Annotated in this window: 60 protein-coding genes and 1 tRNA gene (2 of these 61 only partly in view); 45 read left to right on the top strand and 16 right to left on the bottom strand. The window is 63.1% G+C overall.

From position 1 onward, the window contains the following. On the bottom strand, positions 1 to 64 hold the 5' portion of the coding sequence (gene glpK, locus RVU70_RS09950; protein ID WP_363345787.1) for a glycerol kinase GlpK. It extends 1,421 nt beyond the left edge of the window; only the first 64 of its 1,485 coding nucleotides appear in the window; its start codon is at positions 62 to 64; its stop codon lies off the left edge, out of view. A 118-nt stretch (positions 65 to 182) separates the two neighbouring features. Here glpK and RVU70_RS09945 point away from each other — a divergent pair, with 118 nt between their 5' ends. From RVU70_RS09945 to bfr, 3 genes are all read left to right on the top strand, one after another. Further along, positions 183 to 467: a hypothetical protein gene (locus RVU70_RS09945; protein ID WP_363345785.1), complete on the top strand. Its 285-nt coding sequence runs from the start codon at positions 183 to 185 to the stop codon at positions 465 to 467. A gap of 264 nt (positions 468 to 731) precedes the next feature. Further along, positions 732 to 968: a (2Fe-2S)-binding protein gene (locus tag RVU70_RS09940; protein WP_363345783.1), complete on the top strand. Its 237-nt coding sequence runs from the start codon at positions 732 to 734 to the stop codon at positions 966 to 968. Between the two features lie 25 nt (positions 969 to 993). Further along, a complete protein-coding gene (gene bfr, locus RVU70_RS09935) occupies positions 994 to 1,470 on the top strand; it encodes a bacterioferritin (protein WP_363345781.1) in 477 nt (158 codons plus the stop codon). Between the two features lie 133 nt (positions 1,471 to 1,603). Here bfr and RVU70_RS09930 read toward each other — a convergent pair whose 3' ends face one another. Further along, a complete protein-coding gene (locus RVU70_RS09930; RefSeq protein WP_363345779.1) occupies positions 1,604 to 2,221 on the bottom strand; it encodes an XRE family transcriptional regulator in 618 nt (205 codons plus the stop codon). A gap of 197 nt (positions 2,222 to 2,418) precedes the next feature. On the opposite strand from RVU70_RS09930, the gene RVU70_RS09925 reads away from it, so the two are divergent. The 3 genes from RVU70_RS09925 (at position 2,419) to RVU70_RS09915 (ending at position 5,262) form a co-directional block, all read left to right on the top strand. Further along, a complete protein-coding gene (locus RVU70_RS09925) occupies positions 2,419 to 3,267 on the top strand; it encodes a UDP-2,3-diacylglucosamine diphosphatase (RefSeq protein WP_363345777.1) in 849 nt (282 codons plus the stop codon). Continuing rightward, positions 3,268 to 4,356 (top strand): glycosyltransferase family 1 protein, encoded by a 1,089-nt coding sequence (locus RVU70_RS09920; RefSeq protein ID WP_363345775.1) that lies wholly within the window; start codon positions 3,268 to 3,270, stop codon positions 4,354 to 4,356. Between the two features lie 123 nt (positions 4,357 to 4,479). Beyond that, on the top strand, positions 4,480 to 5,262 hold the full coding sequence (locus tag RVU70_RS09915; RefSeq protein WP_363345773.1) for a molybdopterin-synthase adenylyltransferase MoeB: 783 nt from the start codon (positions 4,480 to 4,482) through the stop codon (positions 5,260 to 5,262). Here RVU70_RS09915 and RVU70_RS09910 read toward each other — a convergent pair. Further along, complete coding sequence (locus RVU70_RS09910) at positions 5,246 to 5,599, bottom strand: RidA family protein (RefSeq protein ID WP_363345771.1); 354 nt, start codon at positions 5,597 to 5,599, stop codon at positions 5,246 to 5,248. The two genes, RVU70_RS09915 and RVU70_RS09910, sit on opposite strands and share 17 nt — an antisense overlap. Positions 5,600 to 5,729: 130 nt before the next feature. Here RVU70_RS09910 and RVU70_RS09905 point away from each other — a divergent pair. The 4 genes from RVU70_RS09905 (at position 5,730) to RVU70_RS09890 (ending at position 9,115) form a co-directional block, all read left to right on the top strand. After that, a tRNA-Phe gene (locus RVU70_RS09905) sits at positions 5,730 to 5,805 on the top strand. A 405-nt stretch (positions 5,806 to 6,210) separates the two neighbouring features. Beyond that, on the top strand, positions 6,211 to 7,773 hold the full coding sequence (locus RVU70_RS09900; protein ID WP_363345769.1) for an arylsulfatase: 1,563 nt from the start codon (positions 6,211 to 6,213) through the stop codon (positions 7,771 to 7,773). A gap of 111 nt (positions 7,774 to 7,884) precedes the next feature. Further along, positions 7,885 to 8,283: a hypothetical protein gene (locus RVU70_RS09895; RefSeq protein ID WP_363345767.1), complete on the top strand. Its 399-nt coding sequence runs from the start codon at positions 7,885 to 7,887 to the stop codon at positions 8,281 to 8,283. 439 nt (positions 8,284 to 8,722) lie between these two features. Next, positions 8,723 to 9,115 (top strand): hypothetical protein, encoded by a 393-nt coding sequence (locus RVU70_RS09890; RefSeq protein WP_363345765.1) that lies wholly within the window; start codon positions 8,723 to 8,725, stop codon positions 9,113 to 9,115. Between the two features lie 299 nt (positions 9,116 to 9,414). Here the strand turns inward: RVU70_RS09890 and RVU70_RS09885 are convergent, their stop codons facing one another. The 3 genes from RVU70_RS09885 to RVU70_RS09875 form a co-directional block, all read right to left on the bottom strand. Continuing rightward, positions 9,415 to 10,512, bottom strand: coding sequence for a 2Fe-2S iron-sulfur cluster binding domain-containing protein (locus RVU70_RS09885; RefSeq protein WP_363345763.1), 1,098 nt, complete (start codon positions 10,510 to 10,512; stop codon positions 9,415 to 9,417). A gap of 55 nt (positions 10,513 to 10,567) precedes the next feature. Then, a complete protein-coding gene (gene hcp, locus RVU70_RS09880) occupies positions 10,568 to 12,232 on the bottom strand; it encodes a hydroxylamine reductase (RefSeq protein ID WP_363345761.1) in 1,665 nt (554 codons plus the stop codon). Between the two features lie 105 nt (positions 12,233 to 12,337). Next, entirely contained in the window at positions 12,338 to 12,760 is a 423-nt protein-coding gene (locus tag RVU70_RS09875; RefSeq protein ID WP_363345759.1) for an Rrf2 family transcriptional regulator, read from the bottom strand. Between the two features lie 239 nt (positions 12,761 to 12,999). Here RVU70_RS09875 and RVU70_RS09870 point away from each other — a divergent pair, with 239 nt between their 5' ends. Then, on the top strand, positions 13,000 to 14,199 hold the full coding sequence (locus RVU70_RS09870) for a PepSY-associated TM helix domain-containing protein (protein WP_363345757.1): 1,200 nt from the start codon (positions 13,000 to 13,002) through the stop codon (positions 14,197 to 14,199). A 15-nt stretch (positions 14,200 to 14,214) separates the two neighbouring features. Here RVU70_RS09870 and RVU70_RS09865 read toward each other — a convergent pair whose 3' ends face one another. Both RVU70_RS09865 and RVU70_RS09860 read right to left on the bottom strand, forming a co-directional pair. Beyond that, entirely contained in the window at positions 14,215 to 14,790 is a 576-nt protein-coding gene (locus tag RVU70_RS09865) for a hypothetical protein (RefSeq protein WP_363345755.1), read from the bottom strand. 19 nt (positions 14,791 to 14,809) lie between these two features. Continuing rightward, positions 14,810 to 15,166: a copper resistance CopC family protein gene (locus RVU70_RS09860; protein WP_363345753.1), complete on the bottom strand. Its 357-nt coding sequence runs from the start codon at positions 15,164 to 15,166 to the stop codon at positions 14,810 to 14,812. A 282-nt stretch (positions 15,167 to 15,448) separates the two neighbouring features. Here RVU70_RS09860 and RVU70_RS09855 point away from each other — a divergent pair, with 282 nt between their 5' ends. Next, a complete protein-coding gene (locus RVU70_RS09855) occupies positions 15,449 to 16,579 on the top strand; it encodes a HupE/UreJ family protein (protein ID WP_363345751.1) in 1,131 nt (376 codons plus the stop codon). A 230-nt stretch (positions 16,580 to 16,809) separates the two neighbouring features. Continuing rightward, positions 16,810 to 17,079 carry a hypothetical protein gene (locus RVU70_RS09850; RefSeq protein WP_363345749.1) on the top strand — a complete coding sequence of 90 codons (270 nt, stop codon included), beginning with the start codon at positions 16,810 to 16,812 and terminating at the stop codon, positions 17,077 to 17,079. A gap of 77 nt (positions 17,080 to 17,156) precedes the next feature. Here the strand turns inward: RVU70_RS09850 and RVU70_RS09845 are convergent, their stop codons facing one another. The 3 genes from RVU70_RS09845 to RVU70_RS09835 all read right to left on the bottom strand — a co-directional run bounded on the left by RVU70_RS09845 (position 17,157) and on the right by RVU70_RS09835 (position 19,023). Further along, complete coding sequence (locus RVU70_RS09845; RefSeq protein ID WP_363345747.1) at positions 17,157 to 17,555, bottom strand: surface-adhesin E family protein; 399 nt, start codon at positions 17,553 to 17,555, stop codon at positions 17,157 to 17,159. A 25-nt stretch (positions 17,556 to 17,580) separates the two neighbouring features. Continuing rightward, positions 17,581 to 17,883, bottom strand: coding sequence for a DUF3011 domain-containing protein (locus RVU70_RS09840; RefSeq protein WP_363351290.1), 303 nt, complete (start codon positions 17,881 to 17,883; stop codon positions 17,581 to 17,583). A 165-nt stretch (positions 17,884 to 18,048) separates the two neighbouring features. Beyond that, complete coding sequence (locus RVU70_RS09835; RefSeq protein ID WP_363345745.1) at positions 18,049 to 19,023, bottom strand: outer membrane beta-barrel protein; 975 nt, start codon at positions 19,021 to 19,023, stop codon at positions 18,049 to 18,051. Between the two features lie 347 nt (positions 19,024 to 19,370). Between RVU70_RS09835 and RVU70_RS09830 the strand changes: the two genes are divergently transcribed. Beyond that, complete coding sequence (locus RVU70_RS09830; RefSeq protein WP_363345743.1) at positions 19,371 to 20,708, top strand: TolC family protein; 1,338 nt, start codon at positions 19,371 to 19,373, stop codon at positions 20,706 to 20,708. A 34-nt stretch (positions 20,709 to 20,742) separates the two neighbouring features. Here RVU70_RS09830 and RVU70_RS09825 read toward each other — a convergent pair whose 3' ends face one another. Then, a complete protein-coding gene (locus RVU70_RS09825; RefSeq protein WP_363345741.1) occupies positions 20,743 to 22,713 on the bottom strand; it encodes a beta-galactosidase in 1,971 nt (656 codons plus the stop codon). 238 nt (positions 22,714 to 22,951) lie between these two features. On the opposite strand from RVU70_RS09825, the gene RVU70_RS09820 reads away from it, so the two are divergent. From RVU70_RS09820 to RVU70_RS09810, 3 genes are all read left to right on the top strand, one after another. After that, positions 22,952 to 24,421 (top strand): pyruvate kinase, encoded by a 1,470-nt coding sequence (locus RVU70_RS09820; protein WP_363345739.1) that lies wholly within the window; start codon positions 22,952 to 22,954, stop codon positions 24,419 to 24,421. 270 nt (positions 24,422 to 24,691) lie between these two features. Continuing rightward, positions 24,692 to 25,771, top strand: a complete 1,080-nt coding sequence (locus RVU70_RS09815; protein ID WP_363345737.1) for a CorA family divalent cation transporter — start codon at positions 24,692 to 24,694, stop codon at positions 25,769 to 25,771. A 108-nt stretch (positions 25,772 to 25,879) separates the two neighbouring features. Next, the gene (locus RVU70_RS09810; RefSeq protein WP_363345735.1) at positions 25,880 to 26,770 is read left to right on the top strand and encodes a GNAT family N-acyltransferase; all 891 of its coding nucleotides are present in this window, start codon (positions 25,880 to 25,882) and stop codon (positions 26,768 to 26,770) included. 11 nt (positions 26,771 to 26,781) lie between these two features. Here RVU70_RS09810 and RVU70_RS09805 read toward each other — a convergent pair whose 3' ends face one another. Beyond that, positions 26,782 to 27,603 carry a lysophospholipid acyltransferase family protein gene (locus RVU70_RS09805; protein ID WP_363345733.1) on the bottom strand — a complete coding sequence of 274 codons (822 nt, stop codon included), beginning with the start codon at positions 27,601 to 27,603 and terminating at the stop codon, positions 26,782 to 26,784. Positions 27,604 to 27,660: 57 nt separating this feature from the next. Here RVU70_RS09805 and RVU70_RS09800 point away from each other — a divergent pair, with 57 nt between their 5' ends. The 19 genes from RVU70_RS09800 to hypE all read left to right on the top strand — a co-directional run bounded on the left by RVU70_RS09800 (position 27,661) and on the right by hypE (position 43,052). Continuing rightward, positions 27,661 to 28,266, top strand: a complete 606-nt coding sequence (locus RVU70_RS09800) for a CPBP family intramembrane glutamic endopeptidase (protein WP_363345731.1) — start codon at positions 27,661 to 27,663, stop codon at positions 28,264 to 28,266. A 152-nt stretch (positions 28,267 to 28,418) separates the two neighbouring features. Further along, positions 28,419 to 28,670 carry a DUF465 domain-containing protein gene (locus tag RVU70_RS09795; RefSeq protein ID WP_363345729.1) on the top strand — a complete coding sequence of 84 codons (252 nt, stop codon included), beginning with the start codon at positions 28,419 to 28,421 and terminating at the stop codon, positions 28,668 to 28,670. 488 nt (positions 28,671 to 29,158) lie between these two features. Next, positions 29,159 to 30,244: a hydrogenase small subunit gene (locus RVU70_RS09790; protein ID WP_363345727.1), complete on the top strand. Its 1,086-nt coding sequence runs from the start codon at positions 29,159 to 29,161 to the stop codon at positions 30,242 to 30,244. A 58-nt stretch (positions 30,245 to 30,302) separates the two neighbouring features. Then, entirely contained in the window at positions 30,303 to 32,093 is a 1,791-nt protein-coding gene (locus tag RVU70_RS09785) for a nickel-dependent hydrogenase large subunit (RefSeq protein WP_363345725.1), read from the top strand. 11 nt (positions 32,094 to 32,104) lie between these two features. Beyond that, on the top strand, positions 32,105 to 32,833 hold the full coding sequence (gene cybH / locus RVU70_RS09780; protein WP_363345723.1) for a Ni/Fe-hydrogenase, b-type cytochrome subunit: 729 nt from the start codon (positions 32,105 to 32,107) through the stop codon (positions 32,831 to 32,833). A 5-nt stretch (positions 32,834 to 32,838) separates the two neighbouring features. After that, complete coding sequence (locus RVU70_RS09775) at positions 32,839 to 33,399, top strand: HyaD/HybD family hydrogenase maturation endopeptidase (protein WP_363351288.1); 561 nt, start codon at positions 32,839 to 32,841, stop codon at positions 33,397 to 33,399. Between the two features lie 17 nt (positions 33,400 to 33,416). Further along, positions 33,417 to 33,641, top strand: a complete 225-nt coding sequence (locus tag RVU70_RS09770) for a hypothetical protein (protein WP_363345721.1) — start codon at positions 33,417 to 33,419, stop codon at positions 33,639 to 33,641. 5 nt (positions 33,642 to 33,646) lie between these two features. Then, positions 33,647 to 33,949, top strand: coding sequence for a HypC/HybG/HupF family hydrogenase formation chaperone (gene hypC, locus RVU70_RS09765; RefSeq protein ID WP_363345719.1), 303 nt, complete (start codon positions 33,647 to 33,649; stop codon positions 33,947 to 33,949). A gap of 9 nt (positions 33,950 to 33,958) precedes the next feature. Beyond that, positions 33,959 to 34,390, top strand: a complete 432-nt coding sequence (locus tag RVU70_RS09760; protein WP_363345717.1) for a hydrogenase accessory protein — start codon at positions 33,959 to 33,961, stop codon at positions 34,388 to 34,390. Further along, positions 34,387 to 35,238 (top strand): hydrogenase expression/formation C-terminal domain-containing protein, encoded by an 852-nt coding sequence (locus RVU70_RS09755; RefSeq protein WP_363345715.1) that lies wholly within the window; start codon positions 34,387 to 34,389, stop codon positions 35,236 to 35,238. The genes RVU70_RS09760 and RVU70_RS09755 overlap by 4 nt, the downstream gene beginning before the upstream one ends. After that, a complete protein-coding gene (locus RVU70_RS09750; protein ID WP_363345713.1) occupies positions 35,235 to 35,444 on the top strand; it encodes a rubredoxin in 210 nt (69 codons plus the stop codon). Before RVU70_RS09755 ends, RVU70_RS09750 begins: the two co-directional genes overlap by 4 nt. Then, entirely contained in the window at positions 35,434 to 35,928 is a 495-nt protein-coding gene (gene hybE / locus RVU70_RS09745) for a [NiFe]-hydrogenase assembly chaperone HybE (protein WP_363345711.1), read from the top strand. The genes RVU70_RS09750 and hybE overlap by 11 nt, the downstream gene beginning before the upstream one ends. Continuing rightward, positions 35,925 to 37,031 (top strand): nickel-dependent hydrogenase large subunit, encoded by a 1,107-nt coding sequence (locus tag RVU70_RS09740; protein ID WP_363345709.1) that lies wholly within the window; start codon positions 35,925 to 35,927, stop codon positions 37,029 to 37,031. The genes hybE and RVU70_RS09740 overlap by 4 nt, the downstream gene beginning before the upstream one ends. Continuing rightward, positions 37,024 to 37,365 (top strand): hydrogenase maturation nickel metallochaperone HypA, encoded by a 342-nt coding sequence (hypA, locus tag RVU70_RS09735; RefSeq protein WP_363345707.1) that lies wholly within the window; start codon positions 37,024 to 37,026, stop codon positions 37,363 to 37,365. Before RVU70_RS09740 ends, hypA begins: the two co-directional genes overlap by 8 nt. Then, entirely contained in the window at positions 37,365 to 38,363 is a 999-nt protein-coding gene (gene hypB, locus RVU70_RS09730; protein ID WP_363345705.1) for a hydrogenase nickel incorporation protein HypB, read from the top strand. The genes hypA and hypB overlap by 1 nt, the downstream gene beginning before the upstream one ends. 3 nt (positions 38,364 to 38,366) lie before the next feature. Beyond that, positions 38,367 to 40,658 (top strand): carbamoyltransferase HypF, encoded by a 2,292-nt coding sequence (gene hypF / locus RVU70_RS09725; protein ID WP_363345703.1) that lies wholly within the window; start codon positions 38,367 to 38,369, stop codon positions 40,656 to 40,658. Further along, on the top strand, positions 40,649 to 40,873 hold the full coding sequence (locus RVU70_RS09720) for a HypC/HybG/HupF family hydrogenase formation chaperone (RefSeq protein WP_363345701.1): 225 nt from the start codon (positions 40,649 to 40,651) through the stop codon (positions 40,871 to 40,873). Before hypF ends, RVU70_RS09720 begins: the two co-directional genes overlap by 10 nt. Beyond that, a complete protein-coding gene (hypD, locus tag RVU70_RS09715; protein ID WP_363345699.1) occupies positions 40,870 to 42,006 on the top strand; it encodes a hydrogenase formation protein HypD in 1,137 nt (378 codons plus the stop codon). The genes RVU70_RS09720 and hypD overlap by 4 nt, the downstream gene beginning before the upstream one ends. Beyond that, complete coding sequence (gene hypE, locus RVU70_RS09710) at positions 42,003 to 43,052, top strand: hydrogenase expression/formation protein HypE (RefSeq protein WP_363345697.1); 1,050 nt, start codon at positions 42,003 to 42,005, stop codon at positions 43,050 to 43,052. Before hypD ends, hypE begins: the two co-directional genes overlap by 4 nt. A 6-nt stretch (positions 43,053 to 43,058) precedes the next feature. Here hypE and RVU70_RS09705 read toward each other — a convergent pair whose 3' ends face one another. After that, the gene (locus tag RVU70_RS09705; RefSeq protein WP_363345695.1) at positions 43,059 to 44,276 is read right to left on the bottom strand and encodes a patatin-like phospholipase family protein; all 1,218 of its coding nucleotides are present in this window, start codon (positions 44,274 to 44,276) and stop codon (positions 43,059 to 43,061) included. A gap of 373 nt (positions 44,277 to 44,649) precedes the next feature. On the opposite strand from RVU70_RS09705, the gene RVU70_RS09700 reads away from it, so the two are divergent. The 8 genes from RVU70_RS09700 to RVU70_RS09665 all read left to right on the top strand — a co-directional run bounded on the left by RVU70_RS09700 (position 44,650) and on the right by RVU70_RS09665 (position 52,379). After that, a complete protein-coding gene (locus tag RVU70_RS09700) occupies positions 44,650 to 45,309 on the top strand; it encodes a peroxiredoxin (RefSeq protein WP_363345693.1) in 660 nt (219 codons plus the stop codon). Positions 45,310 to 45,646: 337 nt separating this feature from the next. Continuing rightward, a complete protein-coding gene (locus RVU70_RS09695) occupies positions 45,647 to 45,889 on the top strand; it encodes a hypothetical protein (RefSeq protein ID WP_363345691.1) in 243 nt (80 codons plus the stop codon). Positions 45,890 to 45,955: 66 nt separating this feature from the next. Continuing rightward, positions 45,956 to 46,783 carry a cytochrome c oxidase subunit II gene (locus tag RVU70_RS09690; protein WP_363345689.1) on the top strand — a complete coding sequence of 276 codons (828 nt, stop codon included), beginning with the start codon at positions 45,956 to 45,958 and terminating at the stop codon, positions 46,781 to 46,783. A 60-nt stretch (positions 46,784 to 46,843) separates the two neighbouring features. Further along, on the top strand, positions 46,844 to 48,604 hold the full coding sequence (locus RVU70_RS09685) for a cbb3-type cytochrome c oxidase subunit I (protein WP_363345687.1): 1,761 nt from the start codon (positions 46,844 to 46,846) through the stop codon (positions 48,602 to 48,604). Next, positions 48,601 to 49,299 (top strand): cytochrome c oxidase subunit 3, encoded by a 699-nt coding sequence (locus RVU70_RS09680; protein ID WP_363345685.1) that lies wholly within the window; start codon positions 48,601 to 48,603, stop codon positions 49,297 to 49,299. Before RVU70_RS09685 ends, RVU70_RS09680 begins: the two co-directional genes overlap by 4 nt. 15 nt (positions 49,300 to 49,314) lie before the next feature. Beyond that, positions 49,315 to 50,040: a heme-copper oxidase subunit III family protein gene (locus RVU70_RS09675; RefSeq protein WP_363345683.1), complete on the top strand. Its 726-nt coding sequence runs from the start codon at positions 49,315 to 49,317 to the stop codon at positions 50,038 to 50,040. A gap of 8 nt (positions 50,041 to 50,048) precedes the next feature. Next, positions 50,049 to 50,456: a cytochrome C oxidase subunit IV family protein gene (locus RVU70_RS09670; RefSeq protein ID WP_363345681.1), complete on the top strand. Its 408-nt coding sequence runs from the start codon at positions 50,049 to 50,051 to the stop codon at positions 50,454 to 50,456. Positions 50,457 to 50,771: 315 nt separating this feature from the next. Further along, positions 50,772 to 52,379 (top strand): Na+/H+ antiporter, encoded by a 1,608-nt coding sequence (locus tag RVU70_RS09665; protein WP_363345679.1) that lies wholly within the window; start codon positions 50,772 to 50,774, stop codon positions 52,377 to 52,379. 43 nt (positions 52,380 to 52,422) lie between these two features. On the opposite strand, the gene RVU70_RS09660 is transcribed toward RVU70_RS09665, so the two are convergent. Both RVU70_RS09660 and RVU70_RS09655 read right to left on the bottom strand, forming a co-directional pair. Next, on the bottom strand, positions 52,423 to 52,803 hold the full coding sequence (locus RVU70_RS09660) for an HMA2 domain-containing protein (RefSeq protein WP_363345677.1): 381 nt from the start codon (positions 52,801 to 52,803) through the stop codon (positions 52,423 to 52,425). 97 nt (positions 52,804 to 52,900) lie between these two features. Next, positions 52,901 to 53,473 (bottom strand): hypothetical protein, encoded by a 573-nt coding sequence (locus RVU70_RS09655; RefSeq protein ID WP_363345675.1) that lies wholly within the window; start codon positions 53,471 to 53,473, stop codon positions 52,901 to 52,903. A 321-nt stretch (positions 53,474 to 53,794) separates the two neighbouring features. Between RVU70_RS09655 and RVU70_RS09650 the strand changes: the two genes are divergently transcribed. Continuing rightward, positions 53,795 to 53,805, top strand: partial view of a hypothetical protein gene (locus RVU70_RS09650; protein ID WP_363345673.1) — the 5' end (the start) only. The gene runs 349 nt beyond the window's last position; the window shows 11 of its 360 coding nt (coding positions 1–11); its start codon is at positions 53,795 to 53,797; its stop codon lies beyond the right edge, outside the window.

The following is a 53,805-nucleotide window of genomic DNA, read 5'->3' as shown; positions in this document are numbered from 1 at the left end:
CATCGACGACAATGAAGCGCGTGCTTGTCGTTCCCTGGTCGATCGCGCCGATAAAACGCGCCATGGCGAGCCCTTCCTTGACAGTCGATGAACGGCGGCTTCAGCGCCCGTTCAAGGCGGACCGGCCATTCTTTTGGGGTGAACTCGGACAGAGCCCGTTCGGCTCTCGTGGAGGATGCGTCATGAAAATCGTCATGGTCAAAAGCATCGCGGCGCTGGTCGCGGCCGGCGGGATGTCGCTCGCCGTCTTTCCCGCCTCTGCGACGCCCGGCCTCGACCGCGGCCTGCAGGTGGAAAAGGCGGGGTGCGGGCCCTGGGGCTGCGCGCCCGGATGGCGCGGCCCCGGCTACGGCTATGGGTATGGCCACCGACCCTATTGGCCCCATCGCTATGGCTGGCGTCCGGGTCCGTGGGGCTGGCGTCATCGCTACGGCTGGGGGGGACCCGGCTGGGGTCCGCGCTGGTGAGTCTTCGAAATGACCTGTCCGGGCCGCGGCTCCCGTTGGGGCCGCGGCAGTTTTTCCACAGCATTTTCACATTTTTCTCGGCGGCTGATTGTCCTCACTGGAAGGCTTCCAAATTCTATTTGGTCGGCATGTCCCTTGCGACGCCACGGGGGACAGCCGCGCTCGTGTCGGAAAACCGACACAGGCTGGTTGCAAAAGACGGGAAATTTTGTAACCTACTGATGTAAAAGGTAGTTTGCAATCTTTCCAAACTAGGCGAAACGGATGATCGTCTGTTCCTGTAACGTCCTCTCCGACCGTGATGTGCGTGAAACGCTCCATTCGCGCAGTGACCGACCCTCGGTCGCGTCGGTTTTCCGCAACATGGGCTGTGAGGCCAAGTGCGGGCGCTGCGTTCGCAGCATCGTCTCGATCGTGGATCAGCATGCGGCGGCTAGACTGGACGAATGCGGCGGAAGCGGCGATTGTGACAGCTGCCGCGCCGACGGACTGGCGGCGTGACCATGATCATGGAAAGGAATTGCACATGCGCGGCGACGCGAAGGTTATCGAATATCTCAATCGCGGACTGCGCGCGGAACTGACCGCCGTCAACCAATACTGGCTGCATTATCGCTTCTTCGACAATTGGGGCTATCTCGAACTCGCCAAGAAGTGGCGCGAGGAATCGATCGAGGAAATGCGCCACGCCGACGACTTCACCAAGCGCATCCTTTTTCTCGAAGGCTTTCCCAATATGCAGGTGCTCGACCCGCTGCGCATCGGCCAGACGGTCGAGGAAATCATCGCCGCGGATCTAGCGACGGAAATCGCGGCGCGCGAAGCCTATATCGAGGCCGCGGTCTATTGCGATTCAGTCAACGACCGCGTCTCGATGGAGCTCTTCGAGCGCATCATCAAGAGCGAAGAGGGTCACATCGACTTCCTCGAGACCCAGCAGGAGCTGATCAAGCAGCTGGGCGTGCAGCTCTACGCGCAAAAGCACGTCGGCGGGCTGTCGTAAGGGACAAGCTAGCCAAGAAGCGAAGGAGGACGATCCTCCAACGGCGCTTCGCAGGGTCGCCTTCTCCCTCGAGGGGAGAAGGCGCAACGGGAATCGCGTTCCACGGCCCGGGAGGGTCGGAGAGGGGCGTCCCCTACTCCATCACCGCCGCCTTCAGCATGCAGATCATCGTCGCCTGAGCCTGCGTCTTGCCCGGATTGCGGATCACGTGGCGCCGGTCGCAGCGGTAGCGCAGCGTCTCTCCCGCCTTGACGGTCTCCCGCACGCCCCCGACCTCGACTTCGAGCTCGCCCTCGCGCACCGACAGGCTCTCGACCGAGCCGCGCTGGTGGGCGTCGGATTCGAGGACGCCGCCCGGATCGGCTGACAGCTCATAAGCCTGAAGCCATTCTACGGTCTTGATCCAGCCGATGATGGCGAGGCGACACTTGCCGTCGTCCGAAAGCAGAATCGGCGTGTCGGCCTTGCTCGTCTTTTCGAGAAAAGGCTCGTCCTCCGTCGTCTGCAGGACGCGCTCGATCGAGACGTCGAGCGCCTGGGCGAGGCGCCAGATGGTCGCCAGCGTGGGATTGGTCTCATTGCGCTCGATCTGGCTGATGATCGACTTGGCGACGCCGGATTGTTGCGAAAGCTCCGACAGCGACAGATTATAGGCCTTGCGCAGCCGCTGGATCGTCGCGCCGAGCTGCCCCGAGAGCGCGAGCGCCCCCGCCTCCAGAATCTTGTGCTTTTCCTTCCCTTCGACGCCCATTCTGTCTGCGCCGGACCTTTGGCCCGGCGGCCCTCCCTGTCTCCCAGATTCGTGCGGAACAATACCCGGTTTCGTTCGAAATATCGAACGCCGGGCCGTTGCGTCAATGCGGCCGCCGTTTCGCTGTCATCGGATTGTGACCTCGCTCTGTTGAAACGACGTCTGAACGTCACAACCGGCGGGAGGCGCAGGCGCTCATGGCCGAAGACAAAAATATGCATTTGCCGGGCGGGCCGGAGCCGGACCCCAGGCGCTACCGGACCCTCTTCCTCTCGGACTTGCATCTCGGCGCGAAGGCGGCGCAGGCGCATCTCCTCCTCGACTTTCTTCGGCATAATGACGCGGACACGATCTATCTCGTTGGGGACATCGTCGACGGCTGGAAACTGCGCAAGGGCTGGCACTGGCCGCAGGCCCACAACGACGTGGTGCAGAAGCTGCTTCGCAAGGCCCGCAAGGGCGCGCGCGTCATCTACGTGCCCGGCAATCATGACGAGTTCGCCCGCGACTACACGGGTCTCACCTTTGGCGGAATCGACGTCGTCGACCACGCCGTGCACGAGACGGCGGCGGGTAAGAAAATGCTCGTGATCCATGGCGACCAGTTCGACATCGTCGTGCGCAATGCGCGCTGGCTCGCCCATCTCGGCGACTGGGCCTATGACGTCGCCATCGCCGCCAACACATGGTTCAACCGCGCCCGCAGGCTCTTCGGCGTCGGCTACTGGTCGCTCTCCGCCTGGGCCAAATACAAGGTCAAGAACGCTGTCAATTTCATCGGCGACTATGAGAAGACGCTCGCAGCCGAAGCCGAGCGCCGCGGCGTCGACGGCGTCGTCTGCGGCCATATTCATCACGCGACGATCAAGACGATCGACGGAATCTTATACGTGAACACCGGCGACTTCGTCGAAAGCTGCACGGCGGTCGCCGAGCATGACGACGGCAGTTTCGAAGTGCTCGACTGGCGCATGACGGCGGCCGAGCGCGCAGCCTCCTCCATTGAGGTGAAAGCGCTGCCCGCGCCAAGAGCGGCGGCTGCGTAAATGCGCATACTGGTCGCGACTGACGCCTGGCGTCCGCAGGTCAATGGGGTCGTACGTTCGCTCGAATCGCTCGCCGAGGCGGCGGTCCCGCTCGGCGCCACGCTCGATTTCCTGACGCCGCAGGACTTCTGCTGCGTCCCCATGCCCACTTATCGCGAGATTTCCCTTGCGCTCGCTTCGCCCCGGGCCGTGCGCCGCCGTCTCGCCGCGGGCTACGACCATATCCACATCGCCACCGAAGGTCCCATCGGGCTGGCGACGCGCGCGGTCTGCCTGCGCGACGAACGGGTTTTCACGACATCCTTCCACACGCGCTTTCCCGAATATATCCATGCGCGTACGGGGCTGCCGGTGGACTGGTCCTATGCGGCGCTGCGCCGCTTCCATAATGCCGGCGCAGGCGTCATGGTCGCCACCCCGAGCCTCGCGCGGGAGCTCGACACGCGCGGCTTCCGCCGCCTGCTGCGCTGGTCCCGCGGCGTCGACCACGACGTCTTCACCCCCGCGGCCAAAGTCCCCGTCGATTTCCCCCGGCCGATTTTTCTCTACGCCGGCCGCGTCGCGGTCGAGAAGAACATCGAGGCCTTTCTCGCGCTCGATCTGCCGGGAACGAAGCTCGTGGCGGGGGACGGGCCGGCGCGGGCGGCGCTTCAGGCGCGCTTTCCGCAGGCGCGCTTTCTCGGCTTCAAGACGCCGGCGGAACTGGCCGGCCTTTACGCGGCCTCGGACGTCTTTGTCTTTCCCAGCCGCACGGACACCTTCGGCGTCGTCCTCATCGAGGCTCTGGCCTGCGGCCTTCCCGTCGCGGCCTTCCCCGTCATGGGGCCGCTCGACGTCATCGGATCGAGCGGCGCCGGCGTCTTGAGCGAGGACCTGCGCGCCGCGGCGCTCATGGCGCTCGACATGCCGCGCGCGGCGGCGCGCGCCCACGCCCTGACCTTCACCTGGGAGAATTGCGCGCGGCAATTTCTCGACAATATCGCCTATGCGCGCGGGGCGGCCTCGCTGGGCGGCGTCGGCGTGGCGGCGCTGAGGGAATCGGGGGAAAAGCGCCAGGCGGTGGACAAGGGCCAGGCCGTCCAGCCTTGATCGCCGGGGCTCTCCCGGCGCATCTCTCGGCTGGAGGCCGGGCGGCGGAGCGGCTATATGCTCCTTCGCGGCGAGCCGTTTGCGTCAGCTCGCGCTGAAACGCCGCCTGCGCCTGGAGCCCGTATGAGTCTCACGCCCGAGGAGATCGAACGCTACGCCCGCCATCTCGTGCTGCGCGAAATCGGCGGGCCGGGGCAGCAGAACCTCAAGAACGCGCGCGTGCTGGCGATCGGCGCCGGGGGGCTGGGCGCGCCGCTCCTGCAATATCTCGCCGCCGCCGGAACGGGCGTTCTCGGCATTGTCGACGATGACGCCGTTACGCTCTCCAATCTGCAACGCCAGGTGATTCACGACACGCCGGACGTCGGCCGGGCGAAGGTCGAAAGCGCTCGCGACGCCATCGCGCGACTCAACCCGCATGTTAGAGTCGAGCCCCATGCGCTGCGGCTCACAGAAGGAAACGCGCGTGCGCTGATTGCGGACTATGACGTCGTCGCGGACGGGTCGGATAATTTCGCCACGCGCTATCTCGTCTCCGACGCGTGTTTCTTCGAAAGAAAGCCGCTCGTGACCGCCGCCGTCGGCGGTTTCGACGCCTCACTTACGACCCTGCGGCCGTTCGAAACCGGGCCGGACGGCAAGCCTAATCCCACCTATCGCTGCCTCTTCCCCGAGCCCCCGCCGCCCGGAACCGTCCCGAGCTGCGAGGAGGCGGGCGTTCTGGGCGCGTTGACCGGGATCGTCGGCGCGATGATGGCGCTGGAAGTCATTCGCGAGATCGTGGGCTTCGGCGAGGCTCTCGTCGGCCGCCTGCTGCTGATCGACACGCTGGCGATGCGTTTCGAGACGCTGCGCTACGCCTATGATCCGGAGAATCCGCTGACTGGCGTCACTTCGCCGCGATGACGGCGATTTCGACCTTGTAGTCGGGGGCGACGAGCTTCGCCTCGACGGTGGCGCGGGCGGGCGGGTTCTGCTTGTCCACCCAGACGTCCCAGACGCCGTTCATCTCGGCGAAGGTCGAAATGTCGGAAAGATAGATGGTGGCGGACAGGATTTTCGACTTCTCGGTTCCCGCCTCGACGAGCAAGGCGTCGATGAGGCCGAGAATCTCGCGGGTCTGGTCGGCGACCGAGCCGCCCTTGGTCTGTTCCGCGACCTGCCCGGCCGTGTAAACGGCGTTGCCGCGCACGACCGCCTTGCTCATGCGCGGACCCGCGCCAATTCGCCTGATGTCGCTCATTTCGCCTCCACTCTACCCGGGGCGGTTTAGGGGAAGCGGCGCCGTCCCGCAAGGGCGTCGAAAAAGTGTGCGAACCCGCTGGACAAGTGGCCAAGCCCTTTCTATAAGCCCCTCCACGCGCCGAGCGCGGGCCCAGGTAGCTCAGTTGGTAGAGCATGCGACTGAAAATCGCAGTGTCGGTGGTTCGATTCCGCCCCTGGGCACCAGAAAACAACATAAACTCAATTAATTACGGCAGTGTCGACGGCGCCGAGATCTGCGGAAGTTTTCCGAATTAAAGGAAAACAGCGACGCAAGGCTCGAGATGTGAGGCGCTACATCGCGAAAAACGCGTCGCGTGCTCTTAGCGACGGCTTTGATATCTGGAAGCCGCCGGGTTGCGACACCAAGAGCGGTTGGCTGACGGCGGCCGCCCATGGCGCGGATTCCAAACCTGCATGTGATGTGCGCGTCGGTATTCGACCTGCGTTGCTTCTGGCGCCATTATTGTTCTCAATACAACTTGCATCTGGCGGCGGCGCTGTTGACTAGCCGAACGTGGTTCGGCGGGTCGGGCGAAGCAATTTTAAGTGCGGGGTATTGTCATGGCTGGGTTCAGGGTAGCCGTCGTTATGCTGGCCGCCATCACATCGGGCCTCGTCTCTTCTGCGCCGCGTGCGCAACAGCAGAGAGAGAGGAAGCCGCACATCGTCGTGATCTGGGGCGACGATATCGGGCAGTCGAACATCAGCGCCTACACCAACGGCTTGATGGGTTACCGCACGCCGAACATCGACTCCATCGCCAAGCAGGGCATGATCTTCACTGACTATTACGGCGAGCAAAGCTGCACCGCGGGCCGCGCCTCTTTTATCACTGGGCAGAGTGGCCTGCGCACCGGTTTGACAAAAGTCGGCTTGCCTGGCGCGGACCTCGGCTTGCGCAAGGAAGACCCGACCATCGCCGAGCTTCTCAAGACGCAGGGCTATGCAACGGGTCAGTTCGGCAAAAACCATCTGGGCGACAAGGACGAGTTTCTTCCAACAGCCCACGGCTTCGACGAATTCTATGGCAATCTGTACCACTTGAATGCCGAGGAAGAGCCGGAGCTTCCGGATTATCCAAAAGCGAACGATCCCGAGTTTCCGAACTTTCGCAAAGACTTCGGCCCGCGTGGCGTGATCCACAGCTTTGCGAGCCCCGATGGCAAGCAAAGGATCGAGGACACGGGCCCGCTGACCAAGAAGCGGATGGAGACCATTGACGACGACATCGCCGCGCGGGCGGCGGAATTTCTCGAAAAGCAGGTGAAGGCCGAGAAGCCGGTGTTTCTGTGGGTGAACTTCACTCACATGCATTTCCGCACCCATCCCAAGCCGGAGAGCGTCGGCCAATCAGGGCGCTGGATGGGGCCTTATGCAGATACGATGATCGATCACGACAAGAACGTCGGGACCATTCTGCAAAAGATAAAAGAGCTCGGGATAGAAGACGACACCATTGTTTTCTATTCCACCGACAACGGGCCACACATGAATTCCTGGCCGGATGCGGCAATGACGCCGTTCCGCAACGAGAAAAATTCCAACTGGGAAGGCGCTTATCGTGTGCCGGCCATGGTTCGCTGGCCGGGCAAAATCAAACCGGCTTCGGTTTCCAACGGCATCGTCTCGCATCTCGACTGGATGCCGACCCTTCTCGCAGCGGCAGGCGCGCCCGACGTCAAAGAGAAGCTCCTGAAGGGCTACAAGGTCGGAAAGACGAACTTCAAAGTCCATCTCGACGGCTACAATATGCTCCCGCTTCTGACCGGACAGGAGGAACGATCTCCTCGCAAGGAGTTCTTTTATTTCTCCGATGACGGCGATTTGACAGGGCTGCGGTTCGACAACTGGAAGTTCGTCTTCGCCGAACAAAGAGCGCCGGGCACGTTGAAAGTCTGGTCCGAACCTTTCACGACTCTTCGCGTGCCGCTGATCTTCAACCTTCGTCTCGATCCCTATGAGCGCGCCGACATCACGTCGAACACCTATTACGACTGGCTCTTGGACCACGCATTCATGTTGGTTCCGGCCCAGACCTATGTCGGCACATATCTGGCGTCGTTCAAGGACTACCCGCCGCGACAGAAGGCGGCTAGCTTCTCGATCGATCAGGTCATGGAGGTTCTAAAGAAACCCGCTGGTGGTAAGTGATCTCCGCAGTGGAGGGGGCTGTGAGGTTCCCTCAGCCCAACGCCCGTTGAAATCGTTGGCTGGATTAGGCGGGCCGAGGGCCCTAGTAAAATACATAGAGGCGCTCCTTACATGCTTTTCAAAATGGCTTCGTTCGTATTCTGGTCCGGTGTTTATAACGGAGCGCTTGCCTTTTCCTTGGTTTTCCCGCCGCTTTATCGTTCCATCGGCCTCAATGTCTGTTCGCCCGTCTGGGGCTGGCTGATTGCGGGATTTTTAGCTTACACGAGCGCCGTCCTGATTTTCGCCTCCCGCGATCTGGTTCGACGAGGACAGTTAGTCTACTGGGAATCGCTACTTCGCTATGTTGCGGCCGCCGTTCTTATCCCGGCGGGGCTGTTTGGCGACATCGGGTCGATTGCCACCTTGCTGGGTTTGGGCGACCTCGTTATCGGTGTGGTGTACGCGCTCGGTTTAACAAGAGAACTCGGTGTGACGCACAAGGCCCTGTTGTTTGACCGCCTCGGTTAAGCGGGCCGGCTTGAACGTCGCAGAAGTGGGCTTCCGGTTGACGGCTGTTGCTACACCGGCGTGGCTCTCATCGAAGGGCGTGCCGGTTTTCCGCGATGAACGTATCTTATTGACGCATATAAGGCGGTTTTCCAAAATCGAATGGACATAAGGTTTTGCTCTCGCCTAGACAACCCAGCATTTTTTCTCGCGCGCTTGTCATGACAGAGCGATAGCGACTCCTCGGCTTCTCGCGTGTCCTAAAATCACAGAGTCTCGCTGCTGCTTGGTGGCGCTTATCGTCCCGTCGCGCGAGCCAAGGACCGACTCTCCTTCGAAGCAGGGTCACTTGGGGGATGTGCGGCACATGCAGTGGGCATCCTGCAAGGCTGCCCTATCTAAAACGCCAGTATGACAAAATCTGGCGGCCCAGAAGCGCCGACCAACGAGGGAGGAACACATGATCCGCAGACTATCCCTTATCCTCGCTCTCGCAGGCGCACTGGCGCTTCCGGCGGCGGCGCTGGCTGGGCATGGCGGCGGACACGGCGGGGGCAGGGGCGGCGGCCACGGTGGCGGCCACGGCGGCGGCTGGGGTGGACACGGCGGGGGCTGGGGCGGCCACGGCGGCGGTTGGGGACGCCCGGGTTGGGGTGGTCACGGCGGCGGATGGGGCCGCCCAGGTTGGCATGGAGGCGGGTGGGGTCGTCCCGGCTGGCATGGAGGCGGGTGGGGCCGTCCCGGCTGGCATGGAGGCGGAAGATATTGGCACGGCCGCTGGTGGCCCTACGGCGTCGGCTCATGCTGGCGGTGGAACCCCTACTACGCGCGCTGGGTGTGGCGCTGCTATTAACAAAGCAAGCTCGAGCAATGAGCCGCGACTGGCGAGCGCGCCGGGCGTCTATCTTTTTGTCATTGAAAAAATGAGCGTCCGCGGAACAACGTAGGGCGAGGCGCGTTTTTCTGATGCAGCGTGACGCTGTCCCCGTAAAGGGGCGCGGGCGGGATCGCTCGGAGAGCCTCTTGCCCCTTCAGCGCCACGCTGGCGCGCGAAGTGATTGCCCAATCGTCGCGCGTGCCGGTGTCGCAGGACACGGGCGAAGATCGGCGGTCCATCGCCCTGAACAGGCGAGCGGGCCGCCTTTCTTTTATCTAGCCCACGATCACGCCCGGCCAAAGGTGGCGCCGCCCCGGCGGCTCGGTGGATTTTTCGACCGGCCCCTCCGCAGGACTGAACTTTTCGCTGAAGATTCGATCCTGGGCGATCCCGGCTGCGGCGGCGACGGAGTTGGTCGCCGCAATGAGCGCGGGCGGTCCGCACACATATAAATCGGGCCGAGGCCCTTCCTCCTTGAGGCTCTTGGCGAGCGCCTCGGACGGCGTGCCGGCGAAGCCCGACCACGCGACCTCCGGCTTCCAGACGCAGACCGTCGCCTGTAGCTGCGGAAGCCCGGCCCGAAGCGCCTCGATGGCGTCCAGCGCGAACAGCTCCTCGACGCGGTTGACGCCGAAGAACAAGCGGCATGGGTGCGGGTCTGCAAATTCCGCCATTTGCCGCAACATCGACAAAGCCGGGGCCAAGCCTGTCCCGCCCGCCACAAACCAGCGCGGCGCTAGGGCCGACTCGTCGAGCGTAAACTGGCCCTTCGGCCCATGAACGATCAATTCGGCGCCGGCGGTCGCCGTCTCCCGCAAATATCCCGAAAAGGCGCCGCCGGGCTGAATGCGGATCAGAAATTCAAGCAGGCCGTCCCAGTTGGGCGTGTTGGCGAGAGAATAGGAGCGCTTGATTGGCGCGCCGGGAACGGCGAGTTCAGCGTATTGGCCGGCGACGAATTGAGCGGCTTGGCCGAAGGTGGGGTCGTCGGAATATTGCAGCACGAGCCGCAGAGTCGTGGACCCTTGGGGCGCGATCTCGACAATGCGCGCGGTCCGCACCGGCTCCGGCGCCGAGCCGATGGCAGTTTGATCGAACGTCGCAGTCAACTGAAGATCGCTTCTGGCGCGGCTGCGGCACAAAAGAATGTCGCCCGCCGCCCGCTCCTTTTCACTGAGCGCGGCGCTGCTGCAGGACAGAAGTTCGGCGTCTCCCGAAACCTTCGTCACACGGCACACCCCGCAACCGCCCTCGCGGCAGGACGAGGGCGGATAGACGCTCGCGCGCTCCGCGGCTTCGAGGAGCGTCTGCGTCGCATCGGCCTCGAAGGCGATGGAGGCGCCGTCGCGGGTGAGAAGCTCAACTTTGAACATGGACATGTTCCGCATGAAGGACTGCGGACGTCCGTCGGGACGTCCGCGTTTTTTGTCAGGCCGCGCGTGCGAGCGCGGCGGCGATGTCGGCCTTCGCCTCGCCGATCGGCTGGATCCCGAACTTCTCGACGAGCACGTTGACGAGCGCGGGCGTGAGGAAGGCGGGAAGCGTCGGGCCGAGCCTCACATTGCGAACGCCAAGGGCGAGAAGCGTCAGCAGCACCGCGGCCGCTTTCTGCTCGAACCAGGAAACGATCAGCGACAGCGGCAGCTCGTTGACGCCGACGCCGAAGGCCTCGGCGAGCTTGGTGGCGACGACCAGCGCCGAATAGGCGTCGTTGCACTGCCCCATGTCGAGCAGGCGCGGCAACTCGCCGATCGTGCCGAAGTCATGTTTGTTGAAGCGGTATTTTCCGCAGCCGATCGTGAGGATGACCGTGTCGTCAGGCGCTTCATCGGCGAAGTCGGAGTAATAGTTGCGGCCGGGCGCGGCGCCGTCGCAACCGCCCACGAGGAAGAAGTGCCGGATTTGGCCGGCCTTGACGGCCTCGATGACCTTGTCGGCGACGCCGAGCACCGCCGTGCGGCCGAAGCCGATGGTGATCGTTTTCTCTTCCACGTCTTCTGGAAAGCCCGGCAGCGCGAGGGCGGCCTGAACCACTTGCGAGAAATCCCCCTCGGCGATGTGGCGAAGGCCCGCCCAGCCCACTGGCCCCGCGGTGAAAATGCGTCCGCGATAGCGCGCCTGCGGCTCGATCAGGCAATTCGACGTCATGACGATGGGACCGGGGAAGTCGGCGAATTCCTTTTGCTGGTCCTGCCAGGCGCCGCCGTAATTCCCGGCGAGATGCGGATAGGCCTTGAGTTTGGGATAGGCATGAGCCGGCAGCAGCTCGCCATGCGTATAGACGTTGATCCCCTTGTCCTTGGTGGCTTCGAGAATCTCGTGCAGGTCTTTGAGATCATGGCCGGAGACGAGGATCGCTTTGCCCTTCACGGGCGTGACGCGCACCTGCGTCGGCTGCGGCGTTCCGAAGGCGCCGGTGTTTGCGGCGTCGAGCGCCTCCATGGCGACGAAATTCGCCCGGCCTAGCGCCAGCGCCTCTTCGAGGAGCGGCTCGATGTCTTTCGGTTCACGAGCGAGAAGATCGAGCGCATGTTCGACCGCCGCGTAAATCTCCGGGCGCTCCTCGCCAAGCACACGCGCATGATGCGCATAGGCGCAGACGCCCTTAAGGCCGTAGAGAACCAGCGAACGCAGGCCAATGACGTCTTCGCCGACGATGGCCGCATCCTTGCGGATCGCCGCCTCCCCGGCTTGCGCCAAAAGGCCGTTCATGTCGCTCGCCGGAACGAAAACGGCGGCGCCCGGAAGATTTTCGGGAATCTTGGCCGCGGCGCGGGCGGCGCGCTCATAAAGCGCCCGGGCGCGATCGCGCAAGCGCGCCGCTTCCGCGATGAGCTGGACGAATCGCGCGGCGTTGAAGTTCACATTCGTCAGCGTGGTGAAAAAGGCGAAGAGAAGAAACCGGTCGCCCTCAGCGTCCGTCGCGCCGAGTGCGCGGGCGTGGTGAAGATATTGGCCAAGGCCCTCGCAAACATGGAGCAATACGTCCTGCAGATCGGCGGTCGCGGCGTCCTTCCCGCACATGCCTTTAGTCCCTGCGCAGCCCGCTCCTTCATCCGACCGGAAGGTCTGCTCGCATTGATAACAGAACATCGAATGCTCCCTTTGTTCGCCTATTTCGGTATTTAGGATGCGTATTTATCGGCGCGTAAGTCAACCCCCTGTTTGTCGCAGGGCGCAGGGCCCGGCGCGCCGCCTTCAGATGTCGAGCGGCGTCGGCGACTTAGATTTTTCCAGGCAATCGCTGAGCGTGAAGCGGTCCAATTCGCGCAAGAAGCCGTGCTGGGCGCGGGCGAGCATGGCCTTGAGCCGGCAGCGCGGCAAAAGCGCGCAGTCGCTGCCCGCGCCGAAACATTCGACGAGCGGCTGGTCGTCGAGCCTGCGGACGACGTCGCCGATGCGAATGTCGCGCGGATCGCGGGCAAGCCGGACGCCCCCCTGCGCGCCGCGGGTGGCGACGACGTAGCCGGCGGCGGCAAGCTCCTGGAGCACCTTCGCCATATGGTGGCGAGACACGTGGAAATGATCGGCGATCTGGGCGGCGCTCAGAACCTCGTCCTTCCGGTCGGCGAGCAAAATGAGCGCGCGCAGGCCGAAGTCGGTGAAACTCGTCAATTTCATAGCGTCACACTATCACGCCATTTCGGAATATAGAATACTTCTTTAAGCGGGTTGGCTAGGTCTCGCCGACGCAAAGCCGGGTTTCGGGCGACGGCGGCTCAGCGCGGCGATCGGAGCAGGAGAGAGTAGTCAGTAAGACGGCGCCCATGATAATGCATACGAGTTGTGAGACAGTTTCGAGCGCGTGAAGCGAGGCCATCGCAGGCGGCTAAACTGAGAACCAGCTGGGGATCGGCCCGATGATCGACCCAATCGGCGACATTGACGTCACCCGATTGACGCGCGCTGTGCGCTCGCAAAGTCTGGGACGCGACATAATTCTACACATTCATCGGACCATCGGTCTCTTCGCCGGCGCCGTCTTCGTCCTCATCGGCCTGAGCGGCGGTCTTCTGGCCTTCCGCGAGGACATCGACGAACAGTTGAACGCGCCTCTGATGCGCGTTGAGACGCCAACGCACATGGCTCGCCGGTCGCCGGACGACATCCTCGCAGCCGCCGTCGCGGCCATGCCGCCGGACGCGAAACTGGAGCGGCTGACAATGCCGCGCCATCCTGGGGCCGCGGCGACGGTCAGCTATCTGGCCGAAACGGACGATCTCGACAGCACTTTCTATGAGATGTTCGTCGATCCTTATACTGCGACGGTCAAGGGTCAGCGCGTGAGCCTTCATGGCGACGACGCCTTTTCCCAGCCTGTGATCAAAATTCTGATGGCGTTTCACTGGACGCTGCTGCTTGGCGTCAACAATGCCTACATCATCGGGGGCCTGGGGATCGTCCTTCTCCTCTCCGTCGTCCTCGGCGCTTGGCTCTGGCGGCCGCGCGGCGGCGACTGGCGGCTCGGATTGAAGGTCAAATGGGGCGCCAGTCGAGAGCGCATCGTCTACGATCTGCACAGAAGCGTCGGCATCTTCATGGCGGCCATCTTGCTGGTCATGCTGGCGACCGGCGCCGCCATGATCTTCAAGCCGGCGACGCGCGCCGCGGTAAGCTTTTTTTCCGTTGTGCGCGGCGAGCCCGATTTTGGAAAGTCCACGCCTGCGGCGGGCCAGACGCCGATTGGCGTCGGCGAGGCGATCGCCTCGGCCGACGCGATCTTTCCCGACGGCAGGGTTCTTTGGGTTCTTCTTCCGAGCGCCCCGAACGGCGTCTATGTCATCGGCAAACAGGCTTTGGATGAGCCGAGCCGATCAAGAACGTTCCGCAACGTCGGGGTCGATCAATATAGCGGCCGCGTGCTGCACGTGCAGGATCGCAACAGCTTTACGGCTGGCGAAACGTTTCTGGAGTGGCTGTACCCCTTGCACAGCGGCGAGGCCTTCGGCGATCTTGGCCGCCCCTTTACCCTGCTGATCGGGGTGACGCCGCTCATCCTTTACATAACGGGCTTGATGCGGTGGCGTGGCAAGCGCCGGGCGCGCCGACGGGGGCTCTGAAAAGGCACGACGCCCTCACTGCCCCGCGGCGATGGGCATTTCGATCGTGTCTTCCTTGTTCTTCGCCTCGCCGAAGGCGAGCTTGAGAACATATTTCCCCTTGTGAGCGACTGTCGCGTCGAGAGTGAGCATGCCGCTGCCGTGAATCTTGGACGGCAGGGCGGCGAGTTCCTTCAGCGTCCCATCGGCTTGATAAGCGTGGAACGACAGCGCAACAGGCTCGCTCCGCGCGTCCTTTTCCATAAGCGTGATTGCGAAAATGATTTTTCCGGTCCCCGGAACCCGGTCACAATATTCGTCATATTTGCTCATGTCGTCGGTCGCGCCGCCCGCGCTCTCGGAAGAGTCGGGCAAGAAATAGGTGGTGAGATGCGCCGAGTAAAAGTCGCTGACGCCGAGACATTCCGAGATCGTGCGATCGCCGGCCTTGACGGCCGGTTGAAGCACATGCGCTTTCCAAAAGTCGCTGGCGTATTGCGTGAGCGCCGGGCCCCATAACTGGTATGTGAAGGCAACCCCGTTGAAACCGACGAGAAGCACAGCGCACGCTGCGAGCAACAAATTCAGGCGAGCGTTCGGACTCACGCGCATTTCCTTCTTGCAGTTCCGCTCAGGGAGTAATTTCGAAGTCCCATGAGCCGCTGACAATGTGACCGTCGGCGGAGAGCGCGCGGTAGCGCGCGGTATATTTGCCGGGCGTCAACTGATTGACGCCGACCGACACATGGCTCGGATCAGAGCCGTCGATCGCGGCGTCGCGCTTGTCGACCCTTTCACCGGAGGCGCTGACGACGGCGAGCGCGACAAAGGCGTCCCGAATGCCGGCGTCGTACCAGACTTCGACTTTCGCGATCGCGCCGGCGGCGGCGCCGCCCTGCGCGGGAGAGGTGCGGACCACGATCGCATGCGCCAGCGCCCCCGTCGCCCACGAGGCGGCGAGCAACAACGGCAGACAGAAGCCGGTCATTATGCGCGCACCCAAACGTATAAATCGGGGCGCTTTCGGCGCGGCGCCGCTGATAATGGCGTGAGACATGGCGTTCGACTCTCCGCGAAGATGTCTCGCAATTTGCCGGATTTCCGCCTTTGCTCCAATAGTTTCTAGGGCCGCGAAGACCCCCGGCGCGCTTGGAAGATCTGGCAGTTGAAACGCCACGCGACGCGACCTTGTCTTTCCAGAACCGGTATGCAGTATTAACGATCAATGCATACGCTGCGCGATCGCGTCGCGTCAAGGGAGGCGCTGCAAATGGCGCGATGGTGGATCTTCGTGGCCGCACTCACCGCGCTTGCCGCTTTCAGCGCAGGGACGGCGCGCGCGCACACCGCCGATATTTCCAGCAGCCGCATCGTGCCCGAAGGCGATGGTCGCTATCGCGTGGACGTCGGATTTCTCGGAGCCGATATCGAACGCATGTTCGCCGCAAACAAATCGTCCCTCGGCGACGTCGACCTCACCGAGCCCGGCGTGATCGAGGCGATGATCGGCAAATTCATCCAGCAGCGCGTCGATCTGCAAAATGCGGAAGGCCGGATCTGCCCGAGCACGGTGGTTTCGGTGGGCGAAGACCCCACCAACCCCTACGACCAGAAGGCGGTCTTGCGCATGGATTGCAGCGGCGTCGCCGGACAGATTTTCTATAATCCCTTCGCGCTGCTGACGGCGCAAGGCCCGCGCGCCAAACACCTGGTCAGCATCGGCGAGAAGGACGACGAGGGACAGCTCACCGAGGCGCAGAAGATGGGCCGGGAGCCCGCGCCCGGCCAGGTCATGATCTATCCCGGCGATCAGATGATCGATCTTTCCAAGCCGCTGCTGACCCCCTGGCAGCTCGCGCCGAAGTTCTTCGCCGCCGGCATCGAGCATATTGTCACCGGCTACGACCATATCTGCTTTCTGATCGCCGTGGTGCTATGGGCGTCGCGCGCCTGGCCGGTCGTGAAAATCGTCACGGCCTTTACAATCTCGCATTCCATCACGCTGTCGCTGGCGGCGCTGCAAGTCGTCGACCTTCCGAGCCGATGGACTGAAATCGCCATCGCCCTCTCCATCATCTACGTCGCGATCGAAAATTTTTTCACGCGCAAGGTCGACGGGCGCTGGCGCGACACGTTCTTTTTCGGCTTCGTGCACGGTTTCGGCTTCGCAAGCGGCCTGATCGAAATGGGCGTCCCGCAGCGCGCGATCGTGCCGGCTCTGGCGAGTTTCAACATCGGCGTCGAAGTCGGCCAGATCGGCGTCGTGCTGGTCGTGGTTCCGCTTCTCGTTCTGATCGACAAGAGCTTCTTCAATGGCGAGCGCAACCTGCGCCTGGTGCAAATCTGTTCCGCGGCTGTCGCCTGCGCGGGCGTTTATTGGCTGTTCTTCCCAATGGCGTGACGCTGGGGGGAGAGGCTTCTCGCAAGACGCCGACGGGCGTTGGAGGGCTTTGAGCGTTGATCTTCTCCTCGAAATCCGAGGCTAAGATTGTCACGTCGACGGTGTAGCCTCCGAGCGCGCCCCGACAAGCCCCAGCGCGCGGATCTGCGCTTCCTGTCGACGCCGTTGTCGCCAGCGTGGCCAAATCGCCGCATCGCTCCAAATAGAGCGAAGGCACCGGAGCCTCTCCAATGACCGATGGCATTCACTTCACTGGCGCATACCAACCTGCGCCGTTACCGAACCTGATCCCCGGGAGCTGGTATATCGGGTTCGCCTGCAAGCGCTGCCGCCAGCATTTCGCGATTCTGAACGCGCTGACGGCCGCCGGCACGCTCGACCTTACGGGACCCGCGTCCTTCACGGCCACCTGCCCGGCCTGCAATCACAGCAGCGACTATCAGGCGAGCGACCTTGTTCAGTTCCAGGCCGCTCAGGGGGGCTCGTCATCGACGGCGTGAGCGCGCGCTCAGTCAATGAAGCCTTCGCGGCAACGGGCGCTTGGTCCCCTCCTTGGCGACCTCAGAAGCCCACTGCGTCATTTCGTCGATTTTCCGCACAGAAGAGCTTTCAATTTACCGTAATAGGATCCAGGCATTTCGTCCGGGAGCAGGACGTCGTTCTCCACGACCTCGATCGGCTGGCCCTTGCCCATGGGTTCGGGGTAGTTCACGATCATTTTAACCGTCGTCGCGTCCTTCGCGCAGTCGAGCGCGTGTTTGACCGTATAGGACAAGACTTTTCCGTCTGGTTTTCGGGAGTTGAAAAGCAGCCAGAACGTAATTGCGCCCTGCTTGTTCTCGTAATTGTTTTGGTCGAAATAAATTTCGTCGTCTGCGGCGCTCCCGGACAGTTTCCAATCGGGGTCCTTCGCGTAAGCCAAGCTGGATGACAGAAAGAAAACGCCAGCAACAATCAGCATCTTTCTCATCGCCATTTTCCTTTCTGACCAGCTTGCGGCCTCACTGGCCAAATTTTGGCACGAACCGGCGCCACCAAGTTCGAGTCGCGGGATCCTTGTAAGCGAAAACCGCACGACAGCCCATATCGACCCACACGCCGTCCGCATCGACGCCCCAAGTGTCTCCCCGCTTGCAGCCGCCCTCGCGATCGAGCTTCAATTTGACTTTCATCTTATGTGCGTCTCGCAGCGCACAACGCGTGAATTCGCCGTCGATCGAGTTGCAGGAAAACTCTCCCGCCTCGCAGCGCTGAGCGGAGAATAAAAAAGCCAACCCAAGGATGGATACGACGAGCGGTCTCATACAAACGCTCACATTCGACAATTGTGGCGCGGTTGAAAGCCTCGATTTCGTCCGCGTCGCAGACGCCGCGCTCAAACAACTGGCGCCAGAGTCAAAACAAAAGAAGCCCGGCGTTTGCCGAGCTTCTTCCACGCGATTGATGCCGACGAGGCTGGATGTCGGTTATCAATACTTCGCGACGACCGGAGCGGGAGCGCCCCAGTTGAAGTGATAGTTCACGCCGGCGCGAACGATATTGCCGTTGATGCGGGCGCGAACCTGGCCGCCGAAGATCGCCGAGTCGGCGGGAACGGCGAAGCCGAGAGCCTGCAGCGTGCTGTCGGTCGAGCCCAGCGCGAAGTTCTGGCGCACGGTGCCGAGGTCATAATACAGATACTCGACCTTGGCGGACCAGTTCGGCCAGAACATCCACTCGAGACCGCCGCCGGCCGTCCAGCCGACCTGCGTATTGGAGAAGTTCACGCCGCCGAAGCTCGGGCCCATGAACAGGCCGGTGATGCCGCCCGGAACGACCGACGACGCATAGTTCAGCGTCACGCCGCCGTAAGCGAGACCGCCCGTGCCGTAGACCAGCAGGGTGGGCGTGAACAGCCAGCCGAGGCGGCCGCGCACCGTGCCCAGATAGTCGAGGCTGCCGCGCACCGAGTGAATGCCCGCGAAGCTGTCGCCGAGGGCCGTGCCGACCACGCCAGGAACCGCGGCGCCGGTCGCGAAGGTGCGCGAGGCGTTGGTGCCGGCGATGCCCTGGATGTCAGCCTCGAGGCCCACAACGAAGCTGTTGTAGAACTGCCAGTTGTAGCCGATCTGGCCGCCGCCGATGAAGCCGCCGTTGTTGCCGGAGTTGAAGCCGGAGCCGGAAGCCGCCAGGGTGAAGGCGCCGAGATAGTTGGCCTGCTCGAGGTTCAGGATGCCGGGCGACCAGAACGGACCGGCGCCGACCGGGCCGACGGCCACGACCTGCTGGTTGCTGTTGGCCCAGGTGCCGCCAGCGTTCAGACCGACGTAGAAGCCGGTCCACATGGGCGGCGGCGGGGGCGGCGGCGGCAGAACCGGCGGGCCCTTGCGGGAGGGGAGGTCTGCGGCAAGCGCGGAGCCGGCGCTCAAGGCCAGCGCGGCGAGCGAAAGAGCGATCTTTTTCATTCAAGCCTCTTTGAACAATTTTTTGTTGGAATCGCGCCCAAGCGCACGCCCCCAACTTCTTGGCCAGGCCTGGCCGGAGAAACGATTCTTCCCCTGCTCAGCCATGGCCCTATCGATCAGTACGGCGTTCGCACAGTCAACGAAATCTGCTGAACAGGCATAAGCTTAGCCGATATTTGCGAGCTTCGTGTTGCGCAAAGGATACAAAATGCGCCCCCAAATGGAGCGCGCGCGTCGGCAAGCAAGCTTGATCATAGCAATTCCTTAACCATGGACGCCTATAGATTTCTGCGCTTCAGACGCTCAACTGCCTAGCGGGCGCTCAGGGACTAGAAGTGCGGTAGATAATGCGCGTTGCCCGCAGCTCTCTTCAGATCCGGTGCTGCCTCGCGGTTATCGTCGCCCTGACAAATCCATGGTCGCGGGCGAAGGCGCAGTCGCTGAACGACGCGGGGACCTGGGCGCTTCGCGCCAGCCTGTCCCTTCAAGGCGACGACGAGCGGCAGAACGCCGTCAGAGCAAAGCTCCGCGGGGCCTATGAAGCCTTTCTGCCGCGCGTCACCTGGGAGCACGATCTGATCCTCGGCGGCAAGATCGATTATCTGCCGGACTATTCGTCGATCACCAATTCCTACTATGGCGGCATCGACACGATGGCGCGGCGGGATCCCAATGTTTACGGCCTCCAGCTCTCGTTTCCGATCCTCGACGGGCTGAAGCGCTTCAACGATCTGCAGGCTGCGAAGAGCGCCTTGCGCGAAGGCGTATATCTCAACATCGACAAGCGACAGCAGGTCCTTCTCGACACGGCCAACGCCTATCTCGCCGTTCTGAGAGACCGCAAGACCGTCGCGCTCCGTCGAGAGCTCGTGAACGACCTCACGGCGATTTCGAAGCGTGTCGGCGTGCAATACGCCGTGCGCGATGCGACGCGCGCTGATTTCGCGCTTGCGGAATCGCGGGTCCAGGCCGGCCTTGTCGCGCTCGAAGGCGCGAGAGCGGCGCTTTCGGCCTCGGAGATAGAGCTGCAGCGCTTGACGCAAGCGAATATCGCGAGCCTCGAGCGACCTCTGATTCCCAGCGGCGCCCTTCCCGACACGGCGGATGCCCTGCGCCAGGCGACGCTCGCCCAAAGCCCGAAGATACGCGCGGCCCAACTCGGCGCAGAAGCGGCGGAGTATCTCGCCAAGACCGCTTACGCGCCGCTGCTGCCGCAGCTCAATCTCATTGCCTCGCGCACCGACCAAACCAATCTTTCGCAAATCCAAAACCGAATCCGCGACACGTCCGTCAGACTTCAACTCTTGATCCCGATCTATGAACCGGGCGCCTTCTCCGGCGTCAGCGCAGCAAAGGCTCTCGCCACGAGAAAGCGCTTCGAAAGTCTCGATCTCGAGCGTCAGCTCGTCGCGGCCAATCAGGCCCTGTTTCAAGCGCGCCGAGCAACGACCGCCCAAATCGCGCAGGCGCGGCAACGCGCGTCCGAAATCAAGCGCGTCGTCGACGGCTACAAGGTCGAACGGGACGCAGGACTGCGCACAGTCATCGACGTGCTCAACGTACAGGCGGAATGGACGGAGGCGCGCGTCGCCCAGGTCAATCTCGAATATGAGCGAGACCGTTTGACCTACACGCTTGCTGCGACGCTCGGTCGTCTCGATACAGGAGAGAGGCCGCCGCCGTAAGGGGGCGGCAGGACGCCCCAGCGTCGCGCGACCTTTACGTTATCGCATTGGGAAGCCGGCAGATCGCTACCCCGCAGGGCTCCAGAACGACGTCTCCCAAAAGGAGGTCCCGACCTTGCAACAGTGACCCGATATCCACCGCTTCGGGTCCATAATTGAAGATGTGGCGCAAGGGTCCGTTATCCCGGACGCGAATATCGGGATGCGAAAGCGCCCCGTCCACCGACGCGCAGTCGAGACAGCGCCGCAAGACCTCATCGAGCAAAGCCGCGTCCGGCCAGCCCGCGAGATAAAAACGGTTTCCGCGTCTCGCCAGAACCGCTCGTCCATCGACCCCGCGCAGCTCAACGCTGGCCTCGTTCCCGAGGACGAGCGCCTCCGACCAGCGGATGAGCGCGCCCGCCCCGTTCTCGACGGCGACAAACGCGCCGGGACGCAAGCTTTCCACGCGCTCGACCGTGACGTCGACAAGTTGTCCAAACGCTCCTGGCGGAAGGTTCCCGGGGATCTGGAAATCGACCGTCTTGGAGCCCGACCGCGGACCGACAAGACAGACGGCGTCAGATCGCTGCAAGGCGCGCACAAGCGCGTCGTCTGCACAAAAAAGCCCCGGGGCCAACACGAATTTGCGATCTGCGACCGCGTCCGCGCAAGGCGGAACCACGTCGAGGGAAAGCCCGGCCCTCCGCAGCCCGCGGTAAAAGGCGAACACCAGCTCCGAGTAAGAAAAGTCCTGCCCTTGCGGCTCGATATCCCAGGCCCAGGCGCTCTCGTAATCGAATATGAGGGCGACATCCGCGCGGGGCGTTTGCAGGATCAATCCTAACTTTCGGATCTCTTCCGCGACGCGTTTGACTTCTGCGAAGGCCGGCGCCGGGGCGCTGTTCGGCAACAATAGCCCCTCGTGCATTTGTTCCTGGGCGAAAGGCGCCTGCCGCCAACGGAAATAGCTGACCACCTCCGCGCCCGCCGCAAAGGCCTCGTGTGACCAGAGCCGGACCGCGCCTTCCGCCGGCGCGGGATTCCACGGAGCCCAGTTCACAGCGCCCGGCTGCTGTTCCATGACCCAAAAGCGGCCGCATCCACAACCACGATAGAGATCATGATGGAACGCCTGGTAATCCGGATCGCCGACGCGCATGTAGCGCAGCTTGAAATCCTCATCGTTGAGGCTGCGTTCCAGGAAGCCGAGAGGATAACTGTCCCAGGCCGCCGCATCGAGATCTCGGGCGACCTTGTAGTGATCGAAGGCGGTGAAGGAGCCCATGAAATTATGTAAAACCAGACGTCCCGGCGAATATTTTCGAACGATCTCGACTTGCCGTTTGTTGAACGCCGCCACCTGATCCGACGAGAAGCGTTGGAAATCCATGCGATGCGCCGGGTTCGCGTCGGTCACCGTCAGATTCGGCAGGTCGACGTCATCGAAGCTCGAGAGCTCCATCGACCAGAACACATTTCCCCACGCCTGATTGAGCGCCTCGATCGTTTGGTGCTTGCGTCGACACCACTTACGGAAGGCGGCGCGCGCCGCCGCCGAATAGCTTTCGACGGTATCGTGGCAGCCGAACTCATTGTCGATCTGCCAGGCGACGATCGCCGAATGTCGGCCGAATTTTTCGCCAAGAGCGGTCACGATGCGGGCGCATGATTCCAAATAGCCCGCGTGACTGAAACAATAATGGCGTCGCGAACCGAATTTTCGCGGTCTACCGTCGCGATCGACGGCGAGCATGTCCGGCATTTTCTCGACGAGCCATCGAGGCGGGGTCGCCGTGGGCGTGCCCAACGCCACTTTCAGGCCCGCTTCTTCAAGAACTTCGATGGCGCGTTCCAGCCAGCCGAAGTCATAGGCTCCTTCGCTCGGCTCGAGACGCGTCCAGGCGAACTCGCCGATCCTCACGATATCGATCCCAAGATCCTTCATCCTGCGCGCATCGGCGCGCCAATAGGTTTCAGGCCAGTGCTCAGGATAATAACAGACGCCGAGTCGGGGATGTGTCATATTGCCTAGTCAAGCGAGCTGCGTGCGGGCGTCGAGTCCTGGTTGAAAAGCATTCATTGGTCGACGCCGCCGTTTCGGGCGCGGCAACTAGATGCGCCTCATGAAATGTCGATGACACCGCGCGCCAGCGGGACGAAGAGAGACCGGGCTCGAGCGATCAACCTTCTGCAACCGGTAACGAAACCGTCGTACAAATGCAATTGATGGCTCCTGTGACGAAAGAACAAGATCGAGCTCGATGACGCCCTTATGCGATGAGTCCGCGGCGGATCTGCGCCGGCTGCGAGATGAGGTGGCGGCTTTGCGCCAGGACGTCGCGCGCGGAGCGACGACGCGGTTGGCGCAATGGAGCCAAACCGCGTCGCCATGCGACCGGCTGGAGAATTTGGCGCATTATCTCGCCTTGCGCAGCCATGATCTCGGCGAGCTGCAGGTGCGGCTCTCTGCCTATGGCCTTTCATCGCTCGGCCGCAGCGAAGCGGATGTGTTGCTCGCCCTGGATGCGTTGCTGACGACATTGCGGCGCCTCAGCGGCGAGGACGGCGCCTACCCCCCGGCCGCCGCGCGGCGCATGGGCGAAGACGCGCTCAGCCGCGCTTGCGCGGCGGTCTTTGGAGAGGCGGGCGATCGGCGCCGCACGCGCATCATGGCCACCTTGCCGCGCGAGGCCGCGAAGGATCGCCATCTCGTTGAAAGTCTGCTGCAAGCGGGGATGGATTGCGCCAGAATCAACTGCGCCCACGACGATGAGCCGGCATGGGAGCGGATGATCGAAAATGTGCGCACAGCCTCACAACGTCTTGCCCGCCCCTGCCGGATTTTGATGGACATTGCTGGGCCGAAGCTGCGGGTCGCGCAGGTGCGGGCGCCCGAAAAATACCGCTTGCGCCCGGGCGAGCGGCTCCGCCTGGTCCGACGCATCGAAAGCGGCCGCGGCCCTGTTTCATTCTCCATCAACATGCCGGAAGTCATTTCGCAGCTCAGGCCCGGCTCGGAAATCGCGTTCGACGACGGAAAGGCGGTCGGCCAGGTCATTGCCGTCGAGGGCGCCGATGGCGTCGAACTCGAGATTGTCGCCGCCAGGGCGAAAGGTCTCAGACTGAAACAGGACAAGGGAGTAAACTTCCCCGCCACCGATTTGAACCTTGGGCCGCTGACGGCGAAGGACGTCGCCGATCTGCCATTCGTGGCGCGTCATGCAGATCTCGTCGGCTTGTCTTTTGTTCAGCGGCCGGAAGAAGTGAAGCTGTTCCAGATGCAGCTTGCTGCGCGCCGTGGCGAAGAACCGCCGCAAGCGCTCGTGCTGAAGATCGAGACGCCGCTTGCTGTGCGCAATCTTCCACAGCTCATCGCCCAAGCCGCGGCGACCCACCCGACCGCCGTGATGATCGCGCGGGGGGATCTGGCCGTTGAAGTCGGCTTCGCGCGTCTTTCCGAGATGCAGGAAGAGATCGTCTGGCTGTGCGAAGCGGCGCACGTTCCCGTAATTTGGGCCACTCAGGTTCTCGATCAGCTGGTGCACGAAGGCGTGACGAGCCGCGCCGAGACAACCGACGCCGCCATGTCGCAGCAGGCCGATTGCGTCATGCTCAACAAGGGCGACTACCTGCCCGAGGGCGTCCGCTTTCTTCGCGGGATCCTCGACCGCATGGAACGCCATCATACGAAGAAGTTTCCTTGGCTCGCGAGGCTCCGCGCCTGGTCCTGAAGGCGCGTCGCTCGATTCGCGCCTCGCCTCCGCAGAAGAGAGCGGCGTCATCAAACTGTCATCCTGACCATTTTCAGTAGACCGGTCTATGCCTCGCAGGCCTGCAGAGAGAGACGGCGCAACGCCGTGATCGATTTTCGGGATCGACGGCTTTGAGGCCTTGTCCGCCTTTTGAGGCCCTTTGAACGCGCCATATCCCCTGCCTCTGGTCTCCGGCGCTCCGGAGAAGCTCTTTTTGCGTGGCTTGGGTTCCTGTGGAATTAAAGCCCAATGAAAGATACGACAGCTATCCTTCCGGATTCACTCATCCCCGGCGCCTTGTGGATGATGCGCTTCGACGAGCAAGGCTTCCTGATTCGCCGGGCGGAAGAGCCGGCGGCGTTTCACGTCCCGACTGAAGGTTTCGTCTGGCTGCATATGGACCTCGCGGATGTCCGCGCGAGGCCCTGCATCAACCAGATTGCGTCGCTATCGGATAACGCTCGTGCGGCGCTTTGCGCAGCGGTCGACCACCAATATCTCGAATACGCGGACGGCTTGGCCAGTGGGGCTTTGCTCGATCATGAGCGCACGCTGGCCGGACCCGCTTCTCGCACGGATTTTCTTCGCTTCGCGTTCGGCGAAAGATTGATCGTCACCGCCCGCCGTCGACCGATGAACTGCGTCGAGCACACCCGCATCGCCGCTCAACGCGGCGCGCGGGTTGAGACGCCGCTCGCGCTGTTCGAATTGATGACCGGCGCAGTCATGTCCGAACTTGGTCGCATGATTAAAGAGATCGATCTGAATTTCGACCGCATCGAAGATCATCTGATTGATGGACGGGGCCGCGAGGCCCGTTCCTCGCTGGGGTCGGTACGGCGCGACGCGGTGCGGATTTCCCGCCAGATCGGCGGCCTGGCGTCGACCCTGGCGCGGCTGGAGGACATTGAAGACGATCTGAATGATACGCGGGACGATGCGTTGCGGGAGGCCGCGGCGCGGCTCGTCCAGCATACGGAATCGCTCGTCAGGGAGGTCTCCAACGTGCAAGAACGCGCGCGACTTCTGCAGGACGAGCTGAACGCCATTCTCAACCTCGAGACCAACGACAGGCTCTTCGTTCTGACCCTCGTCACAACGCTGCTCCTGCCCGCCACATTCGTCACGGGCTATTTTGGGATGAACACGAAGAACCTGCTGTTTTCGGAAAATGAGAATGCAAGTCTCTATGCGACGCTCATGTGCCTTGCCGCCTCCGCGATCGTTCTCTTTTTTATGAGACGCTCCGGTCTCACGCAGCGACCCGGTTCGGAAGCGGAGAGGCAGCGCAGTTCGACGGAAACGACCCCATCGGAGCGTAGTTTCTAAAGCGTCGCGACGCGCCTTGCCAGCGGCGTCCCTGTCGAAGAGAAAGTTCGTCACAAAAGCTTCGCCCGGAGATGCTTTCTCTGGCGCGTGCCGTGAGGGAACACCGGGATGTGGATGTTGGACGCTCGCCTTGGCCAAAGCATAGCAAGCCTGACCGGATTTCAAACGCCAGAGCCCACCAAGCAAGCGCTCGAAGACAGTCTCGGTCGACTCGGGTCTTTGGAAGTTCGGCTGGCCCGCGGAAAGAAGGAAATCCGCAAGGCTCAGCGTCTGCGCTTTGAAGTGTTTTACAAGGAAGGCGGCGCGATCCCCGACGCAAGAACCGCTTTTACGCGACGAGACGCGGATCGATTCGACAAATATTGCGACCATTTGATCGTCATTGACCACGGTTTCAAGACGCGATTCGGCAAAACCAAGTCGAGGATCGTGGGCGTCTATCGGCTTTTGCGCGGCGACATGGCTGAGAAGGCCGGGGGCTTCTACTCCGAGGCGGAGTACGATCTGTCTCCCTTGCTGGCGCGCCATAAGGGGAAGCGCATTCTCGAGCTCGGACGCTCATGTGTCCGCTCGTCGCACCGATCGAAGCGCACGATCGAAATTTTGTGGCGCGGGCTTCTCGCCTATATCCGCCTTCACCGCATCGACGTCATGATCGGCTGCGCAAGCTTTCCGGGCGCGAGCCCTTTTGCGCATGCGCAGGCGTTGAGCTATCTTGCGCATTACGCGAGCGCCGAGGGCGAATGGGCGGTGAGAGCCCGTAACGATCTCTACAGGCCCATGGCGATGGCGCCGAAGGAGTTGATCGACGCGGATAAGGCGCGAGACGCGCTTTCGCCCTTGATTAAAGGCTATCTGCGCCTTGGCGCCCGTTTCGGCGACGGCGCAGTCGTCGACGTCGACTTCAACACGACGGATGTATTCGTCGTCATGCCGGTTGCTGAAATCGGCGCCCGTTACATCGACTATTTCAGCGGCGCCGGGCGACGGGCGGCATAAGCGCCATAAATTTAGAATTCGGTCGAGGCCGTCTCCAGCCGGCGGACCGGGGCCCTGCCCCGCGCTCCGCGCATTTGCGGCGGGAGCATGCCGCTCACCTGCGCCTGCGCTTCGGCCGCGAGCGCCTTTCGGTCTTTGCCGCGCGCTTCGATGCCGCGACCGAATACCACGTGACAGCGTACGCCTCCGCGCTTCATCAGGCGCCACAGATGCGGAAGAAACGTCATCGCGCCGTACCAGCCGACATCGATCGGGGCTTGGCCGTCGGTGTAATAGAGCGCGACGGGCGCGACCATGGCTCCTGTTGCACAGGCTGCGTCGAAATGCGCCGATTTGAAGCGCGGCGGCGTTGCGCCATCGGTCGAGGTTCCCTCCGCAAAGATGACGAGGTCGCGCTTGTCCCGCAGCGCGGTCACAAGCGCCCCGTTGACGCCGGGGATTTCCTGTCGCGCGCCGCGCGCCACGAACACCGTGCCTTGGAGTTGAGCCAGCAGCCCGAGCACCGGCCAATGGGCCACCTCCTTTTTCGCCAGAAAGACGAAGGGATGCAGGCTCGCAAGCGCGATGATATCCGTCCATGAAAGATGGTTCGCCACGACGAAGCGCGGCCGGTGCGCAGGCAGGGCCCCCGCGGGCGTCACTTCTATTCCTATGACGCCGCACATCAGTCGGCAAAAGGCTTTCGGTATCGCATGCTGCATCGCCCAGCCGCGACGCCGCGCCAGCGCCTGAACCGGGGCGGCAATCAGGAGAGCGGCGACCATGGCGAGCACGAAGACGGCGGCGCGAAGATAGGGCATGGCGCGTAGATGAGAGGCTTCTACGACGCCCATGTGACAAATCCGCAGAGCCAAAACGGAACGACGTCCGGCCCGTCGTGTTGATCTCGCATGACCGTCTTGCCTCGCCCGCGGCCGCTTGTCGCGTTACTGGTCTACGCTCTCCTACTGCTTGGGCCTTCCGCCGCGATGAGCGCAGGGGTGCTGCCCTTTGAGCTGCGCTTCCATGTCCTCGTCGTGGCCTCGAGCGTCTGCATCGTCCAGTGCGTCGCTTCCGGCTATTCTTTGGCCGACTTGGGCCTCGCCGAACGCGGCGACCGACGCCACTGGGTCAGCGGCGGACTCCTGTCCGTTTTTCTCATCGCTGTCGTGTATCTCGAGGCAAGAATGCTTGCTTCTTCCCATTCCTCGCCCGATTGGCGGCTTTTCGCGCCGTTTTACGTCTTCATATCGAGTCCCTGCCAGGAAATCGTCTGTCGAGCGGCGCCGAGACTGCTCGCCGAGCAAGTCGGCGCCAGCGGGCCGACTTATGTCCTGTTCTCCTCCGTCGCCTTTTCCCTCATGCATGCCGCTTACGGCGATCCCCTCCTGCTCATCAATACGTTTCTGGCAGGCGTCGCCTGGTCGACCGATTATCTGCTCACGCGAAACCTTTGGCCGCTGATCGCCTCGCACGCCGCTGTCGGAACCTTCGCATTCTGGATTGGCGTCGCCTGACCAAGAGCACAAGCTCAACGCATTGGGTGCGCCCGCGCCGCAGCGGCCGATCGGGCCCTTGGATCGTCGAGATCCGCGCGCATATAATTGGAGATAGGCTGGAGGCTTCGAGCGACTCCGCTCCGGAGCTGAAAAGAAGGGAGCGCATTGTCATGATGCGAGTTCCACACGAGCTGAGCGACGACTTCTCGCAAGAAATCGACCTTATCGAGCGCATGAAAGAAACCGACCATCGCTTCGCTCGGCTTGCAACCAACTATGAAGACGTGAACCGCGAAATCTTCAGCATCGAGTCCGAGGAACATCCGACGACCGACGAGGTTCTCGAGACCCTGAAGAAACGCCGGCTCCTTCTCAAAGACGAAATTGCCGAAGTTCTCAGGAATCTGCATCGCAGGATGTAGCTCCGCGGCATAAGCGCGAGACCCGATCGAAAAGCCGAACCTTCGGCGCGTCATCCTGCGCGCCGGCCGGCTTTCAATGAAAGACGCCGGCGAAGCCCGGATCGAAAGCGGCCCACCCTCACGGCTGTACGAGCGGGATTGATGGCGACAAATCCCGGGCTGCCGCTCGCGGGCCTGCATTCCAAGTCACCTGGCGGATTTTGCCTGCCGGAACGGCTGAGCCGCTGTGCTCACGATGGCTGCGCTCTTCGGCGCCGCAAAACCGACGCCCGTGAGCGGTTCACGACAATTTTGTCTAATAGTGCACAGGCTTGTCGCTTTTCCGCGACAGGCGCCTCGGTTAGCCTCAGCGCGCTGCGCCGTAAAATAGTTCGGGGTGCGGCGAAGCTTCGCATTGGCTCAGTCCTTGCAGCGTGTTTAGCTGCACAGAAGCGGACTCCGCCCCAAAAAAACGGAGCCGCCTGAGGAAACCTTTTCCGGGGAAGGGCATGCCCGCCATCGAATCCTTTTACGACGTCATCCGGCGTCAAGGTGTCACCCGTCGCAGTTTCACAAAATTCTGCTCCCTGACGGCCGCGAGCCTCGGTTTCGGGCCCGTGGCGGCGTCGAAGATGGCGCACGCGCTCGAGAATAATCCGCGCGTGCCCGTAATATGGATGCACGGACTGGAGTGCACCTGCTGCTCGGAAAGCTTCATCCGTTCGGCGCATCCCCTGGTGAAGGACGTCGTCTTGTCGATGATTTCGCTTGACTACGACGATACGATCATGGCGGCGGCCGGCCATCAGGCGGAGGCGATCCTCGAGGAAACCAAAGAGAAATATAAGGGCAAATATATACTTGCCGTGGAAGGCAATCCGCCCCTGAACGAAGGCGGCATGTTCTGCATCGACGGCGGCAAGCCCTTTGTCGAAAAGCTGAAATGGATGGCGCAGGACGCCATGGCCATCATCGCCTGGGGAGCTTGCGCCTCCTGGGGCTGCGTTCAGGCGGCGGCGCCTAATCCCACTCAGGCGACCCCTATCGATAAAGTGATCAGGGACAAGCCGATCATCAAGGTTCCCGGCTGCCCGCCAATTGCGGAAGTGATGACGGGCGTCGTGACCTATATCACCACCTTCGGCCGGCTGCCGGAGCTCGACCGCCAGGGGCGGCCGAAAATGTTCTATTCTCAGCGCATTCACGACAAGTGTTATCGCCGCCCGCATTTCGACGCCGGCCAGTTCGTCGAGGAATGGGACGACGAAGCCGCGCGAAAGGGCTATTGCCTTTACAAGATGGGCTGCAAGGGCCCAACGACCTATAACGCCTGTTCGACGGTGCGCTGGAATGGCGGCGTGTCCTTCCCCATTCAGTCGGGCCACGGCTGCATCGGCTGTTCCGAAGAGGGCTTCTGGGACAAGGGGCCGTTCTACGAGCGCCTGTCGACGATCCGCCAGTTCGGCGTCGAGAAGAACGCCGACGAGATCGGCATGGCCGCCGCCGGCGTCGTCGGCGCCGCCGTCGCGACGCATGCGGCGATCACCGCCGTCAAGCGTGTCGTCGCCAAGCGTCCCGACAAAGAGACCGTCTGATCCCGTTTCTCTCCCCGCGGCGCCCGACAGGCGCTCCGCGGACCTCTAGGATTTCGTCATGGGCGTCCAGACTCCGAACGGCTTCAATCTCGACAATTCCGGCAAGCGCGTCGTCGTCGATCCCGTCACCCGCATCGAAGGCCATTTGCGGCTGGAGGTGAATGTCGACGAGAACAATGTCATTCGCAACGCCGTCTCGACCGGCACAATGTGGCGCGGCATCGAGGTCATTCTCAGGAATCGCGACCCCCGCGACGCCTGGGCCTTCACCGAACGGATCTGCGGCGTCTGCACCGGCACCCATGCGTTGACCTCGGTGCGGGCGGTCGAGAACGCGCTCTCGATCAACATACCCGAGAACGCCAATTCGATCCGCAACATCATGCAGCTGACCCTGCAGGTGCATGATCACCTGGTGCATTTCTATCATTTGCACGCGCTCGACTGGGTCGACGTGGTGTCCGCGCTGTCGGCGGATCCCAAGGCGACGTCCGCCCTGGCGCAGTCGATCTCCCCCTGGCCCCTCTCCTCTCCTGGCTACTTCAAGGACCTTCAGACGCGGCTCAAGAAGTTTGTCGAATCCGGCCAGCTCGGGCCGTTCAAGAACGGCTACTGGGGGCACCCCGCCTATAAGCTGCCGCCGGAGGCCAATCTCATGGCCGTGGCGCATTATCTGGAGGCGCTCGATTTCCAGAAGGACATCGTCAAGATCCACACGGTCTACGGCGGCAAGAATCCGCATCCCAACTGGCTGGTGGGCGGCGCGCCCTGCGCCATCAATGTCGATGGCGCGGGCGCGGTCGGCGCGGTCAATATGGAGCGGCTGAATCTCGTCTCCGAGATCATCGACCGCTCGATTGAATTCGTCGAGCAGGTTTATATCCCCGACCTCGTCGCGATCGCGGGTTTCTACAAGGACTGGCTCTATGGCGGCGGCCTCTCCGGCAAGAGCGTGATGAGCTATGGCGACATTCCCGAGCACGCCAATGACTATTCCGCCAATAACCTGCTCTTGCCGCGCGGCGTGATCCTCAACGGCAATCTCAACGAGGTCTTGCCGATCGACCAGGCCGATCCGGACCAGATCCAGGAATTCGTGACGCATTCCTGGTACAAATATCCCGACGAAACCAAGGGACTGCATCCCTTCGACGGCGTCACCGAGCCTAATTACAAACTCGGCCCCAACGCCAAGGGCACGCCGACCAATATCGAGGCGGTCGACGAAGGGGGGAAATACAGCTGGATCAAATCGCCGCGCTGGCGCGGCAACGCCGTGGAGGTGGGGCCGCTCGCCCGCTACATCATCGGCTATGCGCAGGGCAAGCCGGAGTTCAAGGAGCCGGCCGACAAGCTGCTCCAGACGCTCGGCGTTCCGGTCACGGCGCTGTTCTCGACGCTCGGCCGCACGGCGGCGCGCGGCCTCGAGTGCCAGTGGGCGGCGCATAAGCTCCGCTACTTCCAGGACAAGCTCGTTGCCAACATCAAGGCGGGCGATTCATCGACCGCGAATGTGGACAAATGGGAGCCGAAGACCTGGCCGACGGAGGCCAGGGGCTATGGCTTCACCGAGGCGCCGCGCGGCGCGCTCGGCCACTGGATCAAGATCAAGGACGGCAAGATCGACAATTACCAGTGCATCGTGCCAACCACGTGGAACGGCAGTCCGCGCGATCCCAAGGGAAATATCGGCGCGTTCGAAGCGGCGCTGATGGACACGCCCATGGCGGATCCGGGAAAGCCGCTCGAGATCCTGCGCACGATCCATTCCTTCGACCCCTGCCTCGCCTGCTCCACGCATGTGATGAGTCCTGACGGGCAGGAAATGGCGTCGGTGAAGGTTCGCTAGGGGAGGCGCTCATGTTCGACAGCGTCCATGTCTCGGGGGTCGGCGACGCGCATGGCGCGCGCGCCGTTCAACGCCAGACCGTATATGTCTATGAGGCGCCGGTGCGCATCTGGCACTGGGTCAATGCGCTGTGCATTATCGTCCTGTTCGTCACGGGCTATTTCATCGCGAGCCCGCCGCCGAGCGCGCCCGGCGAGGCCAGCGCCCATTTCCTCATGGGCTACATTCGCTTCGCGCATCTCTCGGCGGGACAGATCCTTGCCGTCGCCTTTCTCTTGCGGCTCTACTGGGTTTTCGCTGGCAGTCCGCACTGCCGGCAGATCTTTTACGTGCCCTTCTGGAGCAAAGACTTTTGGTGGGAAGTGCTGCACGAGGCGAAATGGTATCTCTTCCTCGCCAAGGCGCCGAAGAAATATGTCGGCCATAATCCGCTGGCGCAGTTGATGATGTTTTCCCTGTTCACCGTGCCGATCGTTTTCATGATCGTGACCGGCTTCGCGCTCTATTCGGAAGGCGAAGGGATCGACTCCTGGCAGCACAAGGCTTTCGGCTGGGTCTTCCTAATCTGGCCGAATAGCCAAGAGGTGCACACTTTCCATCATCTCGGCATGTGGGCGCTCGTCGTCTTCACGATCATTCACATCTACGCCGCGGTGCGTGAGGACATCGTAAGTCGCCAAAGCATCATCTCTTCGATGGTGACGGGCGAGCGCATCTTCAGAGACGAAGAAGCAGCGTGACGACGATGAGCGCGCCACGAATCCTCGTTCTCGGCATCGGGAACATCTTGTGGGGAGACGAAGGCTTTGGCGTGCGCGCCGCGGAGGCCTTTCATCGGCGGTTCTCAGCGCCGGAGAACGTAACGATCCTCGACGGCGGCACGCAGGGTCTTTATCTCGTCCATTTCGTGGAGGAGGCCGATCGCCTTCTCGTTTTCGACGCCGTCGATTACGGCCTGGCGCCGGGCGCGCTGAAAATCGTGCGTGACGACGAGGTTCCGAAGTTCACGGGCTCGAAGAAGATGAGCCTGCATCAGACCGGGTTCCAGGAGGTGCTCAGCGCCGCCGATCTTCTCGGCCGCTACCCGGAGAAAATCGCGCTCGTCGGCTGCCAGCCCCTCGACCTCGAGAACTGGGGCGGGCCGCTCACCGAGCCCGTGCACGCCGCCATCGCGCCAGCGATCGACGCCGCCGTTGCGTTGCTCGCCGAATGGGGCGTCGCTTTGACGCCGCGCCCGCCGTCCGAATGCGCGCCGGCGCTGCTCGCAAACGACATCGACCATCGAAGCTATGAAAGGCGCCTCTGAAGGACGGAGGAGAGGGTATGAATCTATTCTCAAGAACTGGCGCGGCGATGTTGCTCCTGGCCGCCGCAATGTGTGGCGCCCAGGCGCATGAGGGCTCCCACCTTCATCCTCATGTCGTCGCCGACACGGCGGCGCAGCCATTGCATCCGGCGCTCGTTCTCGCGCTCGTCGCAGCGCTGTGGCGGATGGGCCTTTTCGCCACTGAGGCCGCCGGCCGGGCTTTGCGCCGGCGGCGCGGCTGATATCCATGTGCCTCGGTTTTCCAATGACGGTTCTCTCGGGCGACGCCGCGCAGGCGATCTGCGCGCGCAAGGGCGAGACGGCGGTCGTCTCGATGCTGCTCGTCGGCGCCCAACCACCGGGCGCGCGCGTGCTCGTTCATCTTAGCGCCGCCATGCGCGTTCTCGACCCGGCCGAGGCGGCGGCGATCGACGCCGCGCTCGACGGGTTGGAGGCGGCGCTGAACGGAGAGGGTTTCGAGCATTTCTTCGCCGATCTCGTCGATCGTGAACCACAACTCCCGGCCTTCCTGCACAAACCGAGAGACTAGGAGAGCGTCATGCCATCATCCGGCGTTTTGGAGCGCGCCGGCGTTCCGATCATCGACGAGAGGAGCGCCGCGGATGCGCTCGGCGGCGGCCGCAACGAAGCAGTGCTTCTGTTCTTCCCCGGCGATCCGGCGCAGCGGCCCGAGACCGCCGACGTCGCGGTGATTTTCCCCGAGCTTCTGGCTGCTTTTCAGGGACGTTTGCGGGGCGCGGTCGTCGCCTTGGGGGCCGAGCGCACGCTCGGACAGGTCTATCACGTCGACGTCTTCCCCTCTCTCGCGGTCATCCGCGCCGGCGTGACGATCGGCGTCATTCCGCGGGTCCGCGACTGGGCGGATTATGTGCAGAAGATCGAGGCGTTCCTCGATCCGGCGGCGCAACCGCTCGCACAAGCTGCGCCACGGGTCGCCATCACCTCCGCTTACAAGGGAGCGACAGCGTGAAAGTCGGTTTCTGGGTCGCGCCGGAAGGCGCCGAGGAAGCGGTGACGCTTGCAAAGATCGGCGGCGACGATGCGCTTGCGGATACGCGCCGTATCAATTTTCTCGCGACGCGCTCGGCCGAGGAGCTGATCGCGCGCTGTCCTTCCGTCGCCGGCCTCCTGCCCCGGGTCGCCGACGCGCTCGCCGCGCAGAAGGCGTCGGCGCCGGCGCGCCTCTTCGACATCACCGACCTCCCGGCGGATGATCGGGAATTGCTCTCGCAATTGCTCGGGGCGGGCGAGGTCGCCGGCGTCGCCGCGCTGACGGACGGCGTCGTGGCGCAAATTCAGGAGTCGGTTTTGGCCGGCTTGTGGCGCGTGCGCTTCACCGACGAAGGGGGCGCGTGCATCGCCGATTATCTGGAAATCGCGGCCATACCGCAGGCGGTGCGCAAAGCGGCCGAACTCGCCAGGACAATAATCGACATCGGCGTCCCGCCCGCCGACGCGATGAACGTCATGCCTCTCCTCGCTGAAATCCGCGCCCGCCGCGCTGCGCATCGGCCCGGCGATCCGCCGCATGTCATCAATTTCTCGCTGCTGCCGGTCAATGAGGCCGATATGCAGTTTCTGCAGCAGACGCTCGGCGACGGGCCTGTCCGCCTCGTCTCGCGGGGCTACGGAAGCTGCCGGGTCCATGCGACGGGCGTTCGCAACGTCTGGTCGGTGCAGTTTTTCAACGCGATGGACGCGATTATTCTCGATACGCTGGAAATCGGCGACCCGCCGCTCGCGGCCTGCGCGGCGGACGAGGATTTTCACGACTCGGCCGAGCGTCTGCGCGAAATTCACGAGGCCTACTTTCAATGAGCGTCGACCCCTCCCGCTCGGAAGACGCCGCCGCGACCGAGCGCATGGAGTGCGGCGTGTGCTGGAGCGTCTATGATCCGGCGGAAGGCGATCCCGTCTGGCAGATCCCGCCGGGCACGCCTTTTTCACGATTGCCGGAGGAGTGGCGCTGTCCGACATGCGACGCGCCGCGCGACAAATTTCTGCGATTCCGCCATGAGGGATGAGGCGGCGCAGGCGATCGGCGCGCGACTCGCGTCCCTTTACGCCGAGATTCGTTCGGGACCCATGCAGGGCGTCTCGATCTGCAACGCGGCGCTCGACGTGGAGGCGGTCGGTTTTCGCGGCTTCGGCGAGAGAGCCCTCGGCGTGATCGTAACGCCCTGGTTCATGAATCTTGTTTTGGCGGCGGCGCCGGACTCTCCGCAGGAGGGGCGTCCTGGCGGCCGTCTGTCCATCACCCTGCCCGCCGGGGACGTCGAATTCATTTGCGGCGCCCTCGAGGGATTCGGCGTGATATATTCCTGCTCCCTGTTTTCGCCCATGTTCGGATTCGCAGACATGGCGGCGGCGCGGGAGACGGCGGCCGCGGCCATTTCGGCGCTGTTCAATCCAGCCATGCTGGACGAGCTCGGGCCGGCGCCCGCCAGCGTGGATCGCCGCGCCCTGCTGCGCGGGCAATTGGTCAGCGCCAAGGAGGCGCCGCCGTGAACGCGCCCGTTGGGACAGGCCTGATCCAGATCGGCCTCGACATCGACGCCGACGGGCGCGCGGCTTCCGTCATGATCCAGTCGACGCGACCGGCGGAACTGGCCCCCCGCCTGTTTGCCGGGCGTAACGACGAGGAAATTTTCGCGCTTGCGGGTCAGCTCTTCACCCTCTGCGGCTTTTCGCACCAAATCGCGGCGCGGTGCGCCATCGCCGCCGCGAGAGGAGCCGAGACAACGTCTACCCAGTGCGACGTCATCGGGCTCGCCGCTGAGCACCTGTCGGAATCGCTGCGCGCGACGGCGCTGGGCTGGGCGTCGGATGTGACCGCCATCGCCACGCCCCTGCGCGAGGCCATGTCGGCCTCACGCGTCCTCGCGAACCAATGCCGGCGCCAGGCGCCGCTCGCGGAACTGGCGCCCGCCGTCGACCAGCTCTCGAATGCGGCCAAAGCCTTTGGCGTGGTCGCTGAGGGCCGGCCAGCGCCAAAGCGCGGAAGCTTTCTTGCGGCTCTTCTTGACGACGCGCAGCGCCAAACCTTTCTTCGCACAAAGGCGCCCGACGCGCTTTCGTCGTCGGACGACTTCGCCGTCGCGCAGGCGCTCGCGAAAGGCGGGGCGCGCTTCGCCGCCCTGCCGGCGCTGCCGGGGCGCCGCATCGAAACAGGCGCCTTCGCGCGCCATTGGCGCGAAGCCCAGACCGACGCCGGCTCGGGGCTGGCGGCGCGGCTGGCCGCGCGCATCGTTGCAATGCAGTCGGCGCTTTCATCGATGCAGGAGGCGCTCACCGGGCTGTGGCGCGACGACGCCGGCGAATGGATGGCCGCCGGCGCGCTTGGCGCGGGAGAGGGATTCGCCGCAGTGGAGACGGCGCGCGGAAGATTGTATCATTGGGCGAGGCTCGACGCGGACGGCCGGGTCGGAGAATATGCAGTGGTCGCGCCGACCGAATGGAACTTTCATCCTGCCGGGCCTTTCGCAGAGGCGCTTCTCGGGGCGCGCATCAGTTCGGGCGCCGCGGCGCGCCGCCGCATCGGCCAGCTTGCGGCCGTCTTCGACCCTTGCGTCGCCTTCGAGATCGACCTTCGGGAAGTGGCCCATGCATGAGATGGCGCTGACCGAGAGCATCGTCGACATCCTCAGCGAGGAGGCGCGCCGACAGGGCTTCGGGCGGGTGCGCGTCGTTCGGCTCGAGATCGGGGCGCTCGCGCATGTCGAGCCGGCGGCGTTGAGCTTTTGCTTCGACGCGGTCGCGCGCGGCACGGTGGCGGAAGGCGCCGCGCTGGACATCATTCGCGCGCCGGGCGAAGGTTGGTGCCTCGATTGCGGGAAGACGGTTCCGCTCACTGAGCGCTTCGGCGCTTGTCCCGATTGCGGCGGGCGACGTGTGCAGATGACGTCGGGCGACGAGCTGCGCATTCAAGAACTGGAGGTCGACTGATGTGCACGGTATGCGGCTGCGGAACGACGTCGATCGAAGCGGGCGAGAGGCAGGCCGGACGGACGGAGACGGCGGAGGGTCCTCACCGCCACGTCCACGACCATACCCACCCTGATCATGAGCACGACCATCGCCCTCATCATGACGCCCATGGCGATCGTCATGATCCCGATGGGCGCGCCCCTGCCCACTCGCAGGCCCACTCGCATGCCCACTCCCACGCCCACTCGCATGCCCACTCCCACGCCCCTGGCGCCGATGTCGTCGACTTCGGCGCGGGATTGGCCGGCGTGCATGTTCCGGGGCTGAGTCAGGACCGGATCGTCCGAATTGAACGCGACATCCTGTCGAAGAACGACGCCTATGCCCGGGACAACCGCGCTTTCTTCGCCGCGCGCGGCGTACTCGCGCTCAATCTCGTCTCGAGCCCCGGCTCGGGCAAGACCACCCTGCTCGTGCGGACGATCGACGACGTAAAACTGAAGTTCCCGGTCGCGGTCATCGAAGGCGATCAACAAACGTCGAACGACGCCGAACGCATCCGCGCGACCGGCGCGCCGGCGATTCAGATCAACACCGGCAAGGGGTGTCATCTCGACGCCCATATGGTCGGCCATGCGCTCGAGACGCTCGACCTTTCCAGGGGCGGCGTTCTCTTCATCGAAAATGTCGGCAATCTCGTTTGTCCGGCCGCATTCGATCTCGGCGAGGCGCACAAGATCGTCGTTCTCTCCGTCACGGAAGGGGAGGACAAGCCGCTCAAATATCCGGACATGTTCGCCGCCGCGGATCTGATGCTCTTGAACAAGGCCGATCTGCTGCCGCATCTTTCCTTCGACGTCGGGGCCTGTCTCGCCAACGCCTTGAGGGTCAATCCGCGCCTGCAGACGCTCGTGGTCTCCGCCCAGACCGGCGAGGGCATGGCGGCATTCTATGCCTGGATCGAGGCGCGGACCGGCGTCGCGGCGTCGCGCGCGAGCGCCGCGAGAGCCGGGTGACGCATGGCGCGCGCAGGGACCCGCCAGGCCCGGCCCGACTCGGCGGCGCGCCTGCGCCTGCGCGTGCGGGGGGCCGTGCAGGGGGTCGGCTTCCGGCCCTTCGCGCAACGGATCGCCGCGCGCTACGGTTTGACCGGCTTTGTGCAGAACGACGCCAACGGCGTGCTCCTGGAAATCGAAGGCGCGCAATGTGGGGCCTTTCTTGCGGCCCTAGAGGCCGAAGCGCCGCCTCTCGCCAACATTGAGTCCGTCGACGTCGAGCAAATCGACGCGCGCGGCGACTGCGCCTTCTCGATCCTTCAGAGCGCCGGCGGCAAGACCAAGACCCGCATCGTCGCCGACGCTGCGACCTGCCCCGACTGCCTCGAGGAGCTCTTCGACGCGTCGAGCCGGTTTCACCTCTACCCTTTCCTCACCTGCACCCATTGCGGGCCGCGCTTCACGATCGCCTCGTCCCTGCCTTATGACCGCGCGCGGACCTCGATGGCCAATTTTCCTCTCTGCCCGCGCTGCGAGGCGGATTATCACGACCCGCACAGCCGCCGCTTTCATGCCGAGGCGATCGCCTGCCCCGCCTGCGGGCCACGGCTCGACGCCGATGTCTCGACGATCGTCGAGGCGCTGCGCCAGGGCGCGGTCGTCGCGCTCAAAGGGATCGGCGGCTATCACCTGATGTGCGACGCGCGAAATGAAGGCGCCGTCGCCTCGCTGCGCCAGCGCAAGGCGCGGGACGCCAAACCCTTTGCGGTGATGGCCGCGAATTTGGCCTCAATCGACCGCATCGCCGCGCCGACGCCGGCCGAGCGCGCGCTGCTCGCCCATCGGGCCACGCCGATTGTGCTGATGCGTTCCACTGACGCCCTCGCGCCTTCAGTCGCTCCGGGCCTCGGTCGCATCGGCGTCATGCTGCCCTATGCGCCGCTGCACCATCTGCTGTTCCACGCGGCGGCCGGCTACCCGTCGTCCAACGACTGGCGCGGCGCAGCTCAGGGCTTCGTGCTGGTGGCGACGAGCGCCAATCGCGGCGGCGAGCCTCTCGTCGTCGATGATCACGACGCGCGGCGTCGTCTCTCGGGGATTGCCGACCTGATCGTCGGGCATGACCGCGCCATCGTCGCCCGTGTCGACGATTCCGTCATGCGCATCGTCGACGGCGCCCCGGCCTTTCTGCGTCGCGCGCGCGGCTTCGTTCCGGACCCTGTCGATCTGAAGACAGAGGGGCCTTGCGTCGTAGCGGTCGGCGGCCATCTGAAATCGACCGTGACAGTGGCTCGCGGCCGCGAGGCTTTTATCTCGCCGCATATCGGCGATCTCGACGACGCCGAAAGCATTCGCTTCTTCGAGGAAAGCTTGCGCCGCCTCCTGTCGCTCCTCGATGTCGAACCCGACGTCGCCGCCTGCGACCTTCATCCGGACTTTTTTTCGACGCGATTTGCGGAAGAGACGAATTTGCCCCTCCAGCGCGTTCAGCATCATGCGGCGCATGTCGGCGCGATCGCCGCGGAGCACGGGGTCGACGGGCCGCTGCTCGGCGTCGCGCTCGACGGCTATGGGATGGGCGACGACGGCGGCGCCTGGGGCGGCGAACTCATCCTGCTCGATGGCGCGCGGTGGACGCGGCTCGGCCATCTTGCGCCCCTCCCCCTGCCTGGGGGCGACCGCGCCGCGCGCGAGCCCTGGCGCATGGGCGTCGCCGCCTTGGCGGCGACCGGGCGCCTCCACCGGGCGCGAAATCTCTTTCCCGACGCGCCGCTTGCCGGGCAACTTGCGGAACGGTTGCGTCGCGACGCCGAGCCCACGACAACCAGCATGGGGCGGCTGTTCGATGCGGCTGCGGCGCTCGCCGGAGTCTGTCGCGAACAACGCTACGAAGGACAGGCGGCCATGGAGCTGGAGGCCCTCGTCCGCACGCCGCGTCACATGGCTGAGAGCTTTCAACTCAGCGGCGGCGTCCTTGATTTCTCCCCGCTCCTCGCCTTTCTCGCTGACGAACGGCCGGGGCCCCGGGAGGCGGCCGAATATTTCCACGGCGCGCTCATCGAGGGCTGCGCCGCCTGGATTGAACAGGAAGCGCGCGCGCGAGGCCTCGCCCGCATTGCGCTCGGCGGCGGCTGCATGATGAATATGATACTGGCGGAAGGGCTGAGCGACGCCTTGCGGGCGCGGGGCCTCAGCCCGATGCTCGCGCGCGCCGCGCCTTGCAACGATGGCGGCCTTTCGCTCGGCCAAGCGGCGATCGCGCGGGCGGCTTTCGAGACGGGCGGCGTAAGGAAAGAGAACGCGGCATGTGTTTAGCCATCCCCGTGCGCGTCATCGAGCTCCTGCCGGAGCAGATGGCCAAAGTCTCGCTCGACGGCGTCTCCAAGACGATTTCCACCGCGCTCGTCGACAATGTCGCAGTGGGCGATTATGTGATCTTGCATGTCGGCTTTGCGCTGTCGAAGGTCGACGCCGAGGAGGCGGAGCGAACGCTCGCGATGATCCGGAACATCGCCGAGGACGCGCCATGAAATATGTCGACGAATTCCGCGACGGAGAACTCGCGCGCGGCATGGCGCGGCGGCTGGCCAAAATTGTGCGACCCGACCGCGACTATAGGTTCATGGAGTTTTGCGGCGGCCATACCCATGCGATTTCGCGCTACGGCCTCGAGGACCTGCTGCCAACCAATGTGCGCATGATCCATGGCCCGGGCTGCCCCGTCTGCGTCCTGCCGATCGGGCGGATCGACGCGGCGATCGAACTTGCCCGCAAGCCCGAGATCATCCTGTGCACCTATGCAGATCTCATGCGCGTGCCGGCGTCGGGCGGCGACAGCCTCTTGAAAGCGAAGGCGGCCGGCGCCGACATTCGGATGGTTTACTCCACGCTCGACGCGCTTCGCATCGCCGAGACGGAGCCGCAACGGCAAGTCGTGTTTTTTGCGATCGGGTTCGAGACGACGACGCCGCCGACGGCGCTCGCAATCCGTCTCGCCGCGCGAAAGCAGCTTTCGAACTTCTCCGTCTTCTGCAATCACGTGCTCACGCCCGCCGCGATGCGCGCCATCCTGACAAGTAAGGATGACCGCGTCGAACTCGACGGCTTTGTCGGCCCGTCGCATGTCTCCGCCGTCATCGGAGTCACGCCCTACCGCTTCGTCGCGACGGAGTTCGAGAAGCCGCTCGTCGTCACGGGCTTCGAGCCGCTCGACGTCATGCAGGCGATCGTCATGCTGACGACGCAGGTGAACGAAGGGCGCTGCGAGATCGAGAACCAATATGGCCGCGCCGTGTCGCCACAGGGCAATCTGAAAGCGCAGGCCGAGATCGCCGACATCTTCGACCTGCGCGAGAGCTTCGAGTGGCGCGGGCTCGGCGAAGTCCCGGCGAGCGCCCTGCGTTTGCGCGAGACTTACGCCCAGTTCGACGCCGAGCGTCGCTTCGCCGTTGAGACGCCGGTCGCCCGCGATAACCCCGCCTGCGAATGCGGCGCGATCCTGCGAGGCGCCAAGCGCCCCCACGACTGCAAGCTCTTCGGGACGGTCTGCACGCCGGAAACGCCGATCGGCTCCTGCATGGTGTCGTCGGAAGGCGCCTGCGCCGCGCAATGGACCTATCGGCGCTTCGATGAGCCGACGCGCGAGGAGAGGATGGCCTCGTGACGAGCGTCAAAGCCTATCGCCGCAAGCTCGATCTCAAGAGCGGGCGCGTCGATCTCTCGCATGGCGCGGGCGGCCGGGCGATGTCGCAGCTCATTGCCGAGATTTTCCATGCGGCGCTCGACAATGAATGGCTGCGACAGGGAAACGATCAGTCGATCTTCGACGCGCCCAAGGGCCGCATGGCGATGACGACCGACGCTTTTGTCGTCTCGCCGCTGTTCTTTCCGGGCGGCGACATCGGCTCGCTCGCGGTGCATGGCGCGATCAACGACGTCGCCATGTCGGGCGCCAGGCCGCTCTATCTCTCGGCGAGTTTCATCATCGAAGAAGGCTTTGCGCTCGCCGATCTGGCGCGCATCGCAGAGAGCATGGGCGCGGCCTCGCGCGCCGCCGGCGTTCCGGTCATCACCGGCGACACCAAAGTGGTGGAGCGCGGCAAGGCCGATGGCGTCTTCATCTCGACCGCCGCCGTTGGCGTCGCGCCCGAAGGGCTCGAACTATCCGGCGACAGGGCGCGGCCGGGCGATCTCGTACTGCTCTCGGGCTCGATCGGCGATCATGGCGTCGCCATCATGTCGAAGCGCGAAAATCTCGAATTCGAGTGCGAAATTCTTTCGGACTCGGCGCCGCTGCACGGCCTCGTCGCTGAGATGGTCGCCGCGGCCGCATCGTCGCTGCGTCTCATGCGCGATCCGACGCGCGGCGGCCTCGCCGCGACATTGAACGAGATCGCGCAACAGTCGGGCGTGGGCTTCCGCATCGACGAGACCGCGATCCCGGTCAAACCCGAGGTCGCGGCCGCCTGTGAACTGCTCGGCCTCGATCCGCTCAATGTGGCGAACGAAGGCAAGCTCGTCGCCGTCGTCGCGCCGGAAGCGGCGCAGGCGCTGCTCGACGCCATGCGCGCGCACCCTCTGGGCCGTGACGCCGCCATCATCGGCGCCACGGTCGCTGACGATCGGCGCTTCGTTCAGATGAGGTCGTCCTTCGGCGGCTCGCGGATCGTCGATTGGCTTGCGGGCGAGCAGCTGCCGCGGATTTGCTGATCTGCGCTACTTCTTGGCCTGGAAGCCCGGCGGCGCATGCTCCCAGGGATAGCCCGCGACGGCCTTTTCATAGGCGTAGTGATAAAGCGCGCGCATATAGGCCTGGCTGAATTCTTCCGGATGGGGCGCGTGAAAATCAGCGCCGATATAGGCGACGTTGAATCCTGCGCCGGCCCGCTGGGTGACGAGATACATGCGGTAGAGATCGCCCACGCCGTTATAATTGATCATCGTCGAGACGGCCTTTTCGGCGATCGGCAGCGTGGCCTGTTCGACGTCGGTATATTCTGTCGTCAAGCGTGAATTGCGGACGATGTACGCGACTACGCCTTTTCGTTTATATCCAGAGCGGTTGAGCGTGTCCCGGGTGTTCAGCGACGGGGGCACGAGAAAGGCCTGGCTTACGGCGCCGCCATCGACATGGAGCTCCTGATAGGATCGGCCATCCGCCTCCACATCGAACAACACGGGCGGAAAGGCGGCCGGAATCGAAGCCGAAGCGAGGAGAATATGGCGAATGAGATTGGGCGCGCCGGGGTGGCCGCTCGCCGCGATGGCGCCAATATTCCAGATCGACGGCCGCCCGGCGTCGAGATCGGTGGTCTGGATCAGCAGCAGCCGGCCCTTCTGATATTCGGCGGCGATGCGGGCGAGCATCGCATCGTCGAGATAATGCGCGATCGTGTCATAGAGCGGAGTTGAGTCCGAGAGGGCGTCCTGCGCGAGCGCCGCATAGGGAACGAAGCGCTTTTCGTAAACGCGCGAAGGATTGATGTTCGTGTAAACATCCGTGAGCGCTGCGTCATAGTCTGGCCCGAGAAAGGCGAAGGGCGCGATCAGCGCGCCGGTGCTCACGCCCGTGACAAGCTTGAATTGCGGCCTGTCGCCGCGCTTCGTCCAACCGGTGAGGAGGCCCGCGCCGAAAGCGCCATTGTCGCCGCCGCCGGAAAGCGAGAGAAGATGCGCCGGCGGGAGCACGCCGCCCTTAGACACGCCGAGCGCCCGCGCCTCACGCTCCAGCGCGCGCTCCTGCTCGGCCGCCATGGCGACGGGATCATCTACGAAAAAGCGCGCATTCGGCAGACCGAGAACGACCGTGCGGCCTCTCTCCGACGCCGGAACGACAGCGCGCGGCGCTAGAGAGCCGCAGGCGGAGACGGCCAGCGCGGCGAGACAGATGCAAACGGGCGCCAGCAGGCTGCGACGCGAACTCACACGAACCATCAACCGCCCATTCTGCTTCAAATACACGCAACTGCTTGTGACGACGGCGTAACCAGGCGACCCGGCCCACGACGGCCATCAGCCCGGGTCGATAAGCGGCGTGATCTTCACAATTTTGCTGTTTCGGGTCAAGGGCGGAGGCGTAAGCTTAGTCCTCCCCAGCCTGGACGAAGCGGGTCAGGGCGCAGTCCCCATCATTGCTCAGCTTCTGCAAAAAAGGCTTTGGCCTAAAGCCGCCCCTTGTCGCACGGGCGCTGGGCACAATTCTAACGGCTAGGCTGGCGGACTCAGGCTCGGCGAGTCCCGGTCGTCGCAATGCGTCGGAGGAGCCACGGCGCAGCTGGTTCGGACGGCTCCTGCAACGGAGGTCGAGATGTCTTTCCAGATAGGCGACACCGCCCCTGATTTCGAAGCGGAAACGACACAGGGACGCATCCGGTTTCACGAGTGGATCGACGGCTCTTGGGTCGTCTTTTTTTCCCATCCGAAGGATTTCACCCCGGTTTGCACGACGGAGCTCGGCTATGTCGCGAGGATCAAGCCAGAGTTCGACAAACGCAACGTCAAGCTCATCGGGTTGAGCGTCGATCCCGTCGACAACCATGCCAAGTGGGCCGCTGATATCGAAGAGACGCAGGGCATCGCCCCAAATTATCCAATGATCGGCGATCCCGACCTGCGCATCTCGAAGCTCTACGGAATGCTCCCCGCGAGCGCGTCGGGCGATGCGAGCCAACGCACGCCAGCCGACAACCAAACCGTGCGCAATGTGTTCGTGATCGGGCCGGACAAGAAGATCAAGCTTGTTTTCGTCTATCCGATGACGACGGGCCGCAACTTCGATGAAGTGTTGCGCGTGATTGACTCGCTTCAGCTGACCGCGAGCCATCGGGTCGCGACGCCGGTCAATTGGCGGCCCGGCGAGAACGTGATCATCGCAGGCTCGGTTTCTGACGAGGAAGCCAAGAAACTCTACCCGGACGGGTGGCAAGCGCCGAAGCCCTATCTTCGCATTGTGCCTCAGCCGCGCTGACGTCGAATACAGGGGCGCCGGCCGATGACGTCCGGCGCTCCCTCCGCTCTCGTCGCAACGGACGCGGCGCCCGTGCGGCGCTCACAATGCGCCCGCGAGGCTCGGCGCCGCCATCTCTGCGCGCCGGTCTTATTTATCCGAGTCTTGCAGACCCCCGTTGTTTGGATCGCGCGCCTTTTGCCGACGCGCGGCGTCCGCGCGCACAAGAACTCCTAAAATCCGTCTCCGCGCATGTCCCGTGGAGCGCTCGGCAAGACGTTTCCCAAGAACCTTTTCCCGCGCCTCCGCGTTAGGTGAAGCAATGGCTTGCGGGTCCAGCAAAAACGGAGACTGAGCAATGATCGCCGTCGAAATGCTTTATCTTACCGCGCTTCTGAGTGGATTCATCGGGCTGATTGCGCTTATGGCGCTTACGCGCCCGGCGGCTAAATCGCTGGGGACATTTCCGGGCATGCTGAGCAATCTCATCGTGATCATGGCTGTTGTCTCCGTCTCCGCCTTCTTCATCTATGCGCTGAGCCCTCGAAACGCCGCGCGGGCGGTGTATGGCGCCAATGTCAGCGATAGTCTGCGCGGGTGAGCGGATCGTTGCCTGGGCGTCTGCCTGCTCTACTTTCATGAGGCGGCTGCTGAGAGGTGAACCCGCATGCTCGTCGCTCTGATGATGGTGCTCGTTGTGGCGGGGTCGCTGCTGTTCCATGTGCTGAGCCCCTGGCGCGCGACGCCGATCGCGTCGAACTGGGGGTTTATCGATGGCACCATGGCCCTGACGTTCTGGATCACCAGCGCGGGCTTTGTCGGCGTCATTTTGTTCATGGCTTACTGTCTTTATCGCTTTCGCAGCGAGCCAGGACGCCTTGCGACCTATGAGCCAGAGAACCGCAGGCTGGAGCTGTTGCTCGGCGCCGTGACCAGCGTGGCCGTGGTCATTCTGCTCGCTCCGGGCCTCGCCGTTTGGGGCCGGTTCATCACGCCCCCGGAAGACGCGATGGAGCTCGAGGCTGTCGGGGTTCAGTGGAACTGGAGCTTCAGACTTCCGGGCAAGGACAGGAAATTCGGCGCGAGCGACGTCCGCTTCATCGAGGGAGCCAACACCCTCGGCGTCAGCCCCGCCGATCCGCGCGGAGAGGACGATCTCATCGTGACAACTGGAGAAATTCACGTGCCGCAAGGTAGGCCCGTCAAGGTTCTCTTGCGTTCGATCGACGTCTTGCACGATTTTTACGTTCCGGAAATCCGAGCCAAGATGGATCTCGTTCCGGGAATGGAAACCTATTTCTGGTTCACGGGGACGAAAGCGGGTCAGTATGAAATTCTCTGCGTCGCCTATTGCGGCACCGGCCATCCGCAAATGCGGGGGACGCTCGTTATCGACACGGATGCGGACTACGAGCAATGGTTGGATAAGCAACAGACTTTTGCACAGACCCGCAGAAGCGAAGCTGCACGGGAGCGGCGGGCGTCGAGCCCGTGACGTTGCGTCCCGAGCGAGCAGCCTGTCGGCAGCGCAAACACGCGTCAGGAGCTGATTTCGATGGCAGACGTTTCGGTAGAGCAAGGCGCCGTTTCGCCGCAGGAAGTCGAAGACGTCGAACTCTATCATCCTAGAACATGGCTGACGAAATACGTCTTTTCACAAGACGCCAAAGTGATCGCCATCCAATACGCCGGCACTGCAATTGCAATCGGCTTGCTGGCGCTCGTCCTTTCCTGGGTGATCCGGCTTCAACTCGCCTTTCCAGGCGCCATCCCGTTCATCGATGCGACCGTCTATTACCAATCCGTGACCATGCACGGCATGATTATGGTCGTCTATATGCTCACGGCGATCTTTCTGGGCGGCTTCGGCAATTATCTCATTCCCCTGATGGTCGGCGCGCGGGACATGGTCTTTCCTTTCGTCAATATGCTCAGCTACTGGGCGTATTTGCTCGCGACGCTCGTCCTCGCCGCAAGCTACTTCGTGCCTGGAGGGCCGACTGGAGCGGGATGGACGCTTTACCCGCCGCAATCCATCCTGACCGGCACGCCCGGACATGAATGGGGCATCATATTGATGCTCGTGTCGCTCGTTATCTTCATCATCGGCTTCACGATGGGCGGCCTCAATTACGTCGTCACCGTCTTGCAGGGCCGCACGCGCGGGATGACGCTCATGCGGATGCCGCTCACCGTCTGGGGCATCTTCACCGCGGCGGTGATGGCGCTGCTGGCGTTTCCCGGCTTATTCGTCGCCTGCGTCATGCTGTTGCTTGACCGCACCCTGGGGACGAGCTTTTTCGTGCCGGCGATCGTGGAGATGGGCGAGCGTCGCAATTACAGCGGCGGCAGTCCCATTCTCTTTCAGCATCTTTTCTGGTTCTTCGGCCACCCGGAGGTCTATATCGTCGCGCTTCCGGCGTTCGGCATGGTCTCGGATCTTATCAGCGTGCACGCAAGAAAGAATATTTTTGGCTACCGCATGATGGTCTGGGCCATTCTTGCCATTGGCGTGCTGAGCATGGTCGTCTGGGGCCACCACATGTATGTCAGCGGAATGGACCCCATTTTTGGATTCTTTTTCGCCATTACAACGCTCGCGATCGCCGTCCCGACCGCCCTGAAGGTCTATAATTGGGTGCTGACGCTCTGGCGCGCGAATTTGCGCTTTGATACGCCCATGCTTTTCGCGCTGGGCTTTCTCGTTACCTTCGTCAACGGCGGCATAACCGGGCTCTATCTTGGCAACGTGATCGTCGACGTGCCGCTCTCCGGCACGCTTTTTGTCGTCGCACATTTCCACATGGTCATGGGCATTGCGCCTGTTCTGGTTATTTTCGGGGCGATCTACCACTGGTACCCGAAGATCACGGGGCGAATGATGGACGAACGCCTCGGCAAAATCCATTTCTGGATCACCTTCCTCGGCGCTTACGCCGTTTTCTTTCCCATGCATTACCTCGGCCTCATCGGAGTTCCGCGCCGGTTCTACGACATGAACGATGTGTCCTTTGTCCCGAGTTCGGTCGTCGATCTCAATATTTTCATCACCGTCATGGCGATCTTCGTCGGGTTCTCACAAGGATTGTTTTTCTACAACGCGCTTCGCAGTCTGAGGCGCGGCGCGCTGGCGGGGGGAAACCCCTGGAGGGCCGCCTCGCTCGAGTGGCAAACGCCCGAGACGCCGCCGGGCCACGGCAATTGGGGCAAGGATTTGCCGATCGTTTATCGCTGGCCATACGCCTACAGCGTTCCCGGGGCGCCGGACGACTTCATTCCTCAAAACGCCCCCCCATCGCAGGGAGAGCGCGAATGAGCCTCATGGGGCCGTTTTTCATCCTGATCGCTTCGCTTGCCGCGCTGTGGCTGTGGCGGGAGGGCGTGACCGAAGCCCCTTGGCTTCATGAAGGAGAACTGCCGTCCTATCGCAGCAGACGACCAGGCTCGACGCCGGCACGGACTGGTCTCATTATCTTTATGACGGTCGCAACATGTCTGTTTTTATTGCTGACAGCTTCCTTCTTCATGCGCATGGAGTCGCTCGACTGGCAATTGCCGCCGCCGCCGCGCATCCTTTGGCTCAACACCGTCGCGCTCGTCGCCAGCTCCGCGTCCTTGCACATCGCGCAGTCCGCAGCGAGGACACGTCAAGCCTTGCGGATGAAGCGTGCGCTCGCGGCCTGCGCAGCAACGAGCTTTCTTTTCCTGATCGGCCAGCTTTGGGCTTGGCGCGACATGGCGGCGAATGGCTACTTCGTCTCGACGAATCCGGCGAACGCCTTCTTCTACCTCCTGACCGCGGCCCATGGGCTTCACCTTCTCGGAGGCCTTGTCGCCCTCGCCACGCTCATCAATCGCGCCCAGCGCGCCAACCCCAAGGAATTGACGAGCGCGATCCGGCTTTGCGCCACTTACTGGCACTTTCTTCTGGGGGTCTGGCTCGTGCTGTTGACCCTCCTGTTCGGCTGGGCGGATAATTTCGGCGTCATCTGCCGCCGGCTGCTGACTTGAGATTGGGAGAAGCGCATGACCGTCGATCCTTCCACTCTGCCGCTGGGCGCCAACGCCTCCCGTCCGACCGGGCTCGACGGCCTGGTCGCTGACTGGTCCTCAGATCAGCGCTCCTTCAAGAGCGCCTCCTGGGGAAAGGCGATGATGTGGATCTTCCTGGTCAGCGACACCTTCGTTTTCAGTTGCTTCCTCATTTCTTACATGACCGTAAGAATGTCCACGACCGTCGACTGGCCCAACCCGAGCGAAATCTTTGCCCTCAACATCGGCGGAAAGAGCATCCCCCTCATCCTCATCGCAATCATGACCTTCGATCTGATCACCAGCTCCGGCACGATGGCGATGGCCGTCAACTATGCCTATGCGCGGCAGAGGCGGAAGGCGGCGCTGCTCATGTTGATCACCGCGGTCTTTGGCGCGGCTTTCGTTGGCATGCAAGCCTTCGAATGGACGAAACTCATCCATGAAGGCGTCCGCCCTTGGGGCAATCCCTTCGGCGCGGCGCAATTTGGCGCCAGTTTCTTCATGATAACCGGCTTTCACGGCTTTCACGTATCGGTGGGCGTCATCTTCCTGCTCATCATCGCGCGCGCGGTCTGGCGCGGCGACTACGACCGCGAAAAACGCGGCTTTTTCACCAGTCGAAAAGGACGCTACGAGATCGTCGAAATCATGGGCCTCTACTGGCATTTCGTCGATCTCGTCTGGGTGTTCATCTTTGCGTTCTTCTACCTCTGGTGAGGGCGATCATGACCTACGATGCAAAACGGAGCGCCGGGCTCGTGAATGAACCTCATCCCCCGACAGAGGACGCAGACGCCACGGCTCCACAGAGCGCCGCTGCGGTTCATGGAGAGCAGCACCCGATCGCGCTTTACCTTCTCGTTTGGGTGCTCCTGTTTGTTCTGAGCGCCTGTTCGTACATGGTCGATTACTTCAACTTCCAAGGCTATCTGCGGTGGGGGTTGATAATATTCTTCATGCTGTTGAAGGCTGGATTGATCGTCGCCGTGTTCATGCACATGGCGTGGGAGCGCCTCGCCTTGGTAAGCGCCATACTGATCCCGCCGCTTGCCGTTCTCGTCTTTGTCGGCACGATGGCGTTTGAGGGCGACTATACGAACCTCACGCGATTGATGTTTTTCGGAGCAGGCTGACTATCGTCTGGACGCGCGCCTGAGCAGGCGGCTCCGGCGCTGGAAGGTAGCCAAACGTCATTCGATCGCCAAGAAGCGCGTCCCGAGGCGCGCGCTTCTTGTCTCGTGAAGAACGCCGCGGTCCCTGGCATATGACCGGCCTTAAAGGAACCATTGCTTGGCTGGGCGATCCACGCGCCCGTCGCGGCGAAGCGACTCTCGCGAGGTCTCGCCAGCGCCATCTCCCCAGCGGGCTCACGCCGCGCATTGCTCGATCACACAGCCGCACTCATAGTACGCGGATGGAGAGTTCCAGACTCGCAAATTGGTTCGATTATGACGTCATCCATCCAAACGCTCATCCTGTTGCTGGCCGTTGTTGCGGCAATCGCAATCATCGCTGACCGCACGAGGATACCCTCGGCGATCCTTCTGGTGCTGACGGGCGTATTGCTTGCGCTCATGCCCGGGCTTCCGGCGATCGAACTTGCGCCGGAGTTCGTGTTGCTGTTTGTTTTGCCGCCCATTATCTACACTTCCGCCTTCAATATGAGCTGGCGGGAGTTTCGGTTCAATTTGAGGCCGATTGCGTCTTTGGCGGTAGGGGGCGTCGTCTTCACCACGGTTGTCGTCGCCGCGGCGGCGCATTGGCTGATGGGCCTCGACTGGCCGGTGGGCTTCGTGCTGGGAGCCATTGTCTCGCCGCCCGACGCCATTGCGCCGCTCTCCATCGCACGCCGGATGGAGTTGCCGCGACAGATTCTCGTCATTCTGGAAGGCGAAGGCCTGGCGAACGACGCCACCGCGCTCATCCTCTATCGTTTCGCCATCGCAGCCGTAAGCGCCGGCGCTTTTTCCTTCGGTCACGCCGCCGAAACATTCGCGGCGATCGTCGCCGGCGAAATTGTCTGGGGCGTCGGCGTCGGATGGACGACGCTGCGACTGAGACGGTGGGTAAGAAATCCGCTGATTGAAATCTTGCTTTCCCTTCTCACGCCCTTCGTCGCCTTCTGGCCGCCTGAGCGGCTCGGCGGCTCGGGCGTTCTGGCGACGGTGACGGCCGGGCTTTATGTCAGTTGGAATGGCCCGCAGCTGATCAGCTCGGCCACGAGGTTGCAAGGCGTGTTTTTCTGGGAGTTTTTCGTTTACGTGATCGAAGGAATGGTGTTCCTCATTACGGGACTTCAAGCGCGCGCGGTGCTCGATCGAATCGGCGATTACGAGACGGCGCAGTTGGCGATCTCCGCCGGCGTCATCGCCAGCGTCCTGATTGCGGCGCGCTTCATTAGCATCTTCCCCGCGACCTATATCCCGCGATGGCTAGTTCCCGCGCTCAGTAGAAGGAGCCCTGCGCCACCATGGCAATGGTCCGTCGTGTTGGCTTTCACAGGCGTGCGCGGCGTCGTCTCCCTCGCGGCGGCGCTCGCCATTCCTCTTGCAACTGCCGCCGGACGGCCGTTTCCGTTTCGAAACCTGATTCTGTTTCTGACGTTTTCGGTCATCCTGCTGACCCTCGTCGGGCAAGGCCTCATGTTGCCTTGGCTCATCCGCGCGCTTGGGCTCTCTCATGCCGGACGGGCGGAGCGCGAGGTCGAGAGAAGCGAGGAGCATGAGGCGCGCGCGGAGGGCGTGAAAGCAGCAATCGAGCGGCTGGACGCGCTCGCGGCCGAACGCAACCTCTCAGCGCAAATGGTCGACGCCGTGCGCCATCAGCATCGAGAGCGGCTCAAACATCTGCAAAGCAGGAGCGACCGCGACGCCGTCGCAAGCCGTCTCGGCGCGACCTGTGATGAGGTGGAAAGCCTTCTGATCGACGCCGAGCGACTACGCGTCAACGAACTCTTCCGCAGCGGCGCGTTGCGCGACGAGGCGCGGCGACGCATCGAGCGGGATCTCGACATGCGTGAGGCCCATCTTGCGCAACAACAGCGCCCGGAGACTTAAGCCCGCCACGGGCGCGCCAGCACGGCTGCCCCCCGGCCGTCGTCTAAACAAGAAGCTTGAGCAGCGACCATGCCGAGCGATCGATGAGATGCTTGACCGCGGCGGATGCGAGGGCCTCGCCAAGAGCGGAGGCGGCGCTTGTGACGGTCGCTTCCTTCAGCCTGCAAGGGACGCCGGATTCAGCGCTCGACGGGTCACCGAGATAATCGAGCTCACGTAACCTCTCCCAGAACGTGCCAATTTCAAAGACATCACGTTGGTAGTAGATCGTGACGCTGCCGGTACGCGGGTTGAGCGAGGCGGAGTCGACCCCCGGGATCGACAAAAGCTCGGCATTTAGCGACGCGACCGCGCTCAAATCGCCCCGGAGCCTTTCGAGACAAACGCGAAGGCGCCCCGGGACATGGTGCAAGTGAAGAAGCATTGACCTGCGCATCTCGATGGTTAGCGAACGCCCCCCGTAGCCTCGCTATATTGCATTTGGATGACTGGGCGCTTTACGGTCGCGTTCACGCTGAAGATCACCTCGATCCGGCGATGGCTCTACAGCTAAAAAGAACGACTTCGGCTTCCCGTTTCTCCGCTCCCGCGTAAAAGCCGGCGACAGCGGCCTTGGGCGCTCTCGCCTCGATGAAGAAGTCTTCCTTGTGGCGTCGCTCGCCCAAAGGCTCGCTCACCTTCCAGGACAGTGCGACCCGGGTCTGATCGTCCCGGCCCCTATAGAGGCTGAGTATTTCAGGCAGGGCGATCAACGCCGCTGCATCGTCATGCGTCATGTAATCGATGCGCCAATCCGGGCGCCGTCGGCCAAGCGTCCAAAGGTAACGTCCGTGAGGCGGCTGTTCGAAGCTTCTCCAATGGAGGTGAAAGGCGCGCCAAAAAACCGCGGCCGGCAGCAGCGCCTCGATCGAGAGAAAACACCAGGGCTTTTCCATCGACGTGTAACAGCCCAGCATGCGTTCCAGTTCGTCCAGGATATGTGCGTCGTCGGCCTTGAGCGCGCAGAGCCTGGCCAAAGTTTTCTGGCGCTCGCTCAGCCCCTCGAGCCAAGCCGCGCTGGTTCTGGTCCCGCCTGCCGCGCCTGTGCCTGGCATCGCCGCATTTCTCTCTCGGTGAGCACGTCCCATCTATTCGGCTCACATGACGAAACGCCGAATCTCGCGAGATTATTTCGTCATGAGAATCACGAAGACTGCGGCCTGTGTCGAAAAACGCCGTGGGAGACCACCGTCGATGATGAAAGCGCTCAATAGACTGACTTACGAGGCATCGTCCGAGCTCATCTCAATCATTCTCGGTGCTCCCGCGGGGCTCTTGAGCGCCTTGTATCAGCGCTACTTTCGCGGCCCTTAGGGGGCGCGGTGCGCCCAGGACCCTTGTTCGTTTGATCTCGAGAAGAAAAGAGTTGGCGCGAGATGGGCGGTCC

It is taken from the genome of Methylocystis echinoides, assembly GCF_040687965.1.
In the GTDB taxonomy this organism is placed as follows: domain Bacteria; phylum Pseudomonadota; class Alphaproteobacteria; order Rhizobiales; family Beijerinckiaceae; genus Methylocystis; species Methylocystis echinoides_A.
The sequence above is the reverse complement of the archived record's forward strand: the minus strand, read 5'-3'. Positions and strand labels throughout refer to the sequence as shown.

What these genes read in the sequence shown, in the direction of transcription:
- RVU70_RS09945 (WP_363345785.1), top strand. Translation starts at nt 183, where the DNA reads ATGAAAATCGTCATGGTCAAAAGCATCGCGGCGCTGGTCGCGGCCGGC.
- RVU70_RS09940 (WP_363345783.1), top strand. Translation starts at nt 732, where the DNA reads ATGATCGTCTGTTCCTGTAACGTCCTCTCCGACCGTGATGTGCGTGAA.
- bfr (WP_363345781.1), top strand. Translation starts at nt 994, where the DNA reads ATGCGCGGCGACGCGAAGGTTATCGAATATCTCAATCGCGGACTGCGC.
- RVU70_RS09930 (WP_363345779.1), bottom strand. Translation starts at nt 2,221, where the DNA reads ATGGGCGTCGAAGGGAAGGAAAAGCACAAGATTCTGGAGGCGGGGGCG.
- RVU70_RS09925 (WP_363345777.1), top strand. Translation starts at nt 2,419, where the DNA reads ATGGCCGAAGACAAAAATATGCATTTGCCGGGCGGGCCGGAGCCGGAC.
- RVU70_RS09920 (WP_363345775.1), top strand. Translation starts at nt 3,268, where the DNA reads ATGCGCATACTGGTCGCGACTGACGCCTGGCGTCCGCAGGTCAATGGG.
- RVU70_RS09915 (WP_363345773.1), top strand. Translation starts at nt 4,480, where the DNA reads ATGAGTCTCACGCCCGAGGAGATCGAACGCTACGCCCGCCATCTCGTG.
- RVU70_RS09910 (WP_363345771.1), bottom strand. Translation starts at nt 5,599, where the DNA reads ATGAGCGACATCAGGCGAATTGGCGCGGGTCCGCGCATGAGCAAGGCG.
- RVU70_RS09900 (WP_363345769.1), top strand. Translation starts at nt 6,211, where the DNA reads ATGCTGGCCGCCATCACATCGGGCCTCGTCTCTTCTGCGCCGCGTGCG.
- RVU70_RS09895 (WP_363345767.1), top strand. Translation starts at nt 7,885, where the DNA reads ATGCTTTTCAAAATGGCTTCGTTCGTATTCTGGTCCGGTGTTTATAAC.
- RVU70_RS09890 (WP_363345765.1), top strand. Translation starts at nt 8,723, where the DNA reads ATGATCCGCAGACTATCCCTTATCCTCGCTCTCGCAGGCGCACTGGCG.
- RVU70_RS09885 (WP_363345763.1), bottom strand. Translation starts at nt 10,512, where the DNA reads ATGTTCAAAGTTGAGCTTCTCACCCGCGACGGCGCCTCCATCGCCTTC.
- hcp (WP_363345761.1), bottom strand. Translation starts at nt 12,232, where the DNA reads ATGTTCTGTTATCAATGCGAGCAGACCTTCCGGTCGGATGAAGGAGCG.
- RVU70_RS09875 (WP_363345759.1), bottom strand. Translation starts at nt 12,760, where the DNA reads ATGAAATTGACGAGTTTCACCGACTTCGGCCTGCGCGCGCTCATTTTG.
- RVU70_RS09870 (WP_363345757.1), top strand. Translation starts at nt 13,000, where the DNA reads ATGATCGACCCAATCGGCGACATTGACGTCACCCGATTGACGCGCGCT.
- RVU70_RS09865 (WP_363345755.1), bottom strand. Translation starts at nt 14,790, where the DNA reads ATGCGCGTGAGTCCGAACGCTCGCCTGAATTTGTTGCTCGCAGCGTGC.
- RVU70_RS09860 (WP_363345753.1), bottom strand. Translation starts at nt 15,166, where the DNA reads ATGACCGGCTTCTGTCTGCCGTTGTTGCTCGCCGCCTCGTGGGCGACG.
- RVU70_RS09855 (WP_363345751.1), top strand. Translation starts at nt 15,449, where the DNA reads ATGGCGCGATGGTGGATCTTCGTGGCCGCACTCACCGCGCTTGCCGCT.
- RVU70_RS09850 (WP_363345749.1), top strand. Translation starts at nt 16,810, where the DNA reads ATGACCGATGGCATTCACTTCACTGGCGCATACCAACCTGCGCCGTTA.
- RVU70_RS09845 (WP_363345747.1), bottom strand. Translation starts at nt 17,555, where the DNA reads ATGGCGATGAGAAAGATGCTGATTGTTGCTGGCGTTTTCTTTCTGTCA.
- RVU70_RS09840 (WP_363351290.1), bottom strand. Translation starts at nt 17,883, where the DNA reads ATGAGACCGCTCGTCGTATCCATCCTTGGGTTGGCTTTTTTATTCTCC.
- RVU70_RS09835 (WP_363345745.1), bottom strand. Translation starts at nt 19,023, where the DNA reads ATGAAAAAGATCGCTCTTTCGCTCGCCGCGCTGGCCTTGAGCGCCGGC.
- RVU70_RS09830 (WP_363345743.1), top strand. Translation starts at nt 19,371, where the DNA reads ATGCGCGTTGCCCGCAGCTCTCTTCAGATCCGGTGCTGCCTCGCGGTT.
- RVU70_RS09825 (WP_363345741.1), bottom strand. Translation starts at nt 22,713, where the DNA reads ATGACACATCCCCGACTCGGCGTCTGTTATTATCCTGAGCACTGGCCT.
- RVU70_RS09820 (WP_363345739.1), top strand. Translation starts at nt 22,952, where the DNA reads ATGACGCCCTTATGCGATGAGTCCGCGGCGGATCTGCGCCGGCTGCGA.
- RVU70_RS09815 (WP_363345737.1), top strand. Translation starts at nt 24,692, where the DNA reads ATGAAAGATACGACAGCTATCCTTCCGGATTCACTCATCCCCGGCGCC.
- RVU70_RS09810 (WP_363345735.1), top strand. Translation starts at nt 25,880, where the DNA reads ATGTGGATGTTGGACGCTCGCCTTGGCCAAAGCATAGCAAGCCTGACC.
- RVU70_RS09805 (WP_363345733.1), bottom strand. Translation starts at nt 27,603, where the DNA reads ATGGGCGTCGTAGAAGCCTCTCATCTACGCGCCATGCCCTATCTTCGC.
- RVU70_RS09800 (WP_363345731.1), top strand. Translation starts at nt 27,661, where the DNA reads ATGACCGTCTTGCCTCGCCCGCGGCCGCTTGTCGCGTTACTGGTCTAC.
- RVU70_RS09795 (WP_363345729.1), top strand. Translation starts at nt 28,419, where the DNA reads ATGATGCGAGTTCCACACGAGCTGAGCGACGACTTCTCGCAAGAAATC.
- RVU70_RS09790 (WP_363345727.1), top strand. Translation starts at nt 29,159, where the DNA reads ATGCCCGCCATCGAATCCTTTTACGACGTCATCCGGCGTCAAGGTGTC.
- RVU70_RS09785 (WP_363345725.1), top strand. Translation starts at nt 30,303, where the DNA reads ATGGGCGTCCAGACTCCGAACGGCTTCAATCTCGACAATTCCGGCAAG.
- cybH (WP_363345723.1), top strand. Translation starts at nt 32,105, where the DNA reads ATGTTCGACAGCGTCCATGTCTCGGGGGTCGGCGACGCGCATGGCGCG.
- RVU70_RS09775 (WP_363351288.1), top strand. Translation starts at nt 32,839, where the DNA reads ATGAGCGCGCCACGAATCCTCGTTCTCGGCATCGGGAACATCTTGTGG.
- RVU70_RS09770 (WP_363345721.1), top strand. Translation starts at nt 33,417, where the DNA reads ATGAATCTATTCTCAAGAACTGGCGCGGCGATGTTGCTCCTGGCCGCC.
- hypC (WP_363345719.1), top strand. Translation starts at nt 33,647, where the DNA reads ATGTGCCTCGGTTTTCCAATGACGGTTCTCTCGGGCGACGCCGCGCAG.
- RVU70_RS09760 (WP_363345717.1), top strand. Translation starts at nt 33,959, where the DNA reads ATGCCATCATCCGGCGTTTTGGAGCGCGCCGGCGTTCCGATCATCGAC.
- RVU70_RS09750 (WP_363345713.1), top strand. Translation starts at nt 35,235, where the DNA reads ATGAGCGTCGACCCCTCCCGCTCGGAAGACGCCGCCGCGACCGAGCGC.
- hybE (WP_363345711.1), top strand. Translation starts at nt 35,434, where the DNA reads ATGAGGGATGAGGCGGCGCAGGCGATCGGCGCGCGACTCGCGTCCCTT.
- hypA (WP_363345707.1), top strand. Translation starts at nt 37,024, where the DNA reads ATGCATGAGATGGCGCTGACCGAGAGCATCGTCGACATCCTCAGCGAG.
- hypB (WP_363345705.1), top strand. Translation starts at nt 37,365, where the DNA reads ATGTGCACGGTATGCGGCTGCGGAACGACGTCGATCGAAGCGGGCGAG.
- hypF (WP_363345703.1), top strand. Translation starts at nt 38,367, where the DNA reads ATGGCGCGCGCAGGGACCCGCCAGGCCCGGCCCGACTCGGCGGCGCGC.
- RVU70_RS09720 (WP_363345701.1), top strand. Translation starts at nt 40,649, where the DNA reads ATGTGTTTAGCCATCCCCGTGCGCGTCATCGAGCTCCTGCCGGAGCAG.
- hypD (WP_363345699.1), top strand. Translation starts at nt 40,870, where the DNA reads ATGAAATATGTCGACGAATTCCGCGACGGAGAACTCGCGCGCGGCATG.
- RVU70_RS09705 (WP_363345695.1), bottom strand. Translation starts at nt 44,276, where the DNA reads ATGGTTCGTGTGAGTTCGCGTCGCAGCCTGCTGGCGCCCGTTTGCATC.
- RVU70_RS09700 (WP_363345693.1), top strand. Translation starts at nt 44,650, where the DNA reads ATGTCTTTCCAGATAGGCGACACCGCCCCTGATTTCGAAGCGGAAACG.
- RVU70_RS09695 (WP_363345691.1), top strand. Translation starts at nt 45,647, where the DNA reads ATGATCGCCGTCGAAATGCTTTATCTTACCGCGCTTCTGAGTGGATTC.
- RVU70_RS09690 (WP_363345689.1), top strand. Translation starts at nt 45,956, where the DNA reads ATGCTCGTCGCTCTGATGATGGTGCTCGTTGTGGCGGGGTCGCTGCTG.
- RVU70_RS09685 (WP_363345687.1), top strand. Translation starts at nt 46,844, where the DNA reads ATGGCAGACGTTTCGGTAGAGCAAGGCGCCGTTTCGCCGCAGGAAGTC.
- RVU70_RS09680 (WP_363345685.1), top strand. Translation starts at nt 48,601, where the DNA reads ATGAGCCTCATGGGGCCGTTTTTCATCCTGATCGCTTCGCTTGCCGCG.
- RVU70_RS09675 (WP_363345683.1), top strand. Translation starts at nt 49,315, where the DNA reads ATGACCGTCGATCCTTCCACTCTGCCGCTGGGCGCCAACGCCTCCCGT.
- RVU70_RS09670 (WP_363345681.1), top strand. Translation starts at nt 50,049, where the DNA reads ATGACCTACGATGCAAAACGGAGCGCCGGGCTCGTGAATGAACCTCAT.
- RVU70_RS09665 (WP_363345679.1), top strand. Translation starts at nt 50,772, where the DNA reads ATGACGTCATCCATCCAAACGCTCATCCTGTTGCTGGCCGTTGTTGCG.
- RVU70_RS09660 (WP_363345677.1), bottom strand. Translation starts at nt 52,803, where the DNA reads ATGCTTCTTCACTTGCACCATGTCCCGGGGCGCCTTCGCGTTTGTCTC.
- RVU70_RS09655 (WP_363345675.1), bottom strand. Translation starts at nt 53,473, where the DNA reads ATGCCAGGCACAGGCGCGGCAGGCGGGACCAGAACCAGCGCGGCTTGG.